General features: G+C 55.3%; 54 protein-coding genes and 1 pseudogene (2 of these 55 only partly in view). 35 read left to right on the top strand and 20 right to left on the bottom strand.

The window, feature by feature from the left end:
- Positions 1-716, bottom strand: partial view of an ABC transporter substrate-binding protein gene (locus CMO10_RS13060; RefSeq protein ID WP_297022881.1) — the 5' portion only. The gene continues 307 nt to the left of window position 1, outside the view; 716 of the gene's 1,023 nt are visible here — the first part of the coding sequence; it begins with the start codon at positions 714-716; its stop codon lies beyond the left edge, outside the window.
- 284 nt (positions 717-1,000) lie between these two features.
- Here CMO10_RS13060 and CMO10_RS13055 point away from each other — a divergent pair, with 284 nt between their 5' ends.
- The gene (locus CMO10_RS13055) at positions 1,001-1,714 is read left to right on the top strand and encodes an ATP12 family chaperone protein (RefSeq protein WP_297022877.1); all 714 of its coding nucleotides are present in this window, start codon (positions 1,001-1,003) and stop codon (positions 1,712-1,714) included.
- 441 nt (positions 1,715-2,155) lie between these two features.
- Positions 2,156-4,318, top strand: coding sequence for a diguanylate cyclase domain-containing protein (locus CMO10_RS13050; RefSeq protein WP_297022875.1), 2,163 nt, complete (start codon positions 2,156-2,158; stop codon positions 4,316-4,318).
- Positions 4,319-4,345: 27 nt separating this feature from the next.
- Here CMO10_RS13050 and CMO10_RS13045 read toward each other — a convergent pair whose 3' ends face one another.
- Entirely contained in the window at positions 4,346-5,311 is a 966-nt protein-coding gene (locus tag CMO10_RS13045) for an ABC transporter ATP-binding protein (protein ID WP_297022873.1), read from the bottom strand.
- 340 nt (positions 5,312-5,651) lie between these two features.
- Between CMO10_RS13045 and CMO10_RS13040 the strand changes: the two genes are divergently transcribed.
- The 7 genes from CMO10_RS13040 (at position 5,652) to CMO10_RS13010 (ending at position 13,022) form a co-directional block, all read left to right on the top strand.
- On the top strand, positions 5,652-7,184 hold the full coding sequence (locus CMO10_RS13040; RefSeq protein WP_044828448.1) for an acyl-CoA carboxylase subunit beta: 1,533 nt from the start codon (positions 5,652-5,654) through the stop codon (positions 7,182-7,184).
- A gap of 21 nt (positions 7,185-7,205) precedes the next feature.
- Entirely contained in the window at positions 7,206-9,206 is a 2,001-nt protein-coding gene (gene accC / locus CMO10_RS13035; RefSeq protein WP_297022869.1) for an acetyl-CoA carboxylase biotin carboxylase subunit, read from the top strand.
- A 270-nt stretch (positions 9,207-9,476) separates the two neighbouring features.
- Positions 9,477-10,211, top strand: coding sequence for an HAD family hydrolase (locus CMO10_RS13030; protein ID WP_297022866.1), 735 nt, complete (start codon positions 9,477-9,479; stop codon positions 10,209-10,211).
- Entirely contained in the window at positions 10,204-10,587 is a 384-nt protein-coding gene (locus CMO10_RS13025; protein WP_200892666.1) for a DUF1244 domain-containing protein, read from the top strand. Before CMO10_RS13030 ends, CMO10_RS13025 begins: the two co-directional genes overlap by 8 nt.
- A gap of 39 nt (positions 10,588-10,626) precedes the next feature.
- Positions 10,627-10,941 (top strand): acylphosphatase, encoded by a 315-nt coding sequence (locus tag CMO10_RS13020; protein WP_297022862.1) that lies wholly within the window; start codon positions 10,627-10,629, stop codon positions 10,939-10,941.
- A gap of 172 nt (positions 10,942-11,113) precedes the next feature.
- Positions 11,114-11,965: a 5'-nucleotidase, lipoprotein e(P4) family gene (locus CMO10_RS13015; RefSeq protein ID WP_297022859.1), complete on the top strand. Its 852-nt coding sequence runs from the start codon at positions 11,114-11,116 to the stop codon at positions 11,963-11,965.
- A gap of 145 nt (positions 11,966-12,110) precedes the next feature.
- Positions 12,111-13,022 (top strand): DMT family transporter, encoded by a 912-nt coding sequence (locus CMO10_RS13010; protein WP_297022856.1) that lies wholly within the window; start codon positions 12,111-12,113, stop codon positions 13,020-13,022.
- A gap of 14 nt (positions 13,023-13,036) precedes the next feature.
- On the opposite strand, the gene CMO10_RS13005 is transcribed toward CMO10_RS13010, so the two are convergent.
- The 3 genes from CMO10_RS13005 to CMO10_RS12995 are packed head-to-tail and all read right to left on the bottom strand — an operon-like array spanning position 13,037 to position 16,243.
- Entirely contained in the window at positions 13,037-13,786 is a 750-nt protein-coding gene (locus CMO10_RS13005; RefSeq protein ID WP_297022853.1) for a DUF4336 domain-containing protein, read from the bottom strand.
- Between the two features lie 36 nt (positions 13,787-13,822).
- A complete protein-coding gene (locus tag CMO10_RS13000; RefSeq protein WP_297022851.1) occupies positions 13,823-15,235 on the bottom strand; it encodes an FAD-binding oxidoreductase in 1,413 nt (470 codons plus the stop codon).
- A gap of 12 nt (positions 15,236-15,247) precedes the next feature.
- Complete coding sequence (locus CMO10_RS12995) at positions 15,248-16,243, bottom strand: L-threonylcarbamoyladenylate synthase (protein ID WP_297022849.1); 996 nt, start codon at positions 16,241-16,243, stop codon at positions 15,248-15,250.
- A gap of 149 nt (positions 16,244-16,392) precedes the next feature.
- Here CMO10_RS12995 and CMO10_RS12990 point away from each other — a divergent pair, with 149 nt between their 5' ends.
- Positions 16,393-16,641, top strand: coding sequence for a hypothetical protein (locus CMO10_RS12990; RefSeq protein WP_297022846.1), 249 nt, complete (start codon positions 16,393-16,395; stop codon positions 16,639-16,641).
- Between the two features lie 30 nt (positions 16,642-16,671).
- Here CMO10_RS12990 and cysQ read toward each other — a convergent pair whose 3' ends face one another.
- The 3 genes from cysQ to amrB form a co-directional block, all read right to left on the bottom strand.
- Positions 16,672-17,487 (bottom strand): 3'(2'),5'-bisphosphate nucleotidase CysQ, encoded by an 816-nt coding sequence (cysQ, locus tag CMO10_RS12985; protein WP_297022843.1) that lies wholly within the window; start codon positions 17,485-17,487, stop codon positions 16,672-16,674.
- 94 nt (positions 17,488-17,581) lie between these two features.
- Positions 17,582-17,965, bottom strand: coding sequence for a DUF2750 domain-containing protein (locus CMO10_RS12980; RefSeq protein WP_297022840.1), 384 nt, complete (start codon positions 17,963-17,965; stop codon positions 17,582-17,584).
- Between the two features lie 5 nt (positions 17,966-17,970).
- Positions 17,971-19,449, bottom strand: coding sequence for an AmmeMemoRadiSam system protein B (amrB, locus tag CMO10_RS12975; RefSeq protein WP_297022837.1), 1,479 nt, complete (start codon positions 19,447-19,449; stop codon positions 17,971-17,973).
- An 88-nt stretch (positions 19,450-19,537) separates the two neighbouring features.
- Between amrB and amrS the strand changes: the two genes are divergently transcribed.
- Both amrS and CMO10_RS12965 read left to right on the top strand, forming a co-directional pair.
- On the top strand, positions 19,538-20,635 hold the full coding sequence (gene amrS, locus CMO10_RS12970; RefSeq protein ID WP_297022836.1) for an AmmeMemoRadiSam system radical SAM enzyme: 1,098 nt from the start codon (positions 19,538-19,540) through the stop codon (positions 20,633-20,635).
- Between the two features lie 155 nt (positions 20,636-20,790).
- The gene (locus tag CMO10_RS12965) at positions 20,791-21,255 is read left to right on the top strand and encodes a GNAT family N-acetyltransferase (protein WP_297022834.1); all 465 of its coding nucleotides are present in this window, start codon (positions 20,791-20,793) and stop codon (positions 21,253-21,255) included.
- 11 nt (positions 21,256-21,266) lie between these two features.
- Here CMO10_RS12965 and CMO10_RS12960 read toward each other — a convergent pair whose 3' ends face one another.
- The gene (locus tag CMO10_RS12960; RefSeq protein ID WP_044828463.1) at positions 21,267-21,521 is read right to left on the bottom strand and encodes a DUF2798 domain-containing protein; all 255 of its coding nucleotides are present in this window, start codon (positions 21,519-21,521) and stop codon (positions 21,267-21,269) included.
- A 273-nt stretch (positions 21,522-21,794) separates the two neighbouring features.
- Here CMO10_RS12960 and CMO10_RS12955 point away from each other — a divergent pair, with 273 nt between their 5' ends.
- The 4 genes from CMO10_RS12955 to CMO10_RS12940 all read left to right on the top strand — a co-directional run bounded on the left by CMO10_RS12955 (position 21,795) and on the right by CMO10_RS12940 (position 24,808).
- On the top strand, positions 21,795-23,264 hold the full coding sequence (locus CMO10_RS12955; RefSeq protein ID WP_297022830.1) for a leucyl aminopeptidase: 1,470 nt from the start codon (positions 21,795-21,797) through the stop codon (positions 23,262-23,264).
- A 142-nt stretch (positions 23,265-23,406) separates the two neighbouring features.
- A complete protein-coding gene (locus tag CMO10_RS12950; protein WP_297022828.1) occupies positions 23,407-23,862 on the top strand; it encodes a DNA polymerase III subunit chi in 456 nt (151 codons plus the stop codon).
- 26 nt (positions 23,863-23,888) lie between these two features.
- Positions 23,889-24,578 carry a hypothetical protein gene (locus CMO10_RS12945; RefSeq protein ID WP_297022826.1) on the top strand — a complete coding sequence of 230 codons (690 nt, stop codon included), beginning with the start codon at positions 23,889-23,891 and terminating at the stop codon, positions 24,576-24,578.
- Complete coding sequence (locus tag CMO10_RS12940) at positions 24,548-24,808, top strand: DNA polymerase III subunit chi (RefSeq protein WP_297022824.1); 261 nt, start codon at positions 24,548-24,550, stop codon at positions 24,806-24,808. Before CMO10_RS12945 ends, CMO10_RS12940 begins: the two co-directional genes overlap by 31 nt.
- A 22-nt stretch (positions 24,809-24,830) precedes the next feature.
- Here the strand turns inward: CMO10_RS12940 and CMO10_RS12935 are convergent, their stop codons facing one another.
- Positions 24,831-25,469 carry a GNAT family N-acetyltransferase gene (locus CMO10_RS12935; RefSeq protein ID WP_297022821.1) on the bottom strand — a complete coding sequence of 213 codons (639 nt, stop codon included), beginning with the start codon at positions 25,467-25,469 and terminating at the stop codon, positions 24,831-24,833.
- Positions 25,470-25,502: 33 nt separating this feature from the next.
- Positions 25,503-26,465, bottom strand: a complete 963-nt coding sequence (locus CMO10_RS12930) for a homocysteine S-methyltransferase family protein (RefSeq protein ID WP_297022819.1) — start codon at positions 26,463-26,465, stop codon at positions 25,503-25,505.
- A gap of 226 nt (positions 26,466-26,691) precedes the next feature.
- Here CMO10_RS12930 and CMO10_RS12925 point away from each other — a divergent pair, with 226 nt between their 5' ends.
- From CMO10_RS12925 to CMO10_RS12910, 4 genes and pseudogenes are all read left to right on the top strand, one after another.
- Positions 26,692-27,381, top strand: a complete 690-nt coding sequence (locus tag CMO10_RS12925) for a TetR/AcrR family transcriptional regulator (RefSeq protein WP_297022815.1) — start codon at positions 26,692-26,694, stop codon at positions 27,379-27,381.
- Positions 27,382-27,606: 225 nt separating this feature from the next.
- Positions 27,607-28,335 (top strand): annotated as a pseudogene (locus tag CMO10_RS12920) (methionine ABC transporter ATP-binding protein); the annotation flags it as partial.
- 93 nt (positions 28,336-28,428) lie between these two features.
- On the top strand, positions 28,429-29,088 hold the full coding sequence (locus tag CMO10_RS12915; protein WP_044828469.1) for a methionine ABC transporter permease: 660 nt from the start codon (positions 28,429-28,431) through the stop codon (positions 29,086-29,088).
- An 89-nt stretch (positions 29,089-29,177) separates the two neighbouring features.
- A complete protein-coding gene (locus CMO10_RS12910; RefSeq protein WP_297022812.1) occupies positions 29,178-29,978 on the top strand; it encodes a MetQ/NlpA family ABC transporter substrate-binding protein in 801 nt (266 codons plus the stop codon).
- 121 nt (positions 29,979-30,099) lie between these two features.
- Here CMO10_RS12910 and CMO10_RS12905 read toward each other — a convergent pair whose 3' ends face one another.
- Entirely contained in the window at positions 30,100-31,419 is a 1,320-nt protein-coding gene (locus tag CMO10_RS12905; RefSeq protein ID WP_297022809.1) for a calcium-binding protein, read from the bottom strand.
- 335 nt (positions 31,420-31,754) lie between these two features.
- Between CMO10_RS12905 and CMO10_RS12900 the strand changes: the two genes are divergently transcribed.
- The gene (locus CMO10_RS12900; RefSeq protein WP_297022806.1) at positions 31,755-33,077 is read left to right on the top strand and encodes a DUF4365 domain-containing protein; all 1,323 of its coding nucleotides are present in this window, start codon (positions 31,755-31,757) and stop codon (positions 33,075-33,077) included.
- The gene (locus CMO10_RS12895; RefSeq protein WP_297022803.1) at positions 33,077-34,534 is read left to right on the top strand and encodes an argonaute/piwi family protein; all 1,458 of its coding nucleotides are present in this window, start codon (positions 33,077-33,079) and stop codon (positions 34,532-34,534) included. The genes CMO10_RS12900 and CMO10_RS12895 overlap by 1 nt, the downstream gene beginning before the upstream one ends.
- 80 nt (positions 34,535-34,614) lie before the next feature.
- Here CMO10_RS12895 and CMO10_RS12890 read toward each other — a convergent pair whose 3' ends face one another.
- Positions 34,615-36,507: an ABC-F family ATP-binding cassette domain-containing protein gene (locus CMO10_RS12890; RefSeq protein ID WP_297022800.1), complete on the bottom strand. Its 1,893-nt coding sequence runs from the start codon at positions 36,505-36,507 to the stop codon at positions 34,615-34,617.
- A gap of 418 nt (positions 36,508-36,925) precedes the next feature.
- Here CMO10_RS12890 and ndk point away from each other — a divergent pair, with 418 nt between their 5' ends.
- Positions 36,926-37,348: a nucleoside-diphosphate kinase gene (gene ndk, locus CMO10_RS12885; protein ID WP_008891250.1), complete on the top strand. Its 423-nt coding sequence runs from the start codon at positions 36,926-36,928 to the stop codon at positions 37,346-37,348.
- A 97-nt stretch (positions 37,349-37,445) separates the two neighbouring features.
- Here the strand turns inward: ndk and CMO10_RS12880 are convergent, their stop codons facing one another.
- Together CMO10_RS12880 and CMO10_RS12875 are read right to left on the bottom strand one after the other, a co-directional pair.
- A complete protein-coding gene (locus tag CMO10_RS12880) occupies positions 37,446-39,497 on the bottom strand; it encodes a methyl-accepting chemotaxis protein (protein ID WP_297022797.1) in 2,052 nt (683 codons plus the stop codon).
- A 199-nt stretch (positions 39,498-39,696) separates the two neighbouring features.
- Entirely contained in the window at positions 39,697-39,834 is a 138-nt protein-coding gene (locus tag CMO10_RS12875) for a hypothetical protein (protein ID WP_297022795.1), read from the bottom strand.
- Positions 39,835-40,181: 347 nt separating this feature from the next.
- Here CMO10_RS12875 and CMO10_RS12870 point away from each other — a divergent pair, with 347 nt between their 5' ends.
- Positions 40,182-40,736 carry a P-loop nucleotide/nucleoside kinase family protein gene (locus CMO10_RS12870; protein WP_297022793.1) on the top strand — a complete coding sequence of 185 codons (555 nt, stop codon included), beginning with the start codon at positions 40,182-40,184 and terminating at the stop codon, positions 40,734-40,736.
- Positions 40,737-40,805: 69 nt separating this feature from the next.
- On the opposite strand, the gene CMO10_RS12865 is transcribed toward CMO10_RS12870, so the two are convergent.
- The 4 genes from CMO10_RS12865 to purM form a co-directional block, all read right to left on the bottom strand.
- Positions 40,806-40,934: an aa3-type cytochrome c oxidase subunit IV gene (locus CMO10_RS12865; RefSeq protein WP_198157185.1), complete on the bottom strand. Its 129-nt coding sequence runs from the start codon at positions 40,932-40,934 to the stop codon at positions 40,806-40,808.
- 143 nt (positions 40,935-41,077) lie between these two features.
- Positions 41,078-41,455, bottom strand: coding sequence for a hypothetical protein (locus CMO10_RS12860; protein ID WP_297022791.1), 378 nt, complete (start codon positions 41,453-41,455; stop codon positions 41,078-41,080).
- Between the two features lie 178 nt (positions 41,456-41,633).
- Complete coding sequence (purN, locus tag CMO10_RS12855; protein ID WP_297022789.1) at positions 41,634-42,308, bottom strand: phosphoribosylglycinamide formyltransferase; 675 nt, start codon at positions 42,306-42,308, stop codon at positions 41,634-41,636.
- The gene (gene purM, locus CMO10_RS12850; RefSeq protein ID WP_297022787.1) at positions 42,296-43,369 is read right to left on the bottom strand and encodes a phosphoribosylformylglycinamidine cyclo-ligase; all 1,074 of its coding nucleotides are present in this window, start codon (positions 43,367-43,369) and stop codon (positions 42,296-42,298) included. Before purM ends, purN begins: the two co-directional genes overlap by 13 nt.
- 362 nt (positions 43,370-43,731) lie before the next feature.
- Here purM and CMO10_RS12845 point away from each other — a divergent pair, with 362 nt between their 5' ends.
- The 7 genes from CMO10_RS12845 to rnd all read left to right on the top strand — a co-directional run bounded on the left by CMO10_RS12845 (position 43,732) and on the right by rnd (position 51,036).
- Positions 43,732-44,856: a DUF2066 domain-containing protein gene (locus tag CMO10_RS12845; protein ID WP_297022784.1), complete on the top strand. Its 1,125-nt coding sequence runs from the start codon at positions 43,732-43,734 to the stop codon at positions 44,854-44,856.
- A 41-nt stretch (positions 44,857-44,897) separates the two neighbouring features.
- On the top strand, positions 44,898-45,992 hold the full coding sequence (locus tag CMO10_RS12840) for an AI-2E family transporter (protein ID WP_044828482.1): 1,095 nt from the start codon (positions 44,898-44,900) through the stop codon (positions 45,990-45,992).
- A gap of 58 nt (positions 45,993-46,050) precedes the next feature.
- On the top strand, positions 46,051-46,755 hold the full coding sequence (locus CMO10_RS12835; protein WP_297022780.1) for an HdaA/DnaA family protein: 705 nt from the start codon (positions 46,051-46,053) through the stop codon (positions 46,753-46,755).
- A 101-nt stretch (positions 46,756-46,856) separates the two neighbouring features.
- Positions 46,857-47,357, top strand: a complete 501-nt coding sequence (locus CMO10_RS12830) for an ATP-dependent zinc protease family protein (protein WP_052657563.1) — start codon at positions 46,857-46,859, stop codon at positions 47,355-47,357.
- Between the two features lie 401 nt (positions 47,358-47,758).
- On the top strand, positions 47,759-48,664 hold the full coding sequence (rimK, locus tag CMO10_RS12825; protein ID WP_297022773.1) for a 30S ribosomal protein S6--L-glutamate ligase: 906 nt from the start codon (positions 47,759-47,761) through the stop codon (positions 48,662-48,664).
- 17 nt (positions 48,665-48,681) lie between these two features.
- Positions 48,682-49,770 (top strand): succinylglutamate desuccinylase/aspartoacylase family protein, encoded by a 1,089-nt coding sequence (locus CMO10_RS12820; RefSeq protein ID WP_297022771.1) that lies wholly within the window; start codon positions 48,682-48,684, stop codon positions 49,768-49,770.
- Between the two features lie 102 nt (positions 49,771-49,872).
- The gene (gene rnd, locus CMO10_RS12815) at positions 49,873-51,036 is read left to right on the top strand and encodes a ribonuclease D (RefSeq protein WP_297022767.1); all 1,164 of its coding nucleotides are present in this window, start codon (positions 49,873-49,875) and stop codon (positions 51,034-51,036) included.
- 76 nt (positions 51,037-51,112) lie between these two features.
- On the opposite strand, the gene CMO10_RS12810 is transcribed toward rnd, so the two are convergent.
- Positions 51,113-51,691 carry a TetR/AcrR family transcriptional regulator gene (locus tag CMO10_RS12810; protein ID WP_297022765.1) on the bottom strand — a complete coding sequence of 193 codons (579 nt, stop codon included), beginning with the start codon at positions 51,689-51,691 and terminating at the stop codon, positions 51,113-51,115.
- Between the two features lie 176 nt (positions 51,692-51,867).
- On the opposite strand from CMO10_RS12810, the gene CMO10_RS12805 reads away from it, so the two are divergent.
- The 4 genes from CMO10_RS12805 to CMO10_RS12790 form a co-directional block, all read left to right on the top strand.
- A complete protein-coding gene (locus CMO10_RS12805) occupies positions 51,868-52,416 on the top strand; it encodes a carboxymuconolactone decarboxylase family protein (RefSeq protein WP_297022762.1) in 549 nt (182 codons plus the stop codon).
- Between the two features lie 96 nt (positions 52,417-52,512).
- Positions 52,513-52,977, top strand: coding sequence for a nuclear transport factor 2 family protein (locus CMO10_RS12800; protein ID WP_044828487.1), 465 nt, complete (start codon positions 52,513-52,515; stop codon positions 52,975-52,977).
- Between the two features lie 690 nt (positions 52,978-53,667).
- Positions 53,668-55,509, top strand: a complete 1,842-nt coding sequence (locus CMO10_RS12795) for an autotransporter outer membrane beta-barrel domain-containing protein (RefSeq protein WP_297022758.1) — start codon at positions 53,668-53,670, stop codon at positions 55,507-55,509.
- Between the two features lie 529 nt (positions 55,510-56,038).
- Positions 56,039-57,173 carry the 5' portion of an autotransporter outer membrane beta-barrel domain-containing protein gene (locus CMO10_RS12790; protein WP_297022755.1) on the top strand. Its footprint extends 251 nt past the window's final position, so 1,135 of the gene's 1,386 nt are visible here — the first part of the coding sequence; the start codon lies at positions 56,039-56,041; its stop codon lies off the right edge, out of view.

Genomic DNA, 57,173 nt, shown 5'->3' with positions numbered 1-57,173 from the left:
AAGCCTTTAAGTTCTTCCGGATGGTTTTCCATCATGTCCGGCGATGCCAGAAGACCGTTGCCATAGAAGTCCATGCCAAAGTCCTTGTACATGAACACGGTCAGGTCATCCTTGGCTACACCCTGTGCCTGCAGGTTCAGGATCGAAGTGAAGTAGTGACCGGAAATCGCGTCAACATCGCCACGCACCAGCATCGGCTCACGCAGCGGCGGGTCCATGCTTTCCCAGGTCACAGCATCCAGATCAAGGCCGGTGGCCGATGCGAATGCCGGATAAAGTTTGCGCGACGCATCAAACACCGGTGCGCCAAGGGTCTTGCCAACAAGGTCTTCCGGCTTGGTGATGCCGGAGCTTTTGAGCATGAACAGCGCGAACGGCGGGCGGTCATAAACCATGAAGATCGACTTCATGGCGCGATCCGGGTTGGATGCGTTGAATTCCACCAGCGAGTTGATGTCGGCAAGCGATACGTCATAAGCACCGCTGGCAACGCGGGTGATCGCACCAACGGAACCGTTGCCCGAGTCAATCGTGACATCAAGGCCTTCATCTTCGAAATAGCCGTTCTTCTTGGCCAGAAGATACGGTGCTGCCGGACCTTCGAATTTCCAGTCGAGCGAGAATTTGATCGCCATGTCTGCCAGTGCGGCATGCGCGCCCAGAGCAACTGCTGCACCAATAGCAGCCCCCAAAAGTCGGTTCGTAAGCGTGGTCATGTCTAAAGAAGCCTCCTGATTGCGGATTGATGTAACAATCCAGCCACCTGATAAAATCCAATGCGCATATAGCAATGGTCATGCCATCTCTGTAATGCGCCCGCTTTGTCGCGGTTTTGTAACCTTCACGCAGCAGAGTAGAGTTGTTTATTATTTGGTCAATGGGGCAATTTGATCAAAAATTATACAGAAATTCTTGATAATCGCTCATTTGACACGCTTTATCTGTCAAATTATGTGGCAAAGCCCTTGCGCAAATCGCTGCTTTTGGGCATATGGCGGTCATGCTTACACAATCAATCAACCGTTTCTATAAAAAGGCCGATGCCGCTTTCGATGACAGCGGGGCGGGCTGGCGCGTGCTTCTGGATGGCCGTGCGGTAAAAACCCCGGCCAAGGCCGATTTCCTGCTGCCGTCCGAAGTGCTGGCGCGCGAAATCGCGGCAGAGTGGGACGCACAGGGCGAAAAGGTCCAGCCATCCACCATGCCGATCATGCAGCTGGCGGCGACCGCAATTGACCGGGTGCGCCCGAACCGCGATGCGGTGATTGCGGAGCTGACCGGTTATGGCCGGTCTGACCTGTTGTGCTACCGCGCGTCTTTTCCCGAAGAGCTGATCGAACGCCAGGCCAAGGCATGGCAGCCGCTATTGGACTGGTCAAAAAATGATCTCGGTGTGGCGCTGAGTGTCACCGAAGGTGTGATGCCGATCACTCAGGATGACCATGCGCTGATCCGGTTGCAGGATCATGTCGAAGGTTTTGATGACTATTACCTGACAGCCCTGCATAGCCTGACCACGGTGTCGGGCTCCGTGATTATTGGTCTGGCCGTCATGAAAAAACAGATCGATGCCAAAGCGGCGTTTGAGGCGGCCCAGCTTGACGAAGAATACGCCATGGAAAAGTGGGGCGAGGATGCCGAGGCCATCACCCGTCGTGATCGCCACCGGGCGGAGCTTCTTGCCGCAGGTCGGTATCTCGAACTGCTCGGCTGATTCGCTTTTCGCAGCCAAAATTACGATCCCATACAAAGGAGCAGGTAACTGCTCCTTTTTTTATGGTCGTTTTGCATGCGTTTTTGGCATGGCTGCATGTTCGACTATCGAAGGGTTTGTCACAGTTGCATTCTGTTTCAATATCTTAGCTAGGTCGCGACTGGATCGGCGCAATGTTGAGGCTCTCAGCTTTGTAAAATCTGCTTTTCATCAATTTGCAATAGGTATAAACAGAAGCCTATACTTTGGTATTGGATTTGTAAATTGGTCAGTCACGCTCTGACTCTGCGCCGAACTTTTGAAAAACCGGAATGTGCATATCGCATTTCGGGTAAGCAACCGGGGCGGGAAATCAGTTGGCGCTGTTGACCCGTTTCGCACAGGAGACGCCTTTACGGCGACAGGATGAATTTGGCGGTAAACTTAAACAAACAGGCAGGAATGAACGAAGCACCGCAGGCGGGGCCCGTATCGATTCTGTATGAGTTTTCCAGCAAGTCGCCATCGCGTAACTTTGTCGGGTGGGGCATACTTGGCCTGTTGGGCTATGATTTGTCCGCAGGTGAGTTTGATCCGGCACAAGGCTGGACACCGCTCCTTCATCCCGAAGACGTCGAAAAGCTCGATTTCGCCGATGCGGATGCCACTCCGGAAGGCACTAAACGGCGGAATGTGCTGCGCCTGCGTCACAAGGATGGTCACTGGGTGCTGGTCGAAGATTGCTCGGTCGTCCGGGTAACGCCGTCCGGGGATGTTTTCACGTCTGGCTGTATGACAGCACGCGACGGTGCCCGAACACTGGCATCAGGCAATGGTATTAGCGATGTTCTTGCGGCGAGTGACAATCTGCACAAACGACTATTGGATTCTCTGGCCGAAGGTGTCGTGGTTCACGACGCCACCGGTGCAGTTGTCGAATTCAATGATACCGCGCTTGAGATTCTTGGCCTGACCGCAGAGGAACTGAGTGGCAAGGCACCAACGGATGATGCCTGGGGTTTTGTCAATGAAGATGGCGTTCCCCTGTCGCTCGACGAGCTGCCGGGCAAGACGGTGCGCGAAACCGGTAAACGCGAATATGGTGTCGTTCTGGGTGTCAACCGCGCGCATGGCGATTTCCGCTGGATCCGGGTGAATGCAGAACCCCTTCATGCAGCAGGGACCGGAACGCTTGATGGCGTCATTGTTTCTTTTGCCGACATCAATGATGTCAAGCAGGCAGAAGTCGCCTTCCGCGAGCGCGAATTGCTGTATCGTCAGATGTTTAGCAACACCACGGCGATCAACATCTTGGTCGATCCGAAAGATGGCCGCATTGTTGATGCCAGCCACGCGGCAGAAGAACTTTATGGCTTCGGAGATGGTGGACTTGTTGGACGCACGATCCCTGATCTTGATGTTGAGGGTGCCCCATCACTTCGCAAGCATGTTGCCGAAGTACTGGAAAATGGCTCCTTTTCATTCCATGTCCGCCACCGTTTGGGGAATGGTGAGGAACGCAAAATGCTGGTTCATGCCGGTGTCATCGAACTGCATGAACGCAAATACATTCACACCACCAATGTCGATATTACCGAGCGCGAAAACTACGAACGCATGCTCACCGATGCCAACCGTAAACTGGGCGAAGAACGCCAGCGTCTGAACGAGATTATCTGGGGCACCAATGCCGGAACCTGGGAATGGAACATTCAGACCGGCGAAACCCGCTTTAACGAGCGCTGGGCGGACATTATCGGTTACACCCTCGAAGAGCTTGCGCCCATCAGCATCGAAACCTGGATGGCCCATTGCCATCCCGAGGATTTCGAGAGATCCGGCGCACTTTTGCAAAGCACCTTCAATGGCGAAACCGACCACTACGAGTGCGAATGCCGCATGCGCCACAAGGATGGCAGCTGGGTCTGGGTGCTTGATCGTGGCAAGGTCGTGGAATGGGACGAAGACGGCAACCCGCTTCGCATGTCGGGCACGCACGCCGATATTACCCCGTCCAAAACGGTTGAGGCGGAAATTCGCAGGCTCGCCCAGACCGATCATCTGACCGGTCTTTCCAACCGCCATCAGTTCACGTCGATGCTCTCGCAGATCATCCATATCAACAAGCGCTTCGAAAAAAACATCGTGCTCTTGCTGCTTGATCTGGATCGCTTCAAGGCGGTCAACGATAGCTATGGCCATCCGGTCGGTGACAAGCTTCTGATCGAAGTCGCCGAAATCATCAAGCGCAACTGCCGCGAGGCAGATGTTGTCGCCCGTCTTGGTGGCGATGAATTTGCCGTTGTCCTGCCGCTGATGGAAGATGTCCGTGATGCCGCCCTTCCAGCACAGCGGATTATCGAGGAAGTCTCGCGCCCGCGGATCATTGATGGCAACGAAGTCCATGTCGGCATCAGTATCGGTATCTCGACCTGTGGTGATCGGACTGGCGACCCTGACTCGATCTATCGGGATGCGGACAAGGCGCTGTATCGCGCCAAGAATTGCGGGCGTAACCGCTATTGCTTCTATGTCGAAGGCGATTGCAACGAATGCAATTCCATTGACCGTGAGCTGTGTGGCCGCAACACCCTGCATTCCCCAACCAAGTCCGTCGCGGAGTAGGGCGGGCTCACTCGTTCGCCGCTTCGACTACTGCATCCAGCGCGCAATCATCTTGTGCTGCACCGCTGCCTGTGCCGCGACCCGGTAATAGGACAGCAGTTCGCGCATTGGCGAAGACATCCGGTCAAATCCCGAAATAAACGCCACAATGATACCGACCGATGTCTGGCCCTGGATCACCAGATAACCACCGACAAACAGCACACAAAGCGGTGCGAAGGCATTAAGCAGATTGATCAATGCCTTCATGCCGAATTTCAAAACGAATAGCTGCATGCGGTTGTCAAACAGCCCGGTAATCCCGCGATTGATCGGGCCGAGTTGCGCGTCATCAGACTCATCAGGTGAAAGGTCGGCCAGCTCGTCGCTGACCTCGCGCATTTTCTCAACCCGCGCCTCAATCAGCGCATTGATGCGTTTCTGGATCACAGGCACAAGGGCCACCTGCGGGATCAGGGCGATTACGCCAATCAGGCCAATCATCGGCTCGACACTGATCATGTAACCCAGGCCAAAGATCAGCATGCCGCTATTGACCACCGGCTGTGACAGGCCGTCGCCGACAAACCCGCCAAGTTTTTCGATCTCGGATCCGATGATCGAAACCGCGCGCCCGTTGCTTTCATCATCGCTGCCCGCCTGATTATGCGCGCGCAATCGCGTCAGGTGCTTGCGGTTATACTGGATCGCGCTTTCACTAAGCCAGCCCTCGTAAATCCGAAGCACAAACTTGATGCCGCCATGTACGACAATCAGGCCGAGATACAGCGCGGCCAGCGTGATCAGAAGGTCATAATCCTGCGGTGTAATCGCGTTATCAACAATCCGGCGCTGCAACTCGATCGGCGCAATGCCAAGGGCCGCAACAATCACTGCCATACCGCACACCACCATCTGATGCCAGCCACTCATCCGCCAGACATACCCCAAAAGGGAACTTGCAGGGCGGTCATCGCCGGTTTTTTCCGGATTGCGGGGGCTGAATTTCAACATGGGCTCAAACGCTTAAGGGGAACGACAGGTGTTTTGTGTACGCGATCTGGCAGTCCCGGATCAGGGGCCGGGGCAAGGTGCGCCATTATTTCAACGTTTGATGTGCCGAAATGATCCCGCGTGGGGCTGGTCGGGCATGCAACTCTAGACTTTAGTCCAGCCCATTCACATATATCGCGATGACGTTAGGGAAATCAGGTGTTTACGGGCTATTCTCGACCTCTGTCAGAACAGCAAAAATAATTGGCATTCCAGTACCGAATAATGCTATTTCATTCTCGAGACGCGCACATTGGCCCGAAATGTGCCCAATGGCCGATCACAGCAAGGAAGACGCAACATGCAGGATATTGTCGCCAAACTCGAAGCGAAGCGCGCCGAAGCTGCCATGGGCGGTGGCCAGCGCCGCATTGATAATCAGCACAAGAAAGGCAAGCTCACCGCGCGTGAACGCCTTGATGTGTTGCTCGATGAAGGCTCCTTCGAAGAATGGGACATGTTTGTCGAACATGATTGTGTGGATTTCGGCATGACCGAAAACCGCATTCCCGGCGACGGTGTCGTCACCGGCCACGGCACGATCAATGGCCGTTTGGTCTTTGTCTTCTCACAGGATTTCACCGTGTTCGGTGGCGCGCTATCGGGTGCTCATGCGCGCAAGATCGCCAAGATCATGGATCAGGCGATGAAGGTCGGCGCACCGGTGATCGGCCTTAATGACTCGGGCGGGGCGCGTATTCAGGAAGGTGTCGAAAGTCTTGCCGGCTATGCTGACGTCTTTCAGCGCAATGTCGAAGCATCCGGTGTCATCCCGCAGATTTCGCTCATCATGGGCCCCTGTGCCGGTGGTGCGGTTTATAGCCCGGCCATGACCGACTTCATCTTCATGGTCAAGGACAGCTCCTACATGTTCGTCACGGGCCCGGACGTGGTCAAAACCGTGACCCACGAAGAAGTCACCCACGAACAGCTGGGCGGGGCATCGACCCACACCAGTGTGTCGGGTGTTGCTGATCTGGCCTTCGACAATGATGTCGATCTTTTGCTTCAGACGCGGCGCTTCATGGACTTCCTGCCGCTGTGTAACAAGGAAGAGCCGCCTGCACGTCTCTGCGAAGATCCGATCAAGCGTGATGACTTCTCGCTCGATACCCTGGTGCCAGAAAACCCCAACATGCCCTATGACATGAAGGAACTGATCACCAAGGTTGTCGATGAAGGCGACTTCTTTGAAATTCAGTCCGACTACGCCAAGAACATCATAGTCGGCATGGCACGTATGGATGGCCGCACCGTCGGTGTTGTCGCCAACCAGCCGATGGTTCTGGCCGGCTGCCTTGATATCGACAGCTCCAAAAAGGCCGCGCGCTTCGTGCGTTTCTGCGATGCCTACAACATTCCGATTGTCACCTTTGTCGATGTTCCGGGCTTCATGCCGGGCACGGCACAGGAATATGGCGGCATCATCAAGCACGGTGCCAAACTGCTCTACGCCTATGCCGAGGCCACCGTGCCCAAGGTCACCGTCATTACCCGCAAGGCCTATGGCGGCGCGTATGACGTGATGGCGTCCAAGCATCTGCGCGGTGACGTCAACTATGCCTGGCCGACCGCCGAGATCGCGGTCATGGGGCCAAAAGGGGCGGTGGAAATCATCTTCCGTGCGGATATGGATAATCCCGAAAAGATCGAAGCCCGCACCGAAGAATACCGCGAAAAATTCGCCAACCCGTTTGTCGCGGGCCGCAAGGGGTTCATTGATGATGTCATCATGCCGCATGGCACACGCCGTCGCCTCTGCAAGGCGCTCGGCATGCTGCGCAATAAGGACATCAAGAACCCTGAAAAGAAACACGGCAACATTCCGCTGTAAGACAAATTGGGAGACAGAAAAATGTTTAGCAAAATCCTGATTGCCAACCGCGGTGAAATCGCCTGCCGTGTGATCAAATCAGCCAAGAAAATGGGCATCAAAACCGTTGCGGTTTATTCCGATGCCGACAAGGCAGCCCTGCATGTTCAGATGGCCGACGAAGCCGTCCGGATCGGTCCGGCGCCAAGCAATCAGTCCTATCTGATCATTGAAAACATCATCGAGGCCTGCAAATCCACCGGGGCCGAGGCCGTTCATCCGGGCTACGGCTTCCTGTCTGAAAATCAGGCCTTCGCCAAGGCCCTTGATGCGGCAAACATCGCCTTCATCGGCCCGCCGAATGGTGCAATTGCTGCCATGGGCGACAAGATCACCTCAAAAAAGATCGCGGCTGATGCTGGCGTGTCGACCGTGCCGGGCTATATGGGGGTCATCAAGGACACCGAAGAGGCCATCAAGATCGCCAACGACATCGGCTATCCGGTGATGCTCAAGGCCTCTGCTGGCGGTGGCGGCAAGGGCATGCGCATTGCGCGCAACGATGCCGAATGCCGCGAAGGCTTCGAACGCGCAACGTCCGAGGCCGCAAGCTCCTTTGGTGATGACCGTGTCTTTGTCGAAAAATTCGTCGAAGAACCGCGCCACATTGAAATTCAGGTGCTGGCAGATAAACACGGCAATGCGATCTATCTTGGCGAACGTGAATGCTCCATTCAGCGCCGCCATCAGAAGGTCGTCGAAGAAGCCCCGTCACCCTTTATCGATCCGGCAACGCGTAAGGCCATGGGCGAACAGGCCGTGGCACTGGCCAAGGCGGTGGATTACTGCTCGGCCGGTACGGTGGAATTCATCGTCGATAAGGACAAGAATTTCTACTTCCTTGAAATGAACACCCGTCTTCAGGTCGAACATCCGGTGACCGAACTCGTCACCGGTCAGGACCTTGTCGAATGGATGATCAAGATCGCCGATGGTGAAAAACTGACGCTGAAGCAAGATGACGTCAAACTCACCGGCTGGGCCATGGAAACCCGCGTCTATGCCGAGGATCCCTTCCGCGAATTCCTGCCCTCCACCGGCCGCTTGGTGCGCTATCAGCCGCCAGCGGAATCGGATACCGTGCGTGTCGATACCGGCGTCTATGAAGGCGGCGAGATCTCGATGTTCTATGACCCGATGGTCGCCAAGCTCATCACCTATGGTGAAAACCGTGATCAGGCGATTGCCGAAATGCGACAGGCGCTCGATGGCTATTACATTCGCGGCATCTCGCACAATATCCCGTTCCTGGCCGCTGTTATGGCCAACAAGCGCTTCCAGGATGGCAACATCACCACAAACTTCATCGCCGAAGAATATCCTGATGGTTTCTCGGCCGATGATCTGCCCAATGATGATCCCGCAACCCTGATCGTGGTTGCGGCCTATATCAATCAGCGTGTGGCCGAACGCAATGCCGGCATTACCGGCCAGGTCAGCGATCATCCGCTGGACGTCGCCGAAAGCTGGGTGGCGGTTTGCGGTGACGAGCACACACCATTTGATATCGAGTTTGATGGTGTTAACGGTGATTACATCGGCGCCATCGGCGACCGCAGCTATGGCGTGGTGTCGGATTGGAAAATCGGCGATCCGATGTTTGTCGGTGAAATCGACGGTGCCCCGGTCTGTGTTCAGATCGACATCGAAGGGGTGGGGTATAAACTCGCCGCTAACGGCGTTCAGCGCAGCTTCAAGGTCATGCTGCCACGCGTGGCAGAACTGCAGAAACTGATGCCGTTCAAGGCCCCGCCAGACATGTCGAACTTCCTGCTGTCCCCGATGCCGGGCCTGCTGGTCAAGGTCTCGGTCGAAGAAGGCCAGACCGTCCAGCCGGGCGAGGAACTTTGCATCCTTGAAGCCATGAAGATGGAAAACGTCCTTAAATGCGAAAGCAAGGGCGTGGTCAAAAAGATCCACGCCGAGCAGGGCGCAAACCTCTCGGTCGATGCCATCATCATCGAGTTCGAAAAAGACGAATAAGTCACCCGATCCCTCTGGGGTGATGCTTGATAAAGGCGCTGTCCGTACTTTCGGACGGCGCCTTTTCTTTAACCTGTTCAAACACTTGTGTTTTCAAGGGCTTTCGGAACAGTTTCGTGCATATTAAATACAGATAACGGGGCTTTACGGCGCGTTTGCACTGCCATATGGTCGTGAATTGAGGCCGTAATACCCTGTGAACATCAAGGTTGACTGTCAACGCATTGAACGTGCCTGCGGCCATCCAATAACAAGAAACGAGGCGTAAGAATGTACAAGCTGATTGCTTTTGATGGCGACGATACCCTGTGGCATAACGAGCCGCTTTTCCGCCAGGCCCATGTCGAACTGCGCGAAATGCTGAGCCACTATGTGGCTGCCGACGAAGTCGATGATCGTCTGTATCAGGCCGAACTCGAAAACCTTTCCATTTACGGCTACGGCGTGACGGGCTTTACCCTCTCAATGATTGAAACCGCGATTGAACTTTCCAATCGCAAGATCAGTGCCGAGGACATCCACCGGCTGGCCGAAATCGGCAAATCGATGCTGCGTGCGCCGACCCGGATCATTGACGGGGCGGAGGCTGCCCTGACGCGCTATGCCAAGGATCCGAATTACAAGGTGGTTCTGATCACCAAGGGTGATCTGATCGCCCAGCAGCTCAAGATCGACCGATCCGGGTTTGAAGACCTGTTTGACGGCATCGAAATCGTCTCGGAAAAGGATCCGCTGACCTATCGCAACATCTTTGGCCGCTATGGGGTTGAGCCCGAAGATGCGGTCATGATCGGCAACTCGATGAAATCCGATATCCTGCCGGTCCTTGCGTGCGGCGGGGCTGCGATCCACATTCCCTATGAAATCACCTGGGTGCATGAAATGGTCGATCAGACCGAGATCGACAATGAAAAGGTCATTACGGCCGAAAGCATTGCCGATGTGCCCGGGATCATCGAGAAACTTGAAAAACAAAGAACAGCTGGGAGTATGGAACATGTCTGATTGCGCCGGTTCTGAAATGTCCACCGAGGCCGTCTTGGCCAATGGTCCGGCAGCCGATCTTGATCCGCAAACCAAACTGGAACTCGAAGCCGCTGCCTTTCGCGGGCTGGTCACACACCTGCAAAACCGCAAAGATGTTCAGAACATCGATCTGATGAACCTAGCCGGTTTCTGTCGCAACTGCCTTGCCAAATGGTATCTGGCCGCAGCCCGCGAAAAGGGTGTTTCCATGGATTATGATGGTGCACGCGAAGTCGTCTATGGCATGACCTATGACGCCTGGAAGGACAATTATCAGGCGCCAGCATCCGAGGAACAGAAACAGAAGTTCCAGGACACAGCCCATCTGCATGCCAAGATCCCCGGCGCGAAATAACCGCCCAACCACGCAAGCGACAAGGGAGGAGGCCCGATCATGACAGATACAAGCCCCGACCCGTCAACGGGTGACGGCAGCATCGCCGTCCACGCCCGGATCGAAGGCCGGGTGCAAGGTGTATGGTATCGCGCCTGGACCGTCGAAGAAGCCCGCAAACGTGATCTCACCGGCTGGGTGCGCAATCGCAAGGACGGCTCGGTCGAGGCGGTGTTTTGCGGCCCGGTCAAGGTCGTGCAGTCGATGATCACGGCTTGCCACGAAGGCCCGCCCCATGCGCGCGTCGATCGCATTCACGAAGAACCGGCGCTCGAAGACGGGTTTGCCACGTTTGAAAAGCGTCCGACCGCATAAAAGACCCCCCAATTCAAACAATTGGCGCCTTTATCAAAGTGTTTCCAGAAGCCTTTTTCAGCAGGAATGTTGAAAAAGGCTTTTTCTTTATCGTAGTGCGGTGGCATGGTTATGCAATCCTGTCTGCATGGTCAGTATCCGTGCACTCGGGAAATCAACAGGGAGACTACATATGACCTTTATCGCAAAATCATTTGGCGTGGCGGCCATTGTCGCGACCAGCGCGCTTGTCGCCTTTGGCGCACAGGCAGAGCCGGAACAGAATGATGGCCTCAATGGCACGCTGTGGCTGCAGACCTCGGTCGAATACAAAACGACCGCCATGTCGGTTTATGCCGGTGCCACCCGCTTGCTCGATGCTGCCATTGGCGATCATGACTGGACCGCCGCCCTTGAGCAGGATGGCAGCTATTCCACCAAGCCGCCGGCGGTTATCCTTGATGTCGATGAAACCGTTCTCGATAACTCCACCTATCAGGCCTGGGTTGTTGCCGAGAAAACCCATTACAGCTCCAAAACCTGGGCAGCGTTTGTTCATGACATGATTTCCACCCCGACCCCGGGTGCACTGGAATTCACCAAGGCGGCTGCTGCACGTGGTGTTGAAGTCTTCTATGTCTCGAACCGCAAGGCACCGGAAGAAGCACCGACCATCGAGAACCTCAAAAAATATGGCTTCCCCTATGCGGATGAAAAGCACGTCATGCTGCGTGGCGAAGTCGAAGAATGGGGCTCCAACAAAACCCCGCGCCGTGCGGCGGTGGCCGAAGATTACCGCGTGATCATGCAGTTCGGTGACAACTTCGGTGACTTCACCGACGAAATCGATGGCTCGATTTCCGAGCGTCTCGAAGTCATGGAAAAATACGGCAATTACTGGGGCGAACGCTGGTTCATGCTCCCGAACCCGAGCTACGGTTCCTGGGAATCCGCAGCCTTCGGTGGCGATTGGGGCAAGTCCGGCGACGAACGCCGTCAGGACAAGATCAACGCCATGACCCCGTGGGGCGGTCCGGCTGAATAATCGTCGACCCTGAGCACACAGAAGGGCGCCTTGTTCATCGGGGCGCCCTTTGTTCTGGCCGATCTGCGGGCTTCATCTTTGCCGCGCATTGATGTTAGGGTCGTTGGGCCTAAGCCACTTTGCCCGCGCCACCCCGCAGGATGCCATGAAAGCGACTGCCGCCACCCCGCATCGCGATCGTCTTCCATTGGCTGTCGGAACGATCATATTTACCGTCTTCGCCCTGTCACTTGGCGATGCGCTGATCAAGCAATCCAGCAGCCAGTTCGTGATCTGGCAAATCTTTGTCATCCGGTCCGGGATCGCCATTCCCTTCCTTGTCGGATATCTGGCAATTCGATCGCCATCGGCCTTGCGCCTTGGTCGGGCTTTTGGCTGGACCGCCTTGCGCAGTCTTCTGCTGGTGATCATGTGGGTTTGTTATTACCTGTCCCTGCCGCATCTGACCCTGTCGGTGGCAGCCGCGACCTATTACACCTTGCCGATTTTCATCACTTTGCTAAGTGCTGTTGTCACCCAAACCGCGATCAGTAAAACCGGCTGGTTTGCGGTTGTGATCGGCTTTGCTGGTGTCTTGTTCATCCTGCGTCCAGATGCCGGAAACTTTAATGGCTATGCGCTGTTACCGCTATGTTCGGCCATGCTCTATGCCTGCGCGATGATCTTGACCCGCACCAAATGCCGGGGTGTTCATCCGATCAAACTCTCGCTTGCTCTCAACATTGCCTTTGTGGTGGTGGGTGCCGTTGCGGCCGTCGTGATCAGCATGCTCTCTGATGACATGCGGCAGGGCTTTCTCCTTGCCCCCTGGACCAGCATGACCCTGAACGGGTTGGGCACGATGGCCATATTGGCGGCCTCGATCCTGATTGGCAGCATCGGGGCGGCAATCGCCTATCAGAATGGCCCGCCGGCCATGATCGGGACGTTTGATTTTGCCTATGTCGGGTTTTCGTTTGTCTGGGGTGTGCTGTTCTTTGCCGAAACCCCGGATGCCTTGTCACTGATCGGGATCATCATGATTGTCGCCGCCGGGATAATGTCACTGCGGCAATAAGGCTGGGGTTCGGGTTATTTCAAAACCCATGAAAAGGCGCGTTTAAGCTCCGCTTCACAGTTCGTATCGTAACACCGCCCATGCGCCAGCACGACGTAATCCGGGTTCCAACCAATCATGGTTTCAACCGCCTTGCGCACCCCGTCCTTGTACCCGGCAAAGGTCAGGCGCATGTCGCGCGGCGTGCTGCCATGCGGATCCATGGTGCCAAACAGTTCGACCATAAACCGCCAGATCGGGTTGTGGATCTTGGCCGCTTCAAAATTCTCGATCAGGTCGGTCAGGATCAGGGTGTTTGAGGCTTTATGGAAAAACACCGCCTCATTCAAATAACTGCCGCGCACCAGAACCTGTTCGATCTCACCGGCCCACTCAGGCTCCGGCGTATCGGCAAGCTCCGCATCAAACGCAACCGATATGCCGACGGATTTTGCCCGCTTGATCACACCGGGCGCGCAATAGGCTGTGGCGTGGGGATAGGCCTTCTGCCAGTCCGGCACCCCGGCATAATGGATGGTGTTGGGCGCGATCAGATAGGCGACCTCGCCCAGTGCATCGACCTCGGTCTTAAGCGCATCGGTCAGTCGGATGGGCGAATGGACAAACAGCTTGCCATTGGCCAGCCGGATGACGGTCATGCGGGTCGGAAAGGGCAGTTTCACGCCGCAATACTGAAACCCGATCACCGGGCCATCAAAGATCCAGACATCGGGCGCAATCTGTTTCGCGGTATCAAGCGGCGCATAGGGTTCAACGGAAAACATCGGTTCTTCACCGTGCGGAATGGTGGGCGGGTGGGGCTAGACAACCTTGCCGGGGTTAAGCCGGTTGTCGGGATCAATCGCCTTTTTAATAGCGTGCAGCAGCTTCAGCTTTTCGACACTGGCGTAATGCGCCAAATCGTCACGCTTAAGCTGCCCGATGCCGTGTTCAGCACTGATTGATCCGCCAAGGTCGGCAACGATGTCGTGGATGATCCCGTTCAGGCTTTCCCATTTCGCAAGATAAACCTGCTTGTCCATGGTGGCAGGCTGGCTGAAATTGAAATGGATATTGCCATCCCCGACATGGCCAAACGGGCAGGGGCGAATGCCGGGAATAAGCGCCTCGGCCGCCGCCATACCGCGTTTGAGAAGATCGGGCACCTTCGATACGGGTACTGACACATCATGCTTGATCGATCCGCCTTCATAACCTTGCGCCTCGGGGATGCCTTCGCGGATCGCCCACAGGTTTTTGCGCTGGGCCTCGGACTGGGCAATGGTCGCATCGCTCGCAAGCCCGATCTCGACCGCCTGACCCAAAAGATCGACCAGAAGGGTCTGCAGATCATCATCCGAGCGGGATGACGTCAGCTCGATCAACACATGCCAGGGCGTTTTGGTCGCAAGCGGGCGCGTCAGGTTCTGAAGGTATGTCACCGACAGATCATGGGCAAAATCGCTCATCAGCTCAAAGGCCGAAATACCATCGCCGGTATGACGACGCGCGAGTGCCAGCAAATCAATCGCGCATTCGGGCGAGGGCACGGCAAGCCAGGCGGTGGCGATGTGTTTGGGCTGGGCAAAAAGCTTTAGCGTCGCCTTGGTAATGATGCCAAGCGTGCCTTCAGCGCCAATAAACAGATCACGAAGGTCATAGCCGGTATTGTCTTTGCGAAGCTTCGATAAACCGTTCCACACCGTGCCGTCCGGCAATACGACCTCAAGCCCAAGGCAAAGGTCGCGCGCATTGCCATAGCGAATAACGTTCAAACCCCCGGCATTGGTCGCAAGGTTGCCACCAATCTGACAGGTGCCCTCGGCACCCAGGGACAGGGGAAACAGCAAATCCTGTTCTTCTGCAGCTTCATGAATTGTTTGCAGGATCGCACCGGCCTCAACAGTCGCTGTGAAATCACGGCCATCAATCTCGATCACCTTGTTCATGCGCTTGAGGTTGATCAGGATCTGTTTGTCCCCGGCAACCGCCCCGCCGCAGCGTCCGGTATTGCCGCCCTGTGGCACGACTGCAATGTCGTGTGCGGCACAAATGGCAACCGCCTTGGCGACTTCCTCTGTACTTGCCGGAAACAGGATGATCTCGGATGCGCCGGTAAACTTGCCACGGGCCTCACTGTTGTGGGCGGCCAGAACGTCACTTTCCACGCTGAAACCCTTGGGGCCCAGCAGGTCTTTTAGTTCCGTGAGTGCAGCTTCTGGCAGGAACGACATGGTGTTGTTCCCTTACTTGCCGTCATGCGGCGCGCGGGGGGCCGCGGCGCGTTTCAAACGGTCATTGATCGCAAGGCCGAGCCCGTCATCCGGGATCGGCGCAATCGCAATCCCGTCAAAGCGGCCTTGATCGGCTTCATGCAGCTTGGCAAACAGGTTGGCTGCCGCCTCGATATCATCGCCGGATTTCGACAGCCACAAGACCGCGTCAAATCCTTTGGTGGTGCAATCGCCAAAGCCCAGCAGCACTTCATTGCCATATTGGGCCGGATCGGCGCGGGTGGCCTCAAGCCGCACGGGCAGTCCCGGCGCATAATGGCTGCTCAGCATGCCGGGGCTTTTGGGGGCGGTGTCATCGCTGTCGGCCATGACAACATCGGTCCCAAGCAACTCTGATACCTGATCGGCCGTCACCCCGCCGGGGCGGAGCATCACCACCCGGTCGGTGGTCAGATCAATCACCGTGCTTTCAAGCCCAACCCCGCACGGTCCGCCATCCAGGATCATGCCAACCGCATCACCAAGCGATCGCGCAACGTGACCGGCCGTTGTCGGGCTGATCTTGCCAGACCGGTTGGCAGACGGGGCCGCAACCGGGCGACCCACCGCACGCAACAACTCGCGCGCCATCGGATGGGCCGGAACGCGGACCGCAATGCTCGGAAGCCCTGCGGTCACCAGATCACAAACATCGCTGTCAGCCTTGCGCGGCAGCACAAGGGTCAGCGCACCCGGCCAAAACGCCGCGGCCAGCTTATCGGCCCGCGCATCAAATTCGGCATGACGGGCGGCGGCATCACGATCGGGAAAATGGCTGATCAGTGGATTGAAGCTTGGGCGCTTCTTGGCGGCATAAATCCCCGCCACCGCATCGGCATTGGTTGCATCCGCGCCCAGCCCGTAAACCGTCTCGGTCGGGAAGGCCACCAGCTCACCGGCGCGCAGCTTCGCTGCCGCCTGACTAAGGGCACCTTCGGAATAGGGACGGATGGTAAGGGCTGGCGACATGCAACGTTCCGCGAAAAGATAATCTATCTCAAATACCTAGCGATGATGCACTGCCATGACAAGGAAGATCACGCGCAAAGCCCGCAATCAAGCCTGAAAAACCAACGACGATCTGATGAAAAATTTGCCCTGAACAGCGCAGAGCCGCCATGAAAATGGCGGCTCCATTTTACGCTCTAGCCCGGCTTCGCCCCGCGGTGGTGAAACTGGACCGCGTCGCCGTGATTCCGGCGGCTATTTACGTCACCTACACTCTGTGTGGCGATAAGGAATTGATAGCAAAAATATCGCGGAAAGTCAAGAAAACTGCGGTATGGAGCAGTTTCAAGATTTCCCGAAAAATGCGCGTTTGGTCGGTGTTGCAACGCAGGATCAGCAAGCTTTTGATGCAGCTTTGAAATTCGCTTTTGATCCCGCTTTGCGAAGGCTTACTGCTCGTACTTTACGGGCACCGACGGGCTGCGGGCGATGAAGAACGGGTTGCGGAAATCGGCCTTGCCGTAAACGAATCCTGAGCCGTCCATATTTTCGACCACGCCCCCGGCCGCAAGCAGAACCGCATGACCCGCGCCGATATCCCATTCCATGGTCGGGCCGAGCCTAGGATACAGGTCGGCTTCGCCAGCTGCTACCAAGCAAAGCTTGAGCGAGCTTCCCGCCGGGCGCAGTTCCTTGACTGCAAGATCACCCAGAAACGCTTTCATCGCCTCCGGATCGCCGTGCGAGCGGGAGCCGACCACGACAACACCGTCTTCAGGCATGTCGCGCACGGAAATGGCGGTGGTTTTGGGTTCCAGATCACCTTCGATCAATTTGGCACCATCCGGCCCGCCGTAATAAAGCTTGTCGATTGCCGGGGCATAAACCACGCCCAGAACCGGTTTGCCTTTGGCCATCAGTGCGACATTGACGGTGAACTCGCCATTGCGCTTGATGAACTCCTTGGTGCCATCAAGCGGATCGACCAGCCAGAAGAAATCGGTTTCCCCATTCACATCAGGCACATCGCCCTTGGCGGCACTTTCCTCGGACACGATTTTAACATCGGGGGTGAGTGCCCGAAGCCCCGGCAGGATCACGGCCTCTGCCGCTTCATCGGCCTCGGTCACCGGGCTTGCGTCATCCTTCGAGCGCACTTCGAAATCGGTCTGATAGATTGCCATCATCGCGGCCCCGGCCTTGCGGGCGATTTCAATCAGTCCGTTTTCAAGGGCATCGGCATCAGCGGGCAGGGCAACGGTCATGGCACTCTCGTTTATCAGGGAGATTGAACTATCCCACGGGAATAGGGAATTTTGTCCGCAAGGTCCAGCCCAGCTTTGGAGGTGCAGCGTCTTTTCAGCTCTGCTTGCCAAACCGCTCGGTCATGACGTCCTTGAGTGCGGTCATCAGATCTGAACTCACCTGATCAAGGCTGACGACAATCGCGGGCTTGGCCGGGGTGGGGCAGATGCCCGCCATGATGTCCTCGGCCCGCCACTGCACCATCAGGCTTTCCATCAGCTCAACCAGCGTGATCGCGGTCGGCACATGGTCGCTTTGAATGCTGGCCTCAAAGCTTTTGGCTTCATCACGCATGGCAAAGATCGGGCAGTATTTCTGGCCCGTCTCGGTCGTGCGCAGCAACCAGCCATTATGATACAGCGCCCAGACACCCTCCCATTCCGCAACCTCGCGGATGAAATCGGCGTAGCGTGTGTCGCCTTGTGTCTCGTTTGCCATAACGTTTAACCCTGCTGGTCCCAGAAACCGTGCGGCGAAACATCGCGTGACGATATCCCGCGCGTAATAAACCGCTCTGCGCGCATATTGGGCGACCAGTGATCCATCGCAAGCCCCGCCTTGCGCTTAAGGTGGGCGAGGAAATCTTTCGGATCGGGCAATTGATCCCAAACTTGCGGCAGGAACAAGCCCCGCCGATTACCATCCGCCAGAATAATCCCGTCCTCAAACGGCGTCAGCTTGGCGACAAAATCCGCCTCATCGGCAAAGGCAAACGGATGGGGCGGCGACAGCACCGATATCGAAAGCTCCAGATCATCATTGATTTCTTCGCGTGACAATCCGGCAAAGCGCGGATCACGGAACGCTGCCTTGAAGGCATTCTCGCAAAGGTCTGTGGCAAGCGGCGCATGCGCCATGATCGACCCGATACAACCGCGCAACTGCCCGGCCTTCTTGAGCGTGACAAAACACGCCCCCGGTGCCGAAAGTGCCGGGCCAAATTCATTTGGCGACACCGAAAGCAGCGCCCCGGTCTCAAGCCCATGCAGGATCGATTGCCGACACAGGCCCAGCATCTCGGCCCCATGCGTTTTGATCAGATGTTCGGTCGCCTTGGTAAAATCATCCTCGCCGTCCTCGTCGTCATCGCGCATCCCCGCTGCCTTTCCGTCATAAAGCGCCCAGGCGCCATAACCGACAACGCGCGATTTATCGCCGGTCACATCGCCGGAATTGCGCATGCCAAGCGTCTTGATCCGCATGCCGCGATTGCGTGCGGCAATCAACATCCCGGCGACGGGAAGCGCGCCACAGGCATCGCTGCTATCAATATTCTCGGCATCAAAATTCTCGATCATCGCGCGCGTGCGGTTATCCATCTTCTGCGCGGTGTCATAATCATGGAAATGCGACAGATCCGATGAAATCACGATCAGGGTTTCCGGCCCGCCCCAAAGCTTCTCGATCACTTCATGCACCTGGCGGGGGCTGCACCTGCTGACCAGAAGCGGCACAATGCCGATATCAGCCCCCTCGCCAAACAGGCGCTGGATAAACGGCAATTCGATCTCAAGCCCATGCTCAAGCGTATGCGCCTCATCAAGCATCTGAACATGCGGCAGTGCCAAGGCCTTTTGAAGTGATGGTAGGTCGCAGCGCATCGTGCCAAGCGGGGTGGCAAACTGATCAGCCCGCGCCAGCGCAATCCCCTGAAACGCCATGCGGTGTGCCGGGCCAATGATCACAATGCGTTTGATGGTGTCCTTGAGTGCGCGCACCGTCGCAAAGCCAAGCGCGGCCAGACTGCCCGAAAACATCAGACCCGCATGCGGCACAATGATCGCCTTGGGCGTGGCCGTTTCCTGCTGCGCGACATCCGATTGCAGGGCCGCACCCATCAGCCCGTCAATCTCGCTACGCAGCAGATCGGCATCGGCCGGATAAAACGTCCCGGCAACAGCAGGTGGGCGGATGATGGTCATTGGCGCTCCAATCGCATGACTTCCTTTGAAAAAGATAGCGATCAGGACTAGATTTTCAAAGAGGAAGCTTTGCATTTGGAAAAAGCTGATGACTGATCCCGCGATCAACACCGACACCGTCCCGGCGCGCTACTGGCACCATCTCGATGATGGTCGTATTCAGTGCGATGTCTGCCCGCGCTTTTGCAAGCTGAAAGACGGGCAGCGGGGCTTGTGTTTTGTCCGCGCCCGCCAAGGCGATCAGATGGTGCTGACGACGTGGGGGCGATCATCGGGCTTTTGCATTGATCCGGTCGAGAAGAAGCCGCTCAATCATTTCCTGCCCGGCACCCCGATCCTGTCCTTTGGCACGGCGGGCTGTAACCTGACCTGCAAGTTCTGCCAGAATTACGAAATCTCCAAAGCGCGCGAGATGGATAAGCTTTCCTCGCTCGCAACCCCTGAAATGATCGCCAAAACCGCCAAGGCCTATGGCTGCTCATCCGTCGCCTTTACCTATAATGATCCGGTGATTTTTCTGGAATATGCTGTCGATGTCGCCATTGCCTGCCGCGAAATGGGCTTACGCACCGTGGCGGTCACGGCGGGCTATATTGGTGATGAGGCCCGCGTGGAATTCTTCCGCCACATGGATGCCGCCAATGTGGATTTGAAGGGCTTTACGGATCGCTTTTATCATCAGCTCTGCTCGGCCCATCTGGGTGACGTGTTGGAGACGCTTAAATATCTCCGCCATGAAACCGGTGTCTGGGTGGAGCTGACCAACCTTGTGATCCCGGGCGAAAATGATGGTGACGCCGAATTCCATGAAATGACGTCATGGGTGCATGATGAACTCGGCCCCGACGTGCCGATGCATTTCTCGGCCTTTCATCCCGACTGGAAAATGATGGATACGCCGCGCACCCCGCCCGAAACACTGGTACGCGCGCGCAAGATCGCCATGGAAAACGGCATTCGCTATGCCTATGTCGGCAACGTCCATGACAAAACGCATAGCAGCACCTTCTGCCATGCCTGCGGCGAGATCCTGATTGGTCGTGACTGGTATCAGCTTTCGGACTGGAACCTTGATGCCCACGGGGCCTGCAAAAGCTGCGGCACTCATTGCGCTGGCGTCTTTCAGGCACAACCGGGCCAATGGGGCCCGAAACGCCTGCCGGTGCGGCTCAAAGAAACCACCTGACCACCCGTGGTCATTCCGGACTGGATCCCCGCCTGCGCGGGGATGACGATTGGGGAACACAACGACCTGACGATTTCGCTGGCGCTCTCGCGTCATATCGCTAAATTGCCGCCCAGTTTGACGCGGTTGGCAAGAAAGTACGCACAGTGGCCGGGATGAAAATTCGTAAAGCACGATTGGGCGATGTCGGGGCAATCTTTGCCATCCGAAGCCGCGTGCGCGAAAACCATCTCTCTGCCTCGGAACTCGCCGAACGCGGCATCACCAAGGCGGCCTTTGGCAAGTGGCTTTCCCAGGGCTATGGCATCTGGCTTGCCGATCTCGATGGCTCCGCCGCCGGTTTCGCGATTGCGATCCCGAGCGAGGCCACCCTTTGGGCACTGTTCGTCGATCCGGAATTTGAAGGGCGCGGTGTCGGCGCTGCCCTGCTGCGCACGGCCGAAGACTGGTTGTTTGCCCAAGGATGTAATGACATCTCGCTGACCACCGGGGCCAATCCCGGTAACCGCGCACACGGCTTTTATGAAAGCCACGGTTGGCACAGTACGGGCGATATCGAAAACGACGAGGTGGAATATATCAAATCCAACCCGTCGCTTTCGCTGTTTGATTTTGGTTGATTAACCGTGGCTTAGGCGGCCTGCGTGCTGCTGTCCGGTTTGACGATCCGTTTCAAAATCCGGCGCACCAGCGGTGCCACCACCAGCACACCCGGGAACGCAATCGCCCAGGACGACACATAGGCTCCCATCCACAATTCAAAAAACTTCGACCAGTCCGAAATCGCGATGGACGTTGCGATGCCCGAAATCAGAAAGGACTGGATGCCCGAAAGCAGGAATGCAAAGGCAACAGGCTCCAGACGGCGGGGAATAAAAGGCTGCATGGGGGTCTTCTTCCGATAATGCGAACAATATACCATAAAATTATGATGTAATGTTTTTGTTCGCAAGTCTCTGCGCAATGTCAATTTGTCCTGCACCAAAGACGATGACCAAGATCACTTGGTGCCGGTGCAGGGGCCACGCATCGCGTTCTTTTTCAACGATAAGCCTTTTCAAGCGCGTTATTCACGCTAGATTAGGAGGCAGTATTCAATGACGCAGGTGCTTCTTATAAGGCCTGCGCGCCCCGAAACATGACAGGAGTCCTGTTCACCATGAAGATCACGTTTTCCGATCTCGCCATTCCGAAAAGCGGTGCCGTAATCGCCTTTGCGACCGAAGGCGCCGATCTGATGCCAAGTGCGGTTGCACTTGATGAGGCAACCGGTGGTGCGATCACCAAGGCGATCAAGGCGTCGACCTTCAAGGGTAAATCGGGCCAAAGCCTGCAGATCCTGGCACCGGCCAATGTCGATCTGTCGCGTGTGATCATTTTCGGGATCGGCAAGGAAGCCGAATTTGACGTGATTGCTGCGCAGAAACTGGGTGGTTCCGTCACCGCACGCGCCATCTCGACCGGCGAGAAGGAGCTTTCCGTTCTCTTTGACATGGAAAACCTCGCGTCTGATTTCGCAACCGGTGCAATGCTGCGCGATTATCGTTTCGATAAATACCGCACCACCGAGACCAAGGAAGACAAGCCGGTATTGAAGGCCTTTGATATCGCCGCCCGCGATTACAAGGATGCCAAGAAACAGTTCGATGCCGCCAAAAAGGTCGTCGAAGGCGTGTTCTTCACCCGCGATCTGGTGTCCGAACCGGCCAACGTTCTCTATCCCGAAAGCTTCGCCAAGGAAGTCAAGGCACTCGAAAAACTCGGTGTCGAGATCGACATCCTTGATGAAAAGGAAATGAAGAAGCTTGGCATGGGAGCACTTCTGGGCGTTGCCATGGGTTCGGCCCGTAAACCGGCCATGGTCGTCATGCGCTGGAACGGTGGCAAGAAAAAGGACGCCCCGGTTGCCTTCGTTGGTAAGGGTGTGACCTTTGATACCGGTGGTATCTCGCTCAAACCCGCTGCTGGCATGGAAGACATGAAGTGGGATATGGGCGGGGCCGGTGTGGTGTCGGGCCTGATGAAGGCATTGGCTGGTCGTAAGGCGAAATGCAATGTGGTTGCGGTTCTGGGCCTTGTTGAAAACATGCCGTCCTCAAGCGCGCAGCGCCCGGGCGATGTTGTTACCTCCATGTCCGGTCAGACGATCGAAGTCATCAATACCGACGCCGAAGGCCGTCTGGTTCTCTGTGATGCGCTGACCTATGTGCAGGAAAAATACGACCCGCGTCTGATCGTTGATCTCGCAACCCTGACCGGTGCAGTCATCATAGCACTCGGTCATGAAAATGCCGGTCTGTTTTCCAATAATGATGATCTGGCAACCCAGATCACCACAGCCGGTCTTTCGGTTGATGAGGGCGTCTGGCGTCTGCCGCTGTCGCCTGCCTATGACAAGCAGCTTAAATCCGACATTGCCGACATGAAAAACGTTGGCGGCCGTCCGGCCGGTTCGATCACCGCGGCCCAGTTCCTCAAGCGCTTTATCACCAAGGATCGCCCGTGGGCGCATCTTGATATCGCCGCCATGGCCTGGTCGACTGCGGACAAGGAAGTCGTGCCGAAAGGCGGCACCGGCTTTGGCGTGCGTCTGCTTGATCGCTTTGTTGCTGATAACTACGAAAGCTAACCGCTATGCCCAAATGCCGTCATTCCCGCGCAGGCGGGTACGGGAATCCACGTTGGCATAGTGGGGCATGATAGCGTTGAAATATACGGGGCAGGGTGTTGATCACCTTGCCCCGTTTTCATGTTCGGGATAAAACCGCCTTATGGCTGATATCTGGTTCTACCATCTCACCAGCATGCCGCTGGAACGGGCCTTGCCCACGCTGCTCTCCAAAACGCTGGAGCGCGAAAAGCGTGCCGTGGTGATGACCGGTGTCGAAGAACGGGTCGAAGCCATCAACACCCTGCTTTGGACCTTTGATCCGGCAAGCTGGTTGCCCCATGGCTCCAAATCCGACGGCGATGCCGAAATGCAGCCGGTCTGGCTGACGACGGATGATGAAAATCCCAACGGCGCGCAATTCCTGTTCCTGACCGACCGCGCCATGAGCGACAAGGTCGGCGATTATGAACGGGTCATCATGCTGTTTGATGATCGCGATTACGATGCGGTTTCTGAGGCCCGCACCCGTTGGAAAGACTGGAAGGACGCCGGACACAAACTGTCCTACTGGCAACAAACCCCTCAAGGATCGTGGGAGAAAAAGGCCGAAAGCTGATTGTTTTTTTAATCTGGGAGGCCGCTTTGGATTCTGAACTGCTGCGCTGGGTTTGGGCTATCTCTGAACAGCTAGCTATATTTGATAGACATGACGCAAAATGGTTGGATCAAAATCAAAAAGGCGAATGGACCGCTTGCGAGCATGGGACCTGCCATGAGTTCCTCAAGAAGTACTCATTATTGAGAGGAAAGAAGGGTGCCGTTTTCTCAGGTGCAAATTGCAAAACTCGTAGGTACCTCTTAGCGCTAAGTCAGAAAGTGTACAGTCCGGCGCTGCCGACTCAGAATTGTACGGAAGAGGTCGCTCGCAGATTGGAAGAAGTAGACCATATGCTTTGCCCAACAAAGCTTGGTAGGTCTTTCAGAAAACCACAGGATGGGGAACTGCAAATGCCGAGCCTTACACTCAAGCTTTTTTGGTTTTATCAGCCGAAATATGTGCCCATGTACGATCAGTATATCGTAAAGGGGTTACGGAAAAATACTGATCTAAAGGCTTCGCATTCAGCAGCTGACTTTTTTAAGAGCTTCTTTGATTTTGCGGACGAGAAAAAGACAAATCTGGCTGAAGCTCAAAAATATATCCCGAGAATCTACCCTTATAAATATAGGGTTGTTGACAAATACTTGTGGCTTATAGGGTCGGGGCGAGAAAAGGAAATTTTAGAGAACTTTTCTGCAGGATGGAAAGCAGTTCCTTACCAATCTGGCTGACGTCCGAGGATGAAAATCCCAACGGTGCCCATTTCCTGTTTCTGACCGACCGCGCCATGAGCGAGAAGGTCGGGGATTATGAACGCGTCATCATGCTGTTTGATGATCGCGACCATGATGCCGTGGCCGAGGCCCGCACCCGCTGGAAAGACTGGACAGACGCCGGCCTCAAACTGTCCTACTGGCAACAAACCCCGCAAGGATCGTGGGAGAAAAAGGCCGAAAGCTAAGTGCAGTCGGCCTTTTGTATTTTCAGATTTCCTTGATCATCAAAACCCAGTTCCGACCCGGGTTTTCCCAATCTTCCTTCACCATTGCGCGCTTGGCGCACGCGACAAAGCCATGACGTTGATACAGGCGCATCGCACCGGGATTGCCATCTGATGCAATCAGGCTGACGGTCTTTTTGCCCGCCTGTCGCGCATTGGCCTCTGCCCGGGCAATCAGGTCGGAGCCAACCCCCTGATCACGATGGTCGGGAAATACCGCCAGCACATTGATATACCAGCTGCCCGGTGCCAGGTTTTCAAGCTCGATCAATGGCACAAACATCGCAGGCAGTTCGGACGGATCAACGGGTTCCGGCTGATCGGGTTGGGCGTAATCGACAAGGGCTGCGATGGTTTCACCACCGCGCACCGCAAGGGTGGTATTGCGATATGAAAAGCCGCCTTCATCGCGCGCGGCCCGTTTGCGCCCGACGTCAAAGGCGGTTTCATCCGCGCTTGCCATGCCCTGCCATAAATAGGCAGGCAGGCCTTCGCCAGCGATATTGATCAGTTCTGCCATCGCATCGGCATCGGATTTGGTGGCTTTGACAAAGCTTGTTGTACGGGGCAGGTGGGCAGCACCAAATTGTGCTGCCCGTGCGCTTGTCTGTTCTGCAATCATTGCTCGTATCCAGTTCTTTTGATTTTTAAGGCTCTATTGCGCCGAACCCGCAAGGCGGGGAAAGGCATGTTTGGTCATGGCCGCGACATGACGGTGGTCAGTACCGCAACAGCCGCCCATCACCGCCAGATTGGGCAGCAGATCGACCAGATCGTGATAAAGCTGACCAAGCTCGTCGGGATCGCCGTCATCCAGATGTTCACAGGCATCCAGTTCGGCGTGGCTTTGGCGTGATGCATTGGCACGCACCCCGCAAATGCGGTTTTTCCAATCGCCATGTTCTTTCAGCCGGTCGCGGAAATGATCCGGATGGGCGCAGTTGATCATGTAATAGGCCGGGTATGCCCCGGTCTCGTCATCGACCATTTTGATGGCTTCGCGCAGTGTCTCGCCACTTGGCAAATTGCCGTCGGTCTCGACCGTAAACGCGATTACGCACGGGATATCGACATCCCGGCAGGCCAGGGCGATGCCCATCGCTTCCTCTGGATAGTTGATGGTCACGACCGAAACCAGATCGACACCCGCCTTGGCAAATGTCACGATTTGCGGTGCGTGATAGGCGCGCGCCTGATTGACCGTCATACGATCAGACGGCACATAGCCATCCCCACGCGGGCCGATATTGCCGCTGATCAGGCATGGTGTTGCCGCACTATGATAACGATCACGGAGGTCGGTCATGAGTGCGATCGCCTTGTGGTTCATCTCCGCCAAGGCCGCCTCGTCATAGCCAAGCTTGGCGCCCCAATCGCGGTTGGCGCGCCATGTCGGGCTTTCAAGGATGAAGCCCGCTTGGGCGTTCTTTGCCAGTTCGAGGTAACGCTCGTAATAGGCGGTGATATGTGCGCAGCCTTCTTCGGTTTTCAGAAGGTCGAAGGATGCAAAATGGGGAAGATCGATCCCGTCATGAAAGATCAGGGTGGTTTCAAGACCGCCATCGGTGATGAATTTTGCCCTTCCGTGCGGCGGCAGGTGCGGATTACGTGTGCTCATATGTCCGAATTTCAGTTTTAGGTTTTAAATTTTCTACCGTTTGGGTATGTAAACCCGGGTCGGAAATCTCGCCCTGATTGGGTTTTGCTTCTAGTGGGCACACGGTCAGGTTTTTCAGATTTCCAAAAACATATTCAAAACAAGTGGTTATGAAAGATCCGGTGTTTTTCGGCGCGGCCAGGGTGGCCTATCGCGACGAAAAACTGTACCGGCGGTAGGGTAAGTGATGACCGAGCACGCAAAACTGAGCATCACCGACACATTCGGTGGCCCCAAACGCAAGGGCGAGCGCACGCGCGAACGCATTCTTGAAATTGCCTCGAACTCCGTTCTGGAAAAGGGGTTCGGTGCGACCTCGATCGAGGAAATCATTGCCGAGGCCGGGCTGACCAAAAGCGGATTTTTCTATCATTTCCGCGACAAGAACGAACTCGCTCGCGCGCTGTTGCAGCGCTATATCGAACAGGATGACGAAATCCTCGATCAGGTGTTTGATCGCGCCCGCGAACTGGTCGATGATCCTCTACAACAACTGCTCGCCGCCCTTAAAATGCTGGCTGAGGTGCTTGAAGACCTCCCCAACGGCCATCCGGGCTGCATTGTTGCGGTCTATTGCTATCAGGAACGCCTGTTTGACAAGGAAGTCCGCGACCTCAACCGCCACGCCGTTCTGGCTTGGCGCATTCGGTTCCGCGCCATCCTTGATGATATCGCAGGCCAGTATCAGACGACCGAGCCCGTCGACCTCGAACAGGTTGCCGACATGATTTCAACCGTGCTTGAAGGCGGCATCGTCATGTCAAAGGCGCTTAATGAACCGCGCAAGCTGGCAGATCAGGTCATGCTGCTGCGCAGTTTCCTGAAGCTGCTTTTCACCCAGCGGGCTGCTAGAGATAAAACACATAAGTTACTGTAATTTAGTATGTAATCATACATGCCATGCGTAAAATGCATGATTTTACCTGTTGAAGAATGACATCGGGTCAGATAGACAGTGAGGTGTTGAACGCGCCGATTTGCTCCTCAGCTTGCGGGCGCGCTAAAAATGCGGCTAAAGCGAGAGGGCGTATATGCTCCGTATGTACGACCGCCTCGGTTAAGCCGCGGCGGTTTTTTTGTATCTACGGAAAGGTTGAGACCCATGATCCGGCTCTCGAACGTCCATAAAACATATGCAGCCCGGCGTGGCAGTGACGAACATATCGCCTTGCGCGGCATCAATCTTGATATTGCAGCAGGCGAAATTGTTGGCGTCATCGGCCGTTCCGGCGCAGGCAAATCGACATTGATCCGCTGCATCAACCTGCTTGAAACCCCGACATCCGGGACGGTCACGGTTGATGGCACCAATGTTACGACACTTTCCAAACGCGACTTGCCGCTGTTCCGCCGTCAACTCGGCATGGTGTTCCAGCATTTCAACCTTCTGTCTTCGCGCACCGTGTTCGATAACATCGCACTGCCGCTTGAACTCGCCGGGGCTTCCAAGGCCGATATTGCCAAGGCGGTTGATCCGCTGCTCCCGTTGGTCGGGCTTGAAGAAAAGCGTGATCGCTATCCGGCCGAACTGTCAGGTGGTCAGAAACAGCGTGTCGGTATTGCGCGCGCGCTGTCATCCAACCCCAAGGTTCTGCTGTGTGACGAGGTCACCTCCGCCCTTGATCCGGAAACCACCCGCCAGATCCTCACACTGCTGAAAGACATCAACAAACGCCTTGGTCTGACCATGGTCGTGATTACGCACGAAATGGCGGTGGTCAAGGCGCTCTGTGATCGTGTGGCTGTCATGGATGGTGGCGTGATTGTCGAAGAAGGCGCTGTCGAAGGCATCTTTGCCGATCCCAAACACGCGACCACCCAATCGCTTCTGGCCGATGAATTCATGGATTTCCGTGCCGGATCGGATGCGAACAACACCCCCAACACGACCACCGGTGCCGCAGCCGGGCAGGAGGGCTAAGTCATGTTTTCAACCCTTGCACCCATTCTGCTGCAGGCTACTGGCGAGACCCTTTATATGGTCGCAGTGTCGCTTTCGATTGCCACCCTGTTTGGCTTGCCGCTTGGCGTCTTGCTGGCAACATCCGGCCGGGGCGAGCTGTTTGAAGCGCTCTGGTTCCAGCGTGTTTTTGGACCGCTGGTCAATGCGACCCGGTCCGTGCCGTTCATCATTCTGGCGGTGGCCATCATTCCCTTTACCCGTTTCGTTGTCGGCACTTCAATCGGGACCTCTGCTGCCATTGTGCCATTGACTGTGGCGGCCATCCCATTCATTGCCCGCATCATCGAAGGGGCAATGCGCGAAGTTGATGGCGGCCTGATCGAGGCGGCCCAGGCCATGGGTGCCCGTCCGGTTCAGGTCGTGGTCAAGGTTCTCCTGCCCGAAGCGCTGCCCGGCATCATTCACGGTCTGACCCTGACTGCGGTGACCCTGATTGGCTATTCCGCAATGGTCGGTGCTGTTGGCGCCGGTGGTCTGGGCGATCTTGGTATTCGCTATGGCTATCAGCGTTTCCGCCCGGATGTGATGGCAGCAGTTGTGATTACCCTGATTGTCGTTGTGCAGGCCGTACAAAGCTTTGGCGACTATCTGGCGCGTAAGGCAGACAAGCGAAACATCTGATCCTCTGATCGAATGAAATTCAGAATGTGAGGATTGCTCACGTTCGCCAAATTCCCGCACAAACCCAAAAGAAAACAAGGAGTTTTACAATGCGGTTTCTGTTTAAACTGACGGCGGCTGCCGTCCTCGCATCGGCCCTGACCGGTCAGGCGCTTGCGAACGAAAAAATCAAAATCGGCGTCACCCCGGGTGCGCATGAAGAAGTCATGGAAGAAGTCGTCAAGGTCGCGGCCACCAAGGGCCTTGATATCGAAATCGTCAGCTTCTCGGACTATGTCATTCCCAACCAGGCGCTTGATGATGGCGATCTGGATGCCAACAGCTTCCAGCACCTGCCGTATCTTGATAACCAGATCAAGGATCGCGGCTATGAGCTGTCGGTGGTTGGCTACAACATCCTGACCCCGATGGGCATTTATTCCAACAAAATCAAAAGCCTGGATGAACTGCCAGAAGGTGCCGAAGTCGGCATTCCGAACGATCCGACCAATGGCGGTCGTGCGTTGCTCGTCCTGCAGTCCCATGGTCTGATCAAGGTCGATCCGGCGGTTGGTCTGGTTGTCAGCCCGCTTGATGTCATTGAAAACCCGAAAGATATCAGCTTTGTCGAGTTGGATGCTGCCCAGCTGCCGCGTTCGCTTGATGATCTGGATGCCTCGGCGATTAACACCAACTATGCGCTTGAAGCCGGTCTGAACCCGATCAAGGATTCGATTGCAATCGAAGGCAATGACAGCCCGTATGCCAACGTGATTGTCACCCAGACCTCGCGCAAGGACGAACCGTGGGTCAAAACCCTGGTTGAATCCTATCACGATGAAGCGGTCCGCAAATTCATCGAAACCAAGTATGAAGGATCGGTCCTGCCGGTATTCAAACTTTCTGAATAATCGTCTGCATTATTCAAAATAATTGAAAAATCCCGCAGGGTTTGCGCCTTGCGGGATTTTTTTATGACCCGACCGATGGGGGATTAAGATCAAATTGTATGAGGATTTGATCGACCGTTCATCAGACGTCACCAAACAGGACATGTTCGGCGGTCAGATCATCCTTGTTGGTATCCTCGATAATCACGCCAAATGTCCATGGATCGCCATTGCTGAAATCGACATAGAGGTCATCGCCGGTCTGGGTGGTGTGATCAAGGAAGCTTTCGAAATCCGTGATGCCGGAGCGTTCCTGAAGATCGCTTGTTAGAAGCAGCGTATCGTGCCCGATGTCACGCTGCACATCGCGAATTTCGTCATAATAATCTTCGGTCTCAAACCCGATAATCCGGTCACGGCTTGAGGCCTCTGCATCGAAAACGAAGGTATCCGGGCTACTATTGCCTTCAAGCCAATCATTTCCCGCGCCGCCAGACAAAAGGTTTTCATAGAAAACCGGATTGCCGCCGGGGCCGGCACGCAGCGTATCATGCCCATCGCCGCCATAAAGCAACACGTCGCGCGTTTCACCGGTCAGCGTGTCATTTCCGGCCTCGCCGTAAAGGTTCTCGCCAAACATGGTGTCGTCGCCGTCACCGCCATAAATGGTGTCATTGCCGCGATTGCCGACAAGACGGTTGTCCAGGTCATCACCAATAATCAGGTCGCTTTGATTGCTGCCATCGACATTTTCGATATTGATGAAATGATCGCCGGTACGCCCCGTGCCGGTTTCAAGGTTGATGACCGGTTGCGGGCCGTATTCGCCATAGGGTGCATCATTGCCCCATCCCGCGATATAGCTGATGGTGTCGATCCCGTCACCGCCATCAAAGATATTGGTCCTGTCCTCGGAAAAGTCGGTGCTGGCCGCGGCATAGAACGTATCATCGCCGCCTTGTCCCTGCATGACGTCACCGTCATCGGTGCGGTTGTAGATCTGATAAAAGGCGTTTTTGCCTTCATCGCCGATCAAGACATCGCCATAGGTCGTATCGCGGATATCTTCGATATTGCTGTATCGGTCGCCCTCGGCATCACCGCCCAACCCGATCCCGGTCGTGAGATTGACGTAAACGCCCCGGTTTGATGGATCTTGCGTGAAGCCGAACGTGATTTCATCGCGACCGGGGCCGCCATCAATCACATCAGCGCCCGATCCGCCATTGAGTTCGTCATTGCCCGACCCGCCAAACAGCGTATCGTTTCCGGCACTGCCATTGATGTCGTCATGTCCGGCACCGCCATCAAGCGTGTCATTACCAAATCCCAGCTCAAACAGGTGATCGTTGCCGCCAAGGGCCTGGACATAATCGTCGCCCTCGCGGCCATATATCCGGTCGTCCTGTTCTGTCCCGATAATCGTGTCGTTGCCGTCGGTTCCATAGATGTTGTCAACCATGACCATCTCCTGCGTGGAATACCTTTACCCCGGCAATTCAAGGTTGCTTCGCAATTTTGGCGACTTGATGGCTATGTGGATGACTGTGTAGGTGGCAGGGCGAGATCCCCGCCTTCGCGGGGATGGCAGAACCTTGCGGGTGTTCTTTGCGTCGTCACTCCCGCGCAGGCGGGAGTCCACGGTGCTGCGGTTTTCATTGATCGGAAAAAGGGGGAGGGGGCTTTTTTTGGTTACCTTTTTTCTAGTCTAAAAGGCGTTAGAAAGGTTGAGCAGTAAGTCGCTATGGTTGCAATAAAATCTTGTCGTTTGTTCGCATAACGTTCTACACTGATGCAATGTCAAAACTCATTACAAATAGCCAGATTTTAGGCGAGCTTGGCGAGACCGCTGTAAAGAAGCGTTTCTTAACCATGGGCTTTCAGTTTGATGGTCGTTCAAGGCTGGAAGCAGGAATTGACGGTATTGCTGAGGTAATGGACCGTGGCAAACCGCTTGCCAAAATGATTGCGGTTCAGGTGAAAGCAACTGACAGCGGAAAGTACGTCGCCGAGGACGAAGCTGGTTTCAGCTATACAGTTCGAGAGAAAGACTTGGACTATTGGCGCCGCTCAAATTTACCAATCATCCTAGTTCTGTATCGACGATCTGACGAGAGCTACTACTGGAAACAAATCGACGTCAGTGTGGGGGTGGGGGTACGAAAACTTCGGTTTGATAAGGTGCTCGATATTCTGAACAACGAAGCTGTTGATCGGCTTGCTGCCCTGACTGTACCAAAAGCCGGTTTTGGATATTATGTTCCTCCATTGGGAAAGGGCGAGGAGGCTCTCGTCAATATTCTCCCCGTGAAGCTACCTCCTGAAGTTTATGTTGCTTCAACTCAGTATAACGCGAAACGGGCGGCTGCTATTCTATTAGATGATGAACAACCAGCTCGCTTTGATTGGGTTATAAAGGGCGGCTCTTTCTGGTCGTTTCACGATCCCAGAACGTCAGTTTGTCGCGATATCGTCGATTTGGACCAAGTCGAAGCTATTGAAACAGAATTATTGGCATTTCATGAGGATATAGACGAGCAAAATAACTTTGCGTTCTTACTTCGAAAAGCATTACAGCACCAAGTTCAGCAAGATATTGGCTGGAGTAAAGATCGTCGCCTTTTTTATTTTAGAGCGCTAGAAGCCAACACTCCGCGAATCTTCTACTATGATGCCGCAACACGCAAAGCTGACGCTCAAGTTGTTAATGTTTCCAGAAACAAAGAAGATAAAAGTCGTACTAACTTCGTAAGACATCACGCATTTATGCCGCGTTTCGAACTGATCGCGGATCAGTGGTACTTAGTAGTTAGTCCGACATACTATTTTACAACAAACGGGTTCATCCCGCATTCGTATCCTGAGGCACTCTTATCTGGCAAAAAACGGCTGGATAATAGTGCATCACTGCGTGGGCAAGTGATCATGTGGCATCGCTTTCTCACACGCGCCGAAAAACAATCCAATGACTTGTTTGCTCCAAAAGAAGTCGAGGTAAATCCGCTAAACTTTGGAGAACCTCCTAAGATATCGCTTCCAACAAGAGTTCCTGAGGATGTGTGGGGCTCTTCGAAGCAGAAAGAATATACCGAGACGGACCAAGAAGAGATGGAAGTTTGATGGATTTCAAAAGCGACATTCTCGAAGAGCCATTACTGGAATTTGGAGAAAAGCATCAACATCCGGATCCGCGGTTGGGTCTTTTTGAAGCAGGTCCACTTCAAACACATCCTGGAGATGCCATAAAGGTAGGGGTTGTTGGCTCGTCGAAGACCGTGGAGGATACGAGGAAGTATTTTGCCGCCGCAATAGTTGGGTTTGAAGGTAAATCGGCAAAACACCCAAACCTGCATCCTGAATTCCCCGGACTAGGAAATCAAAACCCGTTTCGCTGCAAGTTTGAAGTTGAAGAAGCTGCAACTGCTACGATTTCACAAATCAAGATTGAGCAAATTCGAAAGGAGCCTCATCAAGCAATTGCAGTTGAGATGGCTGTTGACGAAATCGTAGCGCAACTCAAAACCCTTGAGGACGGTAGCAACCGTCCTGACGTTGCGGTTATTGCTCTTCCAGTTGAGCTAATTGAACGTGTTTGGAACGCGAAAACAGATACTAAGAGTTCAGTTGAGGATGGCGATAGTAGCGGTTCAGATGCGCCCAATTTTCGGGGAATGCTGAAAGCAAAGGCCATGGGGCTGCAGTTTCCCATTCAAATTGTTTGGGAAGACGTCTTGGATAAGAACGCTAAAATCCCTGAGAAAGTGAAAGAAAGTAGTCATCGCAAGATTCAGGATGAAGCAGGTCGAACATGGAATTTATTGACGACGCTGTACTACAAAGGCAGCGGTCGCATTCCTTGGCGCAAGGCTCCAGTAGAGGGTGAATTTGCTGCTTGTTATATCGGCGTCAGTTTTTACAGGGAAGTTGGGGGGCAGCAGCTTTTCACCAGTGCTGCTCAGATGTTTGACGAGCGAGGTCGTGGCTTTATTCTGAAAGGTAATCGGGCGCATACGGAAACTCGTGGTAGACATCCTTACATGGCTCGAGAGGATGCCCACGACCTTATTGCTCATGTGCTATCCGAGTACAAGCGGCACCATAAACATTATCCTGCACGGGTGATTGTACTAAAGACATCGCGCTTTAGAGATGACGAAGCTGAAGGCATTATAGAAGCGCTGGCGGAGGCAGAAGCTGAGTTTACTGATTTAGTGTGGGTACAGGAGTCATACTCAGTCAAAGTGCTGCGTGATGGAAATTACCCGGTGCTGAGAGGAACATTTGTTGATTTAGGGGGTAAAGGATTACTTTATACGAATGGTAGCGTTCCTTATTACGGCACCTACCCGGGCCAATATGATCCGCGCCCACTTTTACTTTGTCCTCATAAGAAAAGCGACAGCACAATCTCACAGATTGCGCAGGAAATATTTGCACTCACAAAAATTAATTGGAACTCCACCCAAATGAATCAGCGACTTCCGATTCCTATTAGAGCTTCGAGAAAGGTTGGAGAGGTTTTGAAGTATCTCAAGGATGGTCAGAGCGTCAGCACTGACTACCGAAAATATATCTAGGTATTGAACGTTCGGGCTTGAGCTTGCTTTCAACTTACTACCTACAGAAAGCATAGCTTAACCATACAAGACATAGGCTTTTACGCCACCATCGCGTCATATTCTTCCTGCTTGTCCATCCATTTCTGTTCGATCATGGCAAGGTCGTTTTCGAGTTTGCCGAGTTCGAGCTGGATGTCGGAGAGTTTTTGGGCGTTGGCGTCTTCGTAAAGGGTCGGGTCGGCCATTTTTTCTTCGATTGCGGCTTTGCGTTCGGAAAGCTTTTCCATCTGTTTTTCAAGCTTTTCGATTTCGCGTTTGACCGGGGCGGCGACTTTACGTTTCTCAGCCGCCTGCTGGCGTTCGGCCTTGCGGTCGCGTTTGGCGGGTTTGCCTGCGTCGTCGCCCTTATTCGCGCGGCGTTCCATGCGTGCACGATCGAGAAGATACTGGCGGTATTCGGCAACGTCGCCGTCAAACGCCTTGACCGTGCCATCTGCCACCAGAACCAGACGATCCGCACAGGCTTCGATCAGATAGGGATCGTGGCTGATGATGATCACCGCACCCTCATAGGCATTGAGCGCATGGTTGAGCGCATCGCGGCTGTCGATATCAAGGTGGTTGGTCGGCTCATCGAGGATGAGCATATGCGGGGCATCGAGCGTCATCAGGGCAAACAGCAGGCGCGCCTTTTCACCACCCGAGAGGTCCTTGACCTTGGTGTCGCCTTTCTGGCCTTCAAAGGCAAAGCGGCCGAGTTGAGCGCGGACCTTGCTTTCGATGACGTTGGGCATGAGGGACGCCATATGCTGATAGGGCGTTTCATCACCGCGCAGCTCGTCCGTCTGGTGCTGCGCAAAATAGCCGATGCGCAGTTTGCTTGATGCGGCCTTTTCACCCGACATCAGTTTCAGGCGGTCCGACAGCAGCTTTGCCAGTGTCGACTTACCGTTACCGTTGGCCCCGAGAAGGGCGATGCGGTCATCCATGTCGATGCGCAGGCTGATATTGCGCAGGATCGGTTTGCCTTCCTCGTAGCCGACGTCGCCATCATGGATATTGATCAGGGGTGGCGGCAGTTCCTTGGGGCTTGGGAAGTCAAAGGTAATGCCGCGATCCTCGACCACCGGGATGGCCGGGCCCATTTTTTCAAGCATCTTGACGCGACTTTGCGCCTGCTTGGCCTTGCTGGCCTTCGCACGGAAGCGGTCGATGAAGGATTGCAGATGCTTTTGCTGGGCGATCTGCTTTTCGTAATGCTTGGAGGCCAGTTCCATCTGTTCGCGGCGTGTCTTGGCGAATTTGTCGTAATTGCCACCATAAAGCGTGACCGTGCCGTCATGCAGATGGGCAATCGATTTGACCACCCGGTTGAGAAGATCGCGATCGTGACTGATCAGGATGATCGTGCCGGGATAGTTGATCAGATAGTTTTCAAGCCAGATGGTGGCTTCAAGATCAAGGTGGTTGGTCGGCTCATCGAGCAGCAGCAGATCCGGGCGCAGGAACAGCGTCGCGGCAAGCGCCACACGCATGCGCCAGCCACCCGAGAAATCATCGCACGGGCGTTGCTGGGCATCAGCATCAAAACCAAGGCCCGAAAGGATCGAGGCCGCGCGGGCTTCGGCCGTGTGGGCGTCGATATCTGCCAGACGTGTGTGGACCTCGGCAATGCGGTGCGGGTCGGTGGTGGTTTCGGCTTCTTCAAGCAAGCTTGCGCGTTCGGTATCGGCTGCGAGAACGGTTTCAATCAGCGAGCGTTCACCCGCCGGGGCTTCCTGTGCGACGACACCCATGCGCGCGCGTTTGGACATGCGGATATCGCCGCCATCGCCCGGCAATTCGCCCGAGATCAGTTTAAGCAGTGTCGATTTCCCCGCGCCATTACGGCCAATCAGGCCGACTTTGTGCCCGTCCGGGATGGTCAGGTTGACCTGATCAAGAATGACACGGCCGCCAATGCGGTAGGTCAGATCGGTAATTTGCAGCATGTTCTCTTTCGCCGGTATCGGGTCGTTTTCGGGGCATTATCGGGGGAATCGCAAGGATTTCTGTGCTTTCAATAGGGCAGGAGCGTGTTTGACGCAAGGATTCTTCAAATTGTCATCGCAGCTGTGATTTCGATGACAGGACGGTGCGAAAACAGCCGGGAACCGCAGTTTCATGCCTTTTGGCGACATTTTGCAGGCGAAACGGGTGAATGCAACGGCTGCAGGTCTGCTTTGCAGCGGTAGAACTATGTGTTGCGTTGCGATCCAACCCCGTTTATATAGCGCCAACCTTCGGGTCTGTGGATGATAAGGGCGGTCTTTGGTACCGCCTTTATCTTCCGCAGGCCCTTTGTGCTCGGGGGGCCTTACGGGGTCCTCTTTGGGGGTAACGAATTTTTACAAAGCTTAGGTGAAACCAATGGCTGTCGAACGCACTCTTTCGATCATCAAGCCGGACGCAACGCGCCGCAACCTGACTGGCAAAATCAACGCCGTCATCGAAGAAGCTGGCCTGCGCATTGTCGCACAGAAGCGCGTCGCTCTGACCCGCGCTCAGGCTGAAGGTTTCTATGCAGTTCACAAAGAACGTTCGTTCTTTGGCGAGCTGGTAGACTTCATGGTCTCTGGCCCGGTTGTTGTCCAGGTTCTCGAAGGCGAAGATGCCGTCGTTAAGTACCGCGAAGTAATGGGCGCAACCAACCCGGCGAACGCCGAGGAAGGCACGATCCGCAAACAGTTTGCAGAATCCATCGAAGCGAACTCGGTCCACGGTTCGGACTCGCTCGAAAATGCTGCAATCGAAATTGCATACTTCTTCGCTCAGACCGAAATCGTCGGCTAAGCCTAGAATACAGAATTCTCCGGTTCTTCCGGATGCAAAAACGCCCCGCACATTGCGGGGCGTTTTTTGTTTGCGTGATGGTCAGTGTGTCCGTTGATCACGTGCGGACATCTTCAAGGAAGCTATCGACCGATTTGCGCAGTGCGTTTGAGCCGGTCGCCAGTTCCTGGGCTGCCTTTGCCAGATCAACCGCACGCGCGCGGTTTTGTTCTGCTGCCGACTGGATGCTGTCGGATTGATCGGCGGCCTTGCTGGTGGCGTCAGATGCATCAAGAACGCGCGCGGCAATTTCGGCGGTGGCGACACCCTGTTCTTCGATGGCCGCAGCGATCGAAGAGGCGATTTCACTCATATCGGAGATGACGGTGGTAATGCCCTTGATGGCATCGACCGATTGTTTGGTGGCGTCCTGAATGCCGGTGATCTGTGCGCCAATTTCATCGGTTGCCTTGCCGGTCTGATTGGCAAGGTTTTTGACCTCACTTGCGACCACGGCAAAGCCCTTGCCAGCATCGCCAGCGCGCGCCGCCTCGATCGTGGCATTGAGGGCCAGCAGGTTGGTCTGTTCGGCAATATCGGAAATAAGACCAAGCACCTCGCCGATTTTGGCGGCTGAGACGGCCAAGCCTTCGACCAACTGATTGGTATGTTCGGCCTGTGAGACGGCACTGCCGGAAATTTCCAGTGACCGGTCGACCTGGCTTCTGATTTCATTGATCGAGGCGCTGAGTTCTTCGGCCGCAGAGGCAACGGTTTGCACGTTGCGGTTGGCTTCGGAGGAGGCGTCATGAACGTCGCTTGCCATGGCGGCATTGCGATCTGCGGTTTTGTTAAGCGTATCAGACGTATCGTTGACGGTGCCAACGGAGCCTGTGACGGTGCCAAGAATTCGGCTGATTTCCCCGTCAAACTGCTTGATGGATGCAAGCCGGGCGGCATTGGCAGCATCGCGGGCCTTTTGTTCCTGTTCCTTTTCCGCCGTCATCTTATCGGATGCGATCATGTTGTCCTTGAACACCTGAACCGATCGGGCCATGTCGCCGATTTCTGTTTGCGCGCCGACAAAGGGAATATCGACGTTGATGTCGCGTCCGGCGAGTTTGTCCATATCACCGGCAAGACGGGTGATCGGATGGACGATGCCGCGCCGCGCACCGATTGTGAACATGATTGCCAGCGCAAAACCGGCCACGGTGATCACAACCATGGTGACTTCTGAAAGGGTGATCCGTTCATCCATCAGGACCAGTCCGGCATCCATATCATCATGGACGATTTCTTCGGCGGCATCGGCGAGGCTGATAAAGCGTTCAAAGCTTGCGTCAAATTCGATATCGGCATTTTCATCGGCGCTCAGATTGGCAAGGGTGTTGTCAGCACGGGTTTTTGCCGTGCTGGCCAGGGTGTTGATGTCATTGGCCAATGTGGTGATCTGGGAAGACAGGGCAGGAATTTTGATCGCTGATATCCTGTCGCGGGCTTCGGTGAAGTTTTGCGCGACACCTTCGTAGGTCAGCTCTTCGTCACCGCTGAGAAGTTCTTCGAGGAACAGATGGCCGTTGGCGAGACGATAACGGGCTTCGCCGATATTCTCGACCGCAGCAAGAGCGCCAGGATCGTAACTTTGACGGAGCGGGGGCAGCAGCTTTGCCAGACCTTCCTGAAGGTTTTCATAGAGGCTGTCGAATTCCTGATCAGCACCGGTGCCAACGCCTTCTTTCGAGGCAATGCGGGAATAGCGGCGTTCGCTAACCGCGATCAGGGTATCAAGGGCAACCAGCACCTCTTCGATCTGGGCACGCACAGCCGGGCTTTGGGAGGCGACGAAGGTTCCCTCGTCATTGGAGCCGCCATTGAGGATTGCGTTCGCATACCAGCGGGATTCATCGAGCAGCGCCCAGACTTCGCCAATGTCTTCGGCACCATCACCGCCCATGATTTCTTCAAGCAGGAGGTGGGCGTTGGTCGCGGTCAGTTTGATTTCCATTGCGGCATCGCCAAGCGGGGCAAGGTCGACAGCAACAGTTTCACTTTCATCGGCAAGCATTGAAGTGAAAACGATGCCGGATATCCCGGTAAGCGTTGTGACAAGTGCCATGGCCAGAAAGGCCATCATCAGGCGGGTGCTGATACGAAGACGGTCTAGCATGCTTTCCACCCCACAAAGTTTCGAGCGGTTCTAAAACAGGTGGCTCGTTAAGCAATCAGGTTGGGGCGGGGGGCGTGCTTTTCAATGTTCTCGTTCATGTTCTGGCGTGCACGGCAAAGGCTGCCAAACAGAAAGACTGCCCGGTTGCGGCATGCAAAACGGGCAGTCCGGGATGAGGTTGAATGGGGCGTTTGGGGTGTTAGTCGATCAGGAATGCGGCCATCAGCAGCAGAAGAACGCCGATGGAGACCACACTCCAGAGCATGAATTTCGTCCAGTGGTGCCAGCCTTCCTCGTGGTGGTGCACCAGGCCTTCGTCATAATCACTTCCTTGCATGGGTTTCCTCCCTGATTGCGGATCATGATTGACCGGGCCGGTTATCTGATTGGTTTTGTTGCCCGGTGTCGCTCAAGGCGATGGCAAAATATTACCTGTAAATAACCCAAGGGTGAATAATATTTATCTATTTAACCGATTGTGCGCCGCGTCATGCTGGACAAGTGCGGCTCTGCCTGCCATTCTTGGGGCATGGAAAACGTTTTGACCCAGCAACTGGTACGCATTTTTACCGCCTCTCATAGAGTGGCGGGGTAGCGACGTTTTGACCAATTGACCCACCCGCCGGCGAGGCGGGTTTTTTGTGGCTGTCTCCCGGCCAGACCAAAGCAGAACGGGAGACAGAGATGACCAAGCCCCTATCACAATTACACCAGACGCAAAGCCCGCCGGTCCTTTCAGGCGGTGCAAAGCCCGGCACGCTGCATATGCTGTGTGGCAAGATTGCTGCGGGCAAATCAACCCTTGCCGCCGAACTGGCGCGCAAGCCCGGAACGGTTCTGATCGCGGAAGATGAGTGGTTATCAACGCTTTTTGGCGATCAGATGTGCTCGGTTGCCGATTATGTTCGGTTTTCAGAAAAGCTGCGTTCTGTGATGGGACCGCATGTGGCGATGTTGCTGCGGGCAGGCCTCTCGGTGGTGCTCGATTTTCCGGCCAATACGGTTGGTCTGCGCCGCTGGATGCGCGGTGTGTTTGAGGATGCCGGGGCCGATCATGTTTTGCATTATCTCGATCTGGAAGATGATGTTTGCATCAACCGGCTTCGGGTGCGCAACCGGGCGGGAAGCCATCAGTTCGCCGCCAGCGACGCGCAGTTTCATCAGATCAATGCGGCCTTTGTTCCGCCGGGCGTGGAGGAGGGGTTTAACGTTGTTACCCATCAGACAGATACGCTTTGAGCATAAAAAAGCTGCCGATAAACGGCAGCTTTTAGCTTTTAGCTTTTCGGATCAATGCCAATTGGCAGATCACAGAAGGAAGATCGCCATCAGGATCAGCAGGGCAATGATGGAGATGGTGCCCCATTTCACGAAGTTCGTGTAGCCGTGATAGATGCTGACATGGGTTTCGGTGAGTTCGTAATCGTTACCCTGCAAACTTGCCTCCTTGGATTGGTTGTTTTGGGATTGTTCAAATGTATATCCACGAAGTTGATGCAGTGCAAGAAGCAGATTAACCATAGATGTTAGACGTTTGACCGACTTCACATCTGTGGTGGTTCGCCTTTGAGGTCAGGGACTTACTGGATGCCTGATTTGCAGCCATAGGGCAGGAAGGTGCCCGATAGCCCGTGGCTCATCATCGCAAACGACATCTTGTTGGCATAGTCGAGCTCTGTCTTGGATTTCGGGCAGGCATAGGCACGCCCGGCGCAGCCATTGTCGATATAGTCTTCTTCGGCCTTGGCGAATTCCGGGCTGAGTGTGCCGCGCGGAATTTCTTCGAGCATTTCGCTGCGGACTTCCTGATAGACCGCGCATTTTTGCGCCCGCCAGTGTTTGTCACCGGTTTGCATGTCCGCACCATCGGCCTCGGTGTTGGCCTGGGCCATGGCGTGGGTCGGCAGAAAGACCAAAAGGGCGAGGGCGGTGATGAGGCCGGGGGATTTGCGCATCATGATGTCGGCTTTCTTTGGCGATGGTCGTTTTTACGCAGCACATCACAGCATCAGAATGCGCAGAGAATATGGTCGTGCTTTGTCGAACTGGCAGCACAGCACAAAAAAGGCGGGCCATGTGTGATGACCCGCCGTTTCATGCGTTAAGCAACTTGCGCAGCCAGCGCCAAAGGTTCTTTCATCCGGGCTCAAGCGCCGGGTTGATTTCGGTGAAATCGGCTTGCGGCGCATCGGCCACGGGGACGATACCCTTGTCATCAACCGAAACGCGGCCTTCGGCGATCCAGCGGATGACCTGTGGGTAGACGCGGTGTTCCTGTTTGAGGATACGCTGGGCCAGTTTGCCGGCATCATCACCGGGCTGGACCGGAACGACGGCCTGGGCAATGATCGGGCCGCTATCGACTTCGGGCACGACGTAATGCACGGTGCAGCCGGCGAACTTCACACCGGCATCAAGGGCCGCCTGATGCACACCCAAGCCCTTGAAGCTTGGCAGAAGCGACGGGTGGATGTTGATCAGCTTGTCTTTCCAGCGGGTGACGAAGCTTTCACTGACCAGGCGCAGATAACCTGCCAGTACGACAAGATCGGCTCCGCTTTCCTCGATGAGCGCACTTACGGCATCATCATAGGCTTCGCGGCCGCCGGGATAGCCCTTGTGCGAGATGGCTTCAGCCCGGATGCCGGCCTTACGGCCGCGTTCAAGTCCGCCGGCGTCAAGCTGGTTGGAGAAGACCAGCACGATTTCTGCCGGGTAGCCGGGGGTGTTGCAGGCATCAATGATGGCTTGCAGGTTGGACCCGCCGCCTGAAATCAGAACGGCGAGCTTCAGCTTCTTTACTTGTCCCATGTACGGGCCATGTTTTTGATCACGACCTGCGGGCCGTCACCAGCACGCGGGCCGATCACGCCGATTTGGCTAACGGTTTCGCCGTTTTCACGCAGGATGGCTTCGGCCGCGTCCGCCTTGTCGGCCGGAACAACGACGCACATGCCAATGCCGCAGTTAAAGGTGCGGGCCATTTCCATCGCCGGAATGCCGCCCTGTTTCGACAGCCATTTAAAGACCGGCAGGTATTCCCAGCAGCTGGCATCAAAGACAGCGGTCAGGTTTTCCGGCAGAACGCGCGGAACGTTTTCCGTCAGGCCGCCACCGGTGATGTGGGCAAGCGCCTTGACCAGACCGGCCTTGTGGGCAGCGAGGCAGCTTTTGACATAAACCTTGGTCGGCTCAAGCAGCGCTTCGCCAACGGTTTTGCCCGGTGCGAAGGGGGCTTCGTCGGAATATTCAAGACCGGCGGTCTCGACAACCTTGCGGACCAGCGAATAGCCGTTGGAATGCACACCGCTGGAGGCAAGACCCAGAATGACGTCGCCTTCTTCAAGGTTGGCGCCATCAAGCAGTTCACCGCGTTCGGCAGCACCAACTGCAAAACCGGCAAGGTCGTATTCGCCATCGGCATACATGCCCGGCATTTCGGCGGTTTCGCCACCGATCAGTGCACAGCCAGCCTGTTTGCAGCCCTCGGCAATGCCGGCGACAACGCTTGCGGCGTTATCAACCGACAGCTTGCCGGTTGCGAAGTAATCGAGGAACAGAAGCGGTTCTGCGCCCTGAACGACGAGGTCATTGACGCTCATGGCGACAAGGTCGATGCCGACCGTGTCGTGCTTGTCGGCCAGGAAGGCGACTTTCAGCTTGGTGCCGACACCATCGGTGCAGGATACCAGAACCGGATCGTTATATCCGGCGGCCTTCAGGTCAAAAAGGGCACCGAAACCGCCAAGACCGCCGGCAACACCGGAACGCGTGGTTGCTTTTGCAAGCGGTTTGATTCGTTCGACAAGGTCGTTCCCGGCATCGATATCGACACCGGAGTCCTTATAGGTAAGGCCGTTAGAGGCGGTCATGTTGGTGATCCCTGGCTTCGCGCATGCATGAATAAAAGCGGGTGTGCCCGCGTTTTTCATCAACAGGTGTCCGGTTCAAGGCGCCGTTTTCCGGGCTTTTTGCGGTCCGGGTCGCAGGAATAACCTGCTGTTTGACCAATCCGCCTTACTGACGCCTTTAATCAGATATAGAGGACAAGCATGATCCTGCTGATAAAAAACGCGGGCTTGATAATTTCCGCTGGGCCGAAAATACTCAAACGCGGGCAATATGCAATGATCACCTGCGCATGACAGAGTTTTCTTTGCAGAATGCGCTTAGCATGCCACAAAGAGCGTTATAGAAGAATCCAACAAGACACGATTAGGGCAAAGAGGCATACGTGCTTACTTCATTGAAAAACATCAAGATGTTAGCTGGCGCGGCGATGGCTGCGACGATCATGGCCTTTCCGGCAGCGGCACAGGACATTTTCACCGTCACCGGTGTTCATGTTGACGAGCGCGCCGAAACGGCTGCTGCCGCACGTGAACAGGCACTTGAGATCGGTCAGCGTCAGGCCTTTGAAGAAGTGATTGCCCGTTTGACCCTGCCCGAAGATCGCACCGGGCTTGAAATGCCCGAGACCGCTGTCATCACCAATATGGTGCGTGACTTTGGCGTGTCGAACGAAAAGACATCCTCGGTGCGTTACATCGCGGACATGACGGTGCGGTTCAAGGATGACGAACTGCGTCGTTTCCTGCGGTTCCGCGATATTTCCTTTGCCGAGCTGCAATCCAAACCGGTGATGATTGTTCCGGTCTATCGCAGCAATAATTATGTCAGCCTGTGGGATGATCCCAACCCGTGGCGTGAAGTCTGGTCGCGCAATGTCGCGACCTCGGGCCTTGTGCCGATCAAGGCACCGATTGGTGATCTGACCGATATCAGCACCATCACGGCCGAGCAGGCCGAAGGTGGTTCGATGGAACGCCTAGCACAGCTTGCCAAGCGTTATGGCGCGGATGTGGCTGTTGTGGCCAGTGCCGATGTCACCGGGCCGCAGGGTGGGGAAAGTGTTGATGTTTCCATCACCCGTTATGACCCGAATAGCGGGCCGCAGATATTTGGCGTGCAGGAAAAGACCCAGGCCGGGGAGACATTGAACGAGACACTGGTACGTGCCGCCAAATCGGTACAGGACCAGCTCGCCGACGGTTGGAAGCGCGCCAACCTGATCAATTACAGTGCGGGTGGCAACCTGATGGTGTTTATCCCGATTACCGGTCTTGGCGACTGGGCCGGGATCGAGAAGAAGCTGATCGGGCTGCCGGTGGTGCGCAATTCACGCGTGATCGCGATGTCCAAACGTGAAGTGCAGCTGTCGCTTGATTATGTCGGGTCGACCAATCAGCTGCAGACGGCACTTAATCAGCAGAACCTTAATCTGAGCCGGATGGGCGAGCTTTGGTTCATCCAGCCGAGCGGATCAGACCGCCTGCAGGGATTATCGTTCGGCGGGTAAGCCCGTTTGACTACGGGGAAGGGTAACAGGGGGACCCGAGGATGACTTTGCGACAGCAAGCACGTTTCTGGCTGATCTTTGTCGTCGGATTCTTTTTCCTGATCTGGCTGTTTTCGAGCATCCTTTTGCCGTTTGTTGCCGGGATGGCGATTGCCTATTTCCTTGATCCGCTGGCCGACAAGCTTGAGGCGCGCGGGGCAAGCCGGGTGGTTGCGACCAGCATCATCACGGTGCTGTTCTTCCTTGTATTTATCCTTGTGATGCTGCTGGTGGTGCCGATGATCGGAAGCCAGCTTGCGGGCTTCCTTGAGCGGTTCCCGGGCTATGTCGATGCGCTGCGCACCAATGTCGCGCCGTATCTGCAAAACATTCTGGACCGGGTGGCACCCGAAACGCTGCAAAGTGTATCGGACGCGATCAAGGGGCAGAGTGCCAATGCGCTTAAATGGGTGGGTAATCTGCTGAGCAATGTTTTGTCCGGTGGCTTGGCGCTTTTGAACTTCCTGAGTTTGCTGTTCATTACGCCGGTGGTGTCGTTTTACCTGCTGCGCGATTGGGACAAGATCGTCGCCAAGGTAGACAGTTACCTGCCGCGGCGTTCGGCCACGGATATCCGCCAATGTGTCAGCGAAATTGATGAAACCCTGGCAGGCTTCGTGCGCGGGCAGGCGACGGTTTGTCTGTTGCTTGGCCTGTTTTACGGGCTTGGCCTGACGCTGGTGGGGCTTGAGTTCGGGTTTGTTATCGGGCTTATGACCGGGCTTGTGTCCTTTGTGCCCTATTTCGGGATGATTGCCGGCTTTGCGGTCGGCATGGGGGTTGCGCTGGCCCAGTTTGGCTTTGGTCTTGATCTTGGCCTTGTGGCGATTGTGTTTTTGATCGGTCAGGTGCTTGAGGGCAATTTCCTGACCCCGAAACTGGTTGGCGACAAGGTCGGGTTGCACGCGGTCTGGGTGATGTTTGCCTTGCTGGCCGGGGGTGCGGTGTTTGGCCTTTTGGGGGTGATGCTGGCCGTGCCGGTGGCCGCCGTCATTGGCGTACTTGTACGATATGGCTTAAGGCAGTATCTCAGTAGTCGGCTTTATGACCACGGACCCGAAGATCGCAGCGTTCCCGGATCCGAGGCCGAAAGCTAGGTCCTGAACTGGGGCCATAGACCGAGACCCGCATATTGAGTTTCAAGTTGAGTTTACCGTGACCCGGGTGACATCCAAGCCGGACAAAGACAACGATCCGCAGCAATTGCCATTGGCCCTTGAAATGCGTCCGGCCCTTGGCCGCGATGATTTCATGGTGGCTGATTGCAATAGCGAGGCGGTGGCGTGGATTGACCAATGGCCGAAATGGCCAGCACCTGCGCTGTGCCTGTATGGGCCGAAGGGCTGCGGGAAAAGTCATCTGGCGGAGGTCTGGCGCGCGAGGTCCGGTGCCTTGCAAATCGCCGCTGGGGACCTTGCCGGGCAAGATGCGGATGCGATCCTTGGTGATGCGAGCGGTCTTGTGATCGAGGATGCGGATGGCGGGCTTGATGAGACTGTCTGTTTCCACATTTACAATATGCTCAAAGAACGTGGCGGGCATTTGCTTTTGACCGCAAGCCAGCCGCCATCACGCTGGCAGATTGATTTGCCGGATCTGAAGTCCCGGTTGGGTGCGGCCCTTGTGTGCGAGATTTCCCCACCCGATGATGATTTGATTGTCGGGCTTTTGATCAAGCTGTTTGCCGATCGGCAAATCCCGGCCAGCCCGCAGATCATCAGTTATGTCCTGCCGCGGATCGAGCGATCCTTTGCCGCCCTTTCCGAACTGGTCACGGCGATTGATCGTCGGGCGCTGGCCGAAAAGCGTGCGGTGACATTGCCATTGGTGCGCAGCGTGATGGAAGAACTGTCGGCGTGAGCCTGGCAAGGATGGCTTGCAAATTTTGTAAGCCAATCAGGTTGTTACCGGCTATGATCAGTCCCACCTGACAAATTGCATTCAATAACCGGAAGCTGCATGTGAGCCCGCAACGCGTAAAAGCCAAACCGTCGCTTAAGACCCAGACCGCATCGTTGATTGCCGATGGGCATGTTCTGGGATGGCGGGAATGGATCGGGCTTCCCGATCTTGGTGTGCCGGTGATCAAGGCCAAGGTTGATACCGGGGCCAGAACATCATCCCTGCATGCGATTAACCCGAAACGTGTGACGCGTGACGGCGAAGATTTCGTTTCCTTTACCCTGCCGCATTATCGCGGCGACGGGCATGGGCGGATTGAATGTCTGGCACCGCTTGTTGAGATGCGCGAGATTCGTTCTTCGAACGGAAATGCCGAAGAACGGTTCGTGATTTCGACCCATATCGTGGTTGGGCATCACAAATTGAAAGTGGAAGTGTCGCTGGCAAACCGGTCAATCATGGGCTTTCCCATGCTTTTGGGCCGAACGGCGATGAAGGCAGGAAGATTTTTGGTGCTGCCATCGAAATCTTATCTTGCAGGGAAGCCTGAACAGCGATAGACGCGCAGAAGAACGCGCCACGTCCGGAACCACCGATTGACTGGGGCGTCGAGAGTATGTTGCATCAAATCTGCTTCGCTTTGTTTGGTTTTGGCGTGCTGTTTGGCAAGGCACAGCGTGCAGAGCGATGCGGCGCATCGGTCAAGCGGTGTAACGCCGCGAAAGACCGCCAAAACCAAACCCTGTGGGCCGGGACATCTTCCCACCCCGCAGCGTCAAGGTCCTCGAACGTAGCGCCGCTACGTCCATCAGACCTTTTCTCGCAGGGCAGAAAGATGTCCTCGGCAAAGTGAAGCAGATTTGATGTAACATACTCCTGCTTTCTGACAATTTCGCATTCGCCCGCAGCCGGTATCATACCGGACGCGCGCCATTTATTTGCCGACCAAGGGGGACATCTTATGAAAATCGCGATGCTTGCACGCAATCCAAACCTTTACTCCCACAAACGGTTGGTCGAGGCGGCCGAAGAACGCGGGCATGAGCTTGACATCATCAATACCCTGCGGGTTTCGATGAATATCACGTCGCTCAAACCGGAAATCTATTATGGCGGATCGAAACTGACCGGCTATGACGCGGTGATCCCGCGTATTGGTGTATCGGTGACCCAGTTCGGTCTGGCAGTACTGCGCCAGTTTGAAATGATGGGTGTTTATCCGCTTAATGAATCTGTTGCCATTGGCCGGTCGCGCGACAAGCTGCGCTCGCTGCAGATCCTGGCGCGCCGGGGTATTGGCCTGCCGGTAACGGCCTTTGCCCACGACCCGAAAAAGACCGACGAGGTCCTTTCCATCGTCGGTGGTGCGCCGGTGGTGATCAAGCTTCTGGAAGGCACCCAGGGCATTGGTGTGGTTCTGGGTGAGACCGAGAAATCCGCCAAATCCGTGATCGAGGCGTTCCGTGGGGCCAATGTTGCGATCATGGTGCAGGAATTCATCAAGGAAGCCGGTAACAGCGATATTCGCTGCTTTGTGATTGGTGGCAAGGTGGTTGCCAGCATGGAACGCAAAGGGGCAGAGGGTGATTTCCGCTCCAACATTCATCGCGGTGGGTCGTCACGATCCATCCGCATCACGCCACAGGAACGCTCAACCGCGGTTGAAGCGGCAAAGGCGATGGGGCTGAATGTGTGTGGTGTTGATATCCTGCGCTCCAACCACGGGCCGGTGGTGATGGAAGTGAACTCGTCGCCGGGACTGGAAGGCATTGAAAATGCAACGGGCAAGGACATTGCCGGCATGATCATTGAATTCATGGAAAAAGATTTCAAACCCGGTAAGGTTCGGACCAAAGGCAAGGGTTAAGGGCAAGGGACACGACAATGAGCGAGACCGGATCACCGAAGGGGAAAAGCAAAGCGCCAAAAACCCCCAAGACCCCTGATTTTGAAATCGCTGGGAAAAAGGTTGCTCCGGGCACGCGCCAGATTGTCGATATCCCGATCTCGCTTCTGTCCAACCACACGCCAGTCAATCTGACGGTCAATGTCGTGCATGGCAAACGGCCCGGTCCGGTGATTTTCGTCAGCGGTGCTGTCCATGGCGACGAGATTGTCGGGGTGGAGGTCATCCGCCGTGTGTTGAAGTCGCCAGCCCTTCGCGGCATGCGCGGTACTTTGCTGGCGGTGCCGGTGGTTAACGCGTTTGGCTTCTTGAACAACACGCGTTATTTGCCCGACCGCCGTGATTTGAACCGGTGCTTCCCGGGGCATTCGCGCGGGTCGCTTGCCGCACAGCTTGCCCATCTGTTCCTGCACGAAATTGTCGAGCGATCGGACTTTGGCATCGACCTGCATTCAGCCGCCATTCACCGGGTTAACTTGCCGCAAATCCGGGTCAATGAAGACGATCCCAAAATCATGGAATATGCCGAGGCCTTTGGTGCGCCGATCATTCTGACCAGTCCGCTGCGCGACGGGTCGCTTCGTGAAGCCGCGCGCGAGCTTGGTGTGCCGATCCTGCTTTATGAAGCGGGCGAGGGGCTTCGTTTTGACGAAATGTCGATCCGCGCCGGGGTATCGGGTGTTTTGCGCGTGATGCGCAAACTGGGCATGTTGTCGCAACGCACTGTACGCGAACCGCGTGTGGCATCGTTCAAGTCATCAAACAGCCATTGGCTGCGTGCACCGGCGGGCGGCATTTTGCGGACCTTCAAACTGGCAGGCGAGTTTGTCCATACCGGTGATGTGGTGGCCGCCGTTTCCGACCCGTTCGGGCAGCGTGACGAGGAGGTTGTGGTGCGTGAGGAAGGCCTGATCATTGGGCGGACCAACCACCCGATCGTCAACCAGGGCGATGCACTGTTTCATATCGCGTCGATCAAACGTCCGTCCGAAGTTCAGGAACGCATGGACGCCATCGAAACCCACCTGCAATCCGATCCGCTTCTCGATGAGGATGAGATCATCTAGTCAGGCCTGGATGTTGTGGCCATTTTCGCCTGAACGCGGTGAAGATCAGCTCTGCATCGAAGCCACTGGCGGATTGTGCTGCGCAATGCTATAGCAATCGACATGGAACCAATTACAACTACAGAAGAACTTCGCGATCTCTGTGAAAGATTGCGCAAGTTCGAATATGTCACTGTCGATACCGAATTCATGCGGGACTCGACCTATTGGCCGCAATTGTGTCTGGTGCAGCTGGCAAGCCCGGAGCCGTCCGATAACGGCGCTGCGGTCGATCCGCTGGCCGAGGGCATTGACCTTGCGCCGTTGTTCGAGCTGATGCAGGACGAGGCCGTGGTCAAGGTCTTCCACGCCGCCCGTCAGGATATCGAGATTTTCGTCCATCTGTCGGGCAAGGTCCCCCATCCGGTGTTTGATACCCAGGTGGCGGCGATGGTGCTGGGCTATGGCGATCAGGTTGGCTATGAGACGCTGGTCAACAAGGTGGCGCGCAAAAGCATTGATAAGTCGATGCGCTTTACCGATTGGTCGCGCCGGCCACTTTCGACCAAGCAGATCAGCTACGCGCTTTCCGATGTGACCCATCTGCGCGTGATCTATGAGGCATTCCACGAACGCCTTGAGGCCAATGGTCGTGCTGTCTGGCTGTTTGAGGAAATGGAACGCCTGACCGATCCGTCGATCTATTCGATTGATCCGGTAGATGCGTGGAAGCGGCTTAAAACCCGGTCCAACAGCCCGAAATTCTTGGCGGTCGCCCGTGCGCTTGGCGAGTGGCGCGAAACCGAAGCGCAGCGCAAGAACCTGCCGCGTAACCGGATTTTGCGTGATGATACCTTGCTTGATATCGCCGCCCGTCAGCCGATGACGGACAAGGACTTGGATAAAACGCGCGGTGTTGGTCGGAACTTCGGGACGTCCAAACCGGGGCAGGCAATTATCGAAGCGATCAAGGCCGCCCTTGATACGCCGCAGGATCAGTGGCCGACGCCAAAACAGCGCATCGAACTGCCGGCCGGGATCGGCCCGACGGTCGAGTTGTTGAAAGTCCTGCTCAAACTCTGTGCCGAGGAAAAGGGCGTTGCCCAGCGTCTGGTGGCATCAAGCGATGATCTTCAGAATATCGCGGCTGATGACAATGCCGATGTTCCGGCCATGCGTGGCTGGCGACGTGATCTTTTCGGGCAATATGCCCTGCGTCTCAAACACGGGCAGCTTGGGCTTAAGCTGAAAGACGGCGAAGTGGTCTTTGTCGAACTTGATGGCTGATAAGCATTTGCTGTGACGAACAAAAAACGGGGCCGGGTGGCCCCGTTTTTGTTTTTGCACCGGTTAAGGGCCGGTTTTACGCGGGCAGGGCGGTATCCAAAAGTGCGGTCGCCATGGTCTTGGCGATCCGGGCCGATTCGGGCATGCCGCGCACTTGGGCGGTGACAATTGCGCCTTCTTTCAGCAGGGCCAGTTCCTCGGCGAGCTGTTTCGGGTTGGCAGCACCGGCCTTTTCACAAAGACCTTCGATATGTTGAAGAACACAAAGTTTGTGTTCGGCGGCGATCTTGTGGGCGGGGTGGTCAAGCTTGGCGAACTCGCTTGATGCGTTGATAAACGCACAGCCGGAAAAGCCCATGCCCTTGAACGCACGGCCGTGGAACCATTCTTCGAGCGCATCAAACATTGCGAGTAACTGATCGCGCGGGTTGGTGGAAGCCTTTTGCATTTCCGTGGTCAGCCAGTCGCGGAACGTTTCATCACGACGGGTGAGGGCCGCCAGGATCAGCTCATCCTTGGATTTGAAGTGCTTGTACATCGTCATTTTGGCGACGCCGGACTCGGCCAGGATCTTGTCGATTCCGGTGGCATTAAAGCCCTGTGTATAGAAAAGCCTGAGGGCAGTTTCGACAAGTACGTCGCGTTTGGATTTCAACTTTCTTCACTCCAATAGTCAGACCGGTCTGTATTCTTTTGGCGGGAAAGCCGCAGAATAGCAAGCGTTTCGGATAACAGAACGGTCGTTTTAAAAATATGTTTGACAAGTAGACAGACCTGTCTGTATATATGTTTTCAACGCTAATCAACCCGAACTTGTTAAGGAGAGTTTCAATGACCCGTATTTCTCTGCCTGCTTCGATCGATGCCGCCCCGGAGGCTTCCCAGCCGCTTCTTGAAGGCGTGAACAAGATGCTTGGTTCGGTTCCGAACCTGTTTCGTCTGACGGCAAACAGCCCGGCCGCCCTTGAAGGCTATCTTGGCCTTAATGGTGCCCTTTCCAAAGGCGCGTTGGACCCGCAAACCCGTGAACGCATTGCCCTTGCGGTCGCACAGATCAATGGCTGTGACTATTGCCTTTCGGCCCACAGCTATCTGGGTAAGAACCTTGCCAAGCTTGATGACGCCGAGATCGCGGCAAACCGCAATGGTGCGTCGACCGATCAGAAGGCCGATGCGGCTGTCCGCTTTGCCGTCGCGTTGGTGAAAAACCGTGGCCAGGTGTCAGAGGCTGATGTCAGTGCCGCCAAGCTTGCCGGTTACAGCGAGGCCGAACTGGTCGAGATCGTGGCACACGTCGCGCTCAATACCCTGACCAATTACCTCAACGAAGCCTTTGATACCCCGATTGATTTCCCGGTGGTTAACGCCTCCGCAGCGTAACTTCCGGCACTTCCCCCGGTCGGCTGTCCCCCCTCCGCATGTTGCTCCGAGCCGACCGGGGTCCCTTTATTGACCACAGACCAAAGGACAAGATTGATGTCACGGCCACCGCTTCCACCGTTTAACGTCGAAACCGCCAAACAGAAGGTCCGAATGGCCGAGGATGGCTGGAACAGCCGCGATCCAGAAAAGGTGTCGCTTGCCTACACGCCCGACAGCCGTTGGCGCAACCGGACCGAAATGTTTGAAGGCCGCGAAAACATCGTTGCGTTCCTGAGCCGCAAATGGGCGAAGGAAATCGAGTATCGCCTGATCAAGGAACTTTGGGCGTTCCATGAGAACCGCATCGGTGTGCGCTTTGCCTATGAATATCGCGATGACAGCGGCAACTGGTTCCGGGCCTATGGCAACGAGAATTGGGAATTTGATGAAGAAGGCCTGATGCGCCATCGCTTCGCGCAAATCAATGACAAGCCGATTACCGAGGAAGAGCGTCTCTTCCGTTGGCCGCTTGGCCGCCGTCCGGATGATCATCCGGGGCTGTCAGACTTGGGATTGTAATCCCGATTTAGATTACCCCGCCATGTTCCGGTTCCCTGAGGGGAGAGGAAAGTTCGGCGGAAACAAGTTCTACTAGGTCAGGGCCTGCTAATTTGAATGGAAGGTTCTGACCCTAGACAGGCAAGGCGGTGCGTCCCCGGTGCTGCCTTGCCTGCTACCCCGCAAAGGACCCTGAACATGATTGTTAAATATATCGCCTTTTCGATCACATCGACCGCCGTGCTTTTTGTCTCCTCCCTGCTGACGTTTGCTCCGTAACGTCAGTTCCAAGATGCCTCCCTGAAAACTTGCCGGGCCCCTTTTAGGGGCCCTTTTTTTGTCGCCCGATGATGGGTGATTGCCAAGTAAATGACTGATGGTAGTCACAGGTGATGGTTTCTGGTGGTGTGATTTTTCGATGAATCTTCTGGGTGTATGTCTGGTTAAGTAATTAACTTAATTGGATAAAAACTCCGATTTCCCTGTCTGAATTCTGACGGAATCTGGCAAGTTCTGACAATTGATTGGATTCAATTGACCATCAGTCACTTTAGTGCGAGCTAATTCGATTGCATCGATCGAGTGGTCGCATGCAGACATCGAGATTGCTGCGTTGGGTTCGCATCCCTGAACACCAAACGCGCAAACCAGGTAGGTCAATACCCGGCAATAGCCAAGCAGGCGCAGACCGGGATGCTTTGGGGAAAGATCATGAACGTATTGAAATACGGTACAGGTGCAGGGCTCGTGACTGCCCTTCTGGGGACGGTTGCCTTGACCAGCCCGGCTTATGCGATTTCAAGCGGGTGCACCTACCTGAATGGTGTGGGGTCGGTCACTGCTGACTCGCCCGGTGGCCGCCCGACCAAGATCTTCTCGTCGCTTAGTTTTGATGCAGGAGAAGTGGTCCGGGTTCGATGGACAAATAACAGTACTACTTTTGCGTATGCCGAGTTGCTCGTTGGCTCGAATAATGCCGGTTCCGGTCAAGTTCTGGCAAACGGCGGAACTCTTACGCTGGAATTTACGGTGACGAGCCAACTTACCAACGTAAATGTTGAGACGCGCGAGCCAACTCTTAGCGGCAATGCGGGATCTGACTATTTGATCACGCCAAGCTGTACCGCGCCTGCGGAGGAAACTTCGGAAACAGGATCGGAGACAACCTCAAAGTCTGTGACAAGTGCGGTGTCTCGTTCGCAAACCACTGTCATCCAGCAGAATATCGGCGCGCGCGTTGCCACCGTAATCGGCAATTCGAATGGTGGGACGGTCAATCCTGAGAACGCGGGTGGCAATGCGGCAAATAACGGACGTATCGGGGCACCGTCGGCTGACGATAGCAGTTCCTTTACGCAGCTCCAGCTTCCCGGCGAAGTCAGTATCTTTGAGGTGGTTGATGATGATCACACCCAAGATAGTGAAGATATGATGCGTAGTCTTGCCATGCGGGCAAGTTTCGATAGCTCTGAAATTGCTGCCGATATGGCGCATGAGCGATCACTTGCGCTTGGTCCGACGGATCAGGGTTCAGTAGGTGGGGCTTCGGGTGTTGATGGCCGCACGGCCCTTGCCGGTGCATCGCCGATCACGGTTTGGGGGCATGGATCCTATACCGCGGTCGATAACGACTATAACGATGGCACGTCTGACAACCGGTATGACGGAGATGTCTGGGGCTATAACCTTGGTGCCGATTACCGGTTTGCCAACAATGTGATTGCCGGTCTTTCACTTGGTTATAACGATACCGACCTTACCACGACCTTCAATAACGGGACCTATAAGGAAGCCGCCTGGGTGGCATCGCCCTATGTGATTTTCAGCCCGATTGCGAACCTTAATATCGTTGGTGAAGCGGGCTATTCGCAGGGTGATATTGACGTCACACGGAACAATGGCAGCGTGACCGGATCGACAGATTCAGCGATGTGGTATGCATCGGTCAAAGGTGTTTATGCCTATCGACCCCTTGAAGACACTCCGCTGACGCTCAGTCCGTCGGTGTCGCTTCTCGCCGCACGCAAAACGATTGATAGCTATGCCGAAAGTGATGGCACGTTTGTTGATAGCTCGCGCTCAAACACGCGCCAGATCAAGCCGGCCATCGAGGCGGCCTATGATTTTGGCTTTAACAGCCTGATCATCACGCCGTTTGTTGAAACCGGCATGATCCACGATTTCACCGATGAACTGAATAACGACAAGACCGCGTTCAATGTCGGCGGTGGTGTACGCCTGTCGGATACTGGAACCGGCTTTAACGCAGCCCTTGAAGGCAGCTATTTGGCCGGTCGTGCCGACTACACGGAATACACCATTGCCGGAACGGTGAGCTACGGCTTTGAGCTTCGTGATCTTGACGGTCAGCCGGTTGGTTTGATGACGCCGTTCTTTGGCAGCGATGTCGATGAATATGGCAATCAGTCGATGAATTGCGGGTTTGGCTTTAACGCCGGGCCAATGACCAGTCGCCTCGCGCTGGCGCATGACATCAGTCAGACCGGCAATGCCGAAAGTCTGGCGAGGATCAGCATGACACTCGATTTCTGATGAGACCGAGCATGCAGGCCAAGACCTGGAGCGGTGGGGACAGATCATGAATGTATTGAAATACGGTACGGGTGCCGGAGTTGTCGCGGGGCTGATGGGAACGGTTGCGCTGACCAGTCCTGCTTATGCAATGTCGAGCGGCTGTAGCGCTCTTAACAATGCGACACAACAGTCACCTCCGTCGGTGATTTCCAACATTGGCAGACTCACGTTTAATAATCTTAGCTTTGATGCGAATGAAACCATCCGGTTTGAGTGGACGAGCAATCTTGGTTTTGCCGCGACAACCAGCATTGAGCTGTATGTTGATAGTGCCCGAGAAGACACAGGAAGCATTACCAATTCGGCGCCAAACAATAAAGATACCCTCGAATACACGTTTACGGCGCAAAAAAGTGGCATCAACATTGAGACGACGGGCGAAACGATTAGGACATCTGACGCTGCCGACTTTCTGATCTTGCCAACTTGTGTGGTCGCGTCCGGTGGCGGGCAGGTCAGTCAAAGTCAGGAGACCACAACGAAAGCGGTGACCAGTGCCGTGTCGCGGTCGCAGACAACCGTCATCCAGCAAAATATCGGGTCGCGGGTTGCCACAGTGATCAGCAACTCGAATGTGAATACGATCAATCCCGAGGCGGTCGGTGGCAATCCGGTCCGCAATGGGCTTGCCGATCCGTTGGCGGTTCGTGAGGACGAATATCCATATCATCAGATGCAGCTTTCTGGTGAAGTCAGCATGGTTGTCGATGACGATTACGACGATGATGATCATGGGGACACGCGCGATATGATGCGCGGTCTTGCCATGCGGGCAAGCTTTGACAGTTCTGAAATTGCCGCCGATCTGGCGCGCGAAAATGCACTGGCCCTTGGTCCGACCGATCAGGGCGCTATTGGAGGTGCTTCTGGCGTGGATGGCCGTGCGGCCTTTGCCGATGCGTCGCCGATCACGGTTTGGGGACGGGGGTCCTTTACCTCGGTCGATAACGACTATGATGATGGCACCGATGATAACCGTTATGACGGGGATGTCTGGGGCTATAACATCGGCGCGGACTATCGGGTGATGGAAAAAGTCATTGCCGGGGTGTCGATTGGTTATACCGATACCGATCTGAACACGACGTTTAACAATGGCACTTACACGGAAAGTGCGTGGGTGCTGTCACCCTATGCGATCATCAATCCGCTTGAAAACTTCAATATCGTGACGGAGGCGGGCTATTCGCTGGGCGATATTGATGTCACGCGCGACAATGACGGGGTTCGCGGAAGCACGGAATCCGCGATGTGGTATGCCTCGGTCAAAGGGATTTATGCCTATCGTCCGAATGACGAGATGCCACTGACCCTTAGTCCGTCGGTTTCGCTTCTGGCGGCGCGCAAGACGATTGACAGTTATGTCGAAAGCGATGGCACCTTCGTTGACAGTTCGCGGTCAAACACACGGCAAATCAGGCCGTCGGTCGAGGTGGCTTATAAGTTCAGCTTCAACACATTGGTGGTGACGCCGTTTGTCGAGACGGGGATGGTGCATGACTTCACCGACGAGCTGAATGATGACACGACGGCGTTTGACATTGGCGGCGGGGTGCGGCTTTCAGACAGTGCTTTGGGGCTGAATGCCGCGCTTGAGGGCAGTTACCTTGCCGGGCGGGCGG

The sequence above is a fragment of the Thalassospira sp. genome (assembly GCF_002709775.1).
Taxonomy (GTDB): Bacteria; Pseudomonadota; Alphaproteobacteria; order Rhodospirillales; family Thalassospiraceae; genus Thalassospira.
The sequence above is the reverse complement of the archived record's forward strand: the minus strand, read 5'-3'. Positions and strand labels throughout refer to the sequence as shown.

Bases quoted from the DNA above. Each gene is read 5' to 3' on its own strand.
- CMO10_RS13055 (WP_297022877.1), top strand. From the start codon at position 1,001: ATGCTTACACAATCAATCAACCGTTTCTATAAAAAGGCCGATGCCGCT.
- CMO10_RS13050 (WP_297022875.1), top strand. From the start codon at position 2,156: ATGAACGAAGCACCGCAGGCGGGGCCCGTATCGATTCTGTATGAGTTT.
- CMO10_RS13045 (WP_297022873.1), bottom strand. From the start codon at position 5,311: ATGTTGAAATTCAGCCCCCGCAATCCGGAAAAAACCGGCGATGACCGC.
- CMO10_RS13040 (WP_044828448.1), top strand. From the start codon at position 5,652: ATGCAGGATATTGTCGCCAAACTCGAAGCGAAGCGCGCCGAAGCTGCC.
- accC (WP_297022869.1), top strand. From the start codon at position 7,206: ATGTTTAGCAAAATCCTGATTGCCAACCGCGGTGAAATCGCCTGCCGT.
- CMO10_RS13030 (WP_297022866.1), top strand. From the start codon at position 9,477: ATGTACAAGCTGATTGCTTTTGATGGCGACGATACCCTGTGGCATAAC.
- CMO10_RS13025 (WP_200892666.1), top strand. From the start codon at position 10,204: ATGTCTGATTGCGCCGGTTCTGAAATGTCCACCGAGGCCGTCTTGGCC.
- CMO10_RS13020 (WP_297022862.1), top strand. From the start codon at position 10,627: ATGACAGATACAAGCCCCGACCCGTCAACGGGTGACGGCAGCATCGCC.
- CMO10_RS13015 (WP_297022859.1), top strand. From the start codon at position 11,114: ATGACCTTTATCGCAAAATCATTTGGCGTGGCGGCCATTGTCGCGACC.
- CMO10_RS13010 (WP_297022856.1), top strand. From the start codon at position 12,111: ATGAAAGCGACTGCCGCCACCCCGCATCGCGATCGTCTTCCATTGGCT.
- CMO10_RS13005 (WP_297022853.1), bottom strand. From the start codon at position 13,786: ATGTTTTCCGTTGAACCCTATGCGCCGCTTGATACCGCGAAACAGATT.
- CMO10_RS13000 (WP_297022851.1), bottom strand. From the start codon at position 15,235: ATGTCGTTCCTGCCAGAAGCTGCACTCACGGAACTAAAAGACCTGCTG.
- CMO10_RS12995 (WP_297022849.1), bottom strand. From the start codon at position 16,243: ATGTCGCCAGCCCTTACCATCCGTCCCTATTCCGAAGGTGCCCTTAGT.
- CMO10_RS12990 (WP_297022846.1), top strand. From the start codon at position 16,393: ATGAAAATGGCGGCTCCATTTTACGCTCTAGCCCGGCTTCGCCCCGCG.
- cysQ (WP_297022843.1), bottom strand. From the start codon at position 17,487: ATGACCGTTGCCCTGCCCGCTGATGCCGATGCCCTTGAAAACGGACTG.
- CMO10_RS12980 (WP_297022840.1), bottom strand. From the start codon at position 17,965: ATGGCAAACGAGACACAAGGCGACACACGCTACGCCGATTTCATCCGC.
- amrB (WP_297022837.1), bottom strand. From the start codon at position 19,449: ATGACCATCATCCGCCCACCTGCTGTTGCCGGGACGTTTTATCCGGCC.
- amrS (WP_297022836.1), top strand. From the start codon at position 19,538: ATGACTGATCCCGCGATCAACACCGACACCGTCCCGGCGCGCTACTGG.
- CMO10_RS12965 (WP_297022834.1), top strand. From the start codon at position 20,791: ATGAAAATTCGTAAAGCACGATTGGGCGATGTCGGGGCAATCTTTGCC.
- CMO10_RS12960 (WP_044828463.1), bottom strand. From the start codon at position 21,521: ATGCAGCCTTTTATTCCCCGCCGTCTGGAGCCTGTTGCCTTTGCATTC.
- CMO10_RS12955 (WP_297022830.1), top strand. From the start codon at position 21,795: ATGAAGATCACGTTTTCCGATCTCGCCATTCCGAAAAGCGGTGCCGTA.
- CMO10_RS12950 (WP_297022828.1), top strand. From the start codon at position 23,407: ATGGCTGATATCTGGTTCTACCATCTCACCAGCATGCCGCTGGAACGG.
- CMO10_RS12940 (WP_297022824.1), top strand. From the start codon at position 24,548: ATGGAAAGCAGTTCCTTACCAATCTGGCTGACGTCCGAGGATGAAAAT.
- CMO10_RS12935 (WP_297022821.1), bottom strand. From the start codon at position 25,469: ATGATTGCAGAACAGACAAGCGCACGGGCAGCACAATTTGGTGCTGCC.
- CMO10_RS12930 (WP_297022819.1), bottom strand. From the start codon at position 26,465: ATGAGCACACGTAATCCGCACCTGCCGCCGCACGGAAGGGCAAAATTC.
- CMO10_RS12925 (WP_297022815.1), top strand. From the start codon at position 26,692: ATGACCGAGCACGCAAAACTGAGCATCACCGACACATTCGGTGGCCCC.
- CMO10_RS12915 (WP_044828469.1), top strand. From the start codon at position 28,429: ATGTTTTCAACCCTTGCACCCATTCTGCTGCAGGCTACTGGCGAGACC.
- CMO10_RS12910 (WP_297022812.1), top strand. From the start codon at position 29,178: ATGCGGTTTCTGTTTAAACTGACGGCGGCTGCCGTCCTCGCATCGGCC.
- CMO10_RS12905 (WP_297022809.1), bottom strand. From the start codon at position 31,419: ATGGTTGACAACATCTATGGAACCGACGGCAACGACACGATTATCGGG.
- CMO10_RS12900 (WP_297022806.1), top strand. From the start codon at position 31,755: ATGTCAAAACTCATTACAAATAGCCAGATTTTAGGCGAGCTTGGCGAG.
- CMO10_RS12895 (WP_297022803.1), top strand. From the start codon at position 33,077: ATGGATTTCAAAAGCGACATTCTCGAAGAGCCATTACTGGAATTTGGA.
- CMO10_RS12890 (WP_297022800.1), bottom strand. From the start codon at position 36,507: ATGCTGCAAATTACCGATCTGACCTACCGCATTGGCGGCCGTGTCATT.
- ndk (WP_008891250.1), top strand. From the start codon at position 36,926: ATGGCTGTCGAACGCACTCTTTCGATCATCAAGCCGGACGCAACGCGC.
- CMO10_RS12880 (WP_297022797.1), bottom strand. From the start codon at position 39,497: ATGCTAGACCGTCTTCGTATCAGCACCCGCCTGATGATGGCCTTTCTG.
- CMO10_RS12875 (WP_297022795.1), bottom strand. From the start codon at position 39,834: ATGCAAGGAAGTGATTATGACGAAGGCCTGGTGCACCACCACGAGGAA.
- CMO10_RS12870 (WP_297022793.1), top strand. From the start codon at position 40,182: ATGACCAAGCCCCTATCACAATTACACCAGACGCAAAGCCCGCCGGTC.
- CMO10_RS12860 (WP_297022791.1), bottom strand. From the start codon at position 41,455: ATGATGCGCAAATCCCCCGGCCTCATCACCGCCCTCGCCCTTTTGGTC.
- purN (WP_297022789.1), bottom strand. From the start codon at position 42,308: ATGGGACAAGTAAAGAAGCTGAAGCTCGCCGTTCTGATTTCAGGCGGC.
- purM (WP_297022787.1), bottom strand. From the start codon at position 43,369: ATGACCGCCTCTAACGGCCTTACCTATAAGGACTCCGGTGTCGATATC.
- CMO10_RS12840 (WP_044828482.1), top strand. From the start codon at position 44,898: ATGACTTTGCGACAGCAAGCACGTTTCTGGCTGATCTTTGTCGTCGGA.
- rimK (WP_297022773.1), top strand. From the start codon at position 47,759: ATGAAAATCGCGATGCTTGCACGCAATCCAAACCTTTACTCCCACAAA.
- CMO10_RS12820 (WP_297022771.1), top strand. From the start codon at position 48,682: ATGAGCGAGACCGGATCACCGAAGGGGAAAAGCAAAGCGCCAAAAACC.
- rnd (WP_297022767.1), top strand. From the start codon at position 49,873: ATGGAACCAATTACAACTACAGAAGAACTTCGCGATCTCTGTGAAAGA.
- CMO10_RS12805 (WP_297022762.1), top strand. From the start codon at position 51,868: ATGACCCGTATTTCTCTGCCTGCTTCGATCGATGCCGCCCCGGAGGCT.
- CMO10_RS12800 (WP_044828487.1), top strand. From the start codon at position 52,513: ATGTCACGGCCACCGCTTCCACCGTTTAACGTCGAAACCGCCAAACAG.
- CMO10_RS12795 (WP_297022758.1), top strand. From the start codon at position 53,668: ATGAACGTATTGAAATACGGTACAGGTGCAGGGCTCGTGACTGCCCTT.